This window comes from Brevundimonas sp. 01N35 (assembly GCF_056399785.1).
The window spans coordinates 109,937-166,210 of the sequence record NZ_JBFTRZ010000008.1 but is presented as its reverse complement, the minus strand read 5'-3'; the positions used below and the strand labels follow the sequence as shown (position 1 = coordinate 166,210).

At 67.0% G+C, this 56,274-nt stretch carries 50 protein-coding genes and 1 tRNA gene (2 of these 51 only partly in view); 34 read left to right on the top strand and 17 right to left on the bottom strand.

Annotation, left to right across the window (positions count from 1 at the left end):
- The 4 genes from gltB to AC1DJ5_RS10445 all read left to right on the top strand — a co-directional run.
- Positions 1-4,263 carry the 3' portion of a glutamate synthase large subunit gene (gene gltB, locus AC1DJ5_RS10460; RefSeq protein ID WP_477020539.1) on the top strand. 264 nt of this gene lie to the left of the window's left edge, so the window shows 4,263 of its 4,527 coding nt (coding positions 265-4,527); its start codon lies off the left edge, out of view; its stop codon occupies positions 4,261-4,263.
- 108 nt (positions 4,264-4,371) lie between these two features.
- Positions 4,372-6,930, top strand: a complete 2,559-nt coding sequence (gene ligD / locus AC1DJ5_RS10455) for a DNA ligase D (protein ID WP_477020538.1) — start codon at positions 4,372-4,374, stop codon at positions 6,928-6,930.
- A gap of 50 nt (positions 6,931-6,980) precedes the next feature.
- Complete coding sequence (locus AC1DJ5_RS10450; protein WP_441455033.1) at positions 6,981-7,163, top strand: DUF3606 domain-containing protein; 183 nt, start codon at positions 6,981-6,983, stop codon at positions 7,161-7,163.
- Positions 7,164-7,171: 8 nt separating this feature from the next.
- Positions 7,172-7,633 carry a cysteine hydrolase family protein gene (locus tag AC1DJ5_RS10445; RefSeq protein WP_477020537.1) on the top strand — a complete coding sequence of 154 codons (462 nt, stop codon included), beginning with the start codon at positions 7,172-7,174 and terminating at the stop codon, positions 7,631-7,633.
- On the opposite strand, the gene ku is transcribed toward AC1DJ5_RS10445, so the two are convergent.
- The gene (ku, locus tag AC1DJ5_RS10440) at positions 7,630-8,469 is read right to left on the bottom strand and encodes a non-homologous end joining protein Ku (RefSeq protein ID WP_441455035.1); all 840 of its coding nucleotides are present in this window, start codon (positions 8,467-8,469) and stop codon (positions 7,630-7,632) included. The genes AC1DJ5_RS10445 and ku overlap by 4 nt on opposite strands.
- Before the next feature lie 87 nt (positions 8,470-8,556).
- Here ku and AC1DJ5_RS10435 point away from each other — a divergent pair, with 87 nt between their 5' ends.
- Both AC1DJ5_RS10435 and AC1DJ5_RS10430 read left to right on the top strand, forming a co-directional pair.
- A complete protein-coding gene (locus tag AC1DJ5_RS10435) occupies positions 8,557-9,210 on the top strand; it encodes a DUF1345 domain-containing protein (protein WP_441455036.1) in 654 nt (217 codons plus the stop codon).
- A gap of 431 nt (positions 9,211-9,641) precedes the next feature.
- Positions 9,642-11,129, top strand: coding sequence for a DEAD/DEAH box helicase (locus tag AC1DJ5_RS10430; RefSeq protein ID WP_477020555.1), 1,488 nt, complete (start codon positions 9,642-9,644; stop codon positions 11,127-11,129).
- Positions 11,130-11,609: 480 nt separating this feature from the next.
- Here AC1DJ5_RS10430 and AC1DJ5_RS10425 read toward each other — a convergent pair whose 3' ends face one another.
- Positions 11,610-12,911 carry an OmpP1/FadL family transporter gene (locus AC1DJ5_RS10425; RefSeq protein WP_441455038.1) on the bottom strand — a complete coding sequence of 434 codons (1,302 nt, stop codon included), beginning with the start codon at positions 12,909-12,911 and terminating at the stop codon, positions 11,610-11,612.
- Positions 12,912-13,079: 168 nt separating this feature from the next.
- On the bottom strand, positions 13,080-13,838 hold the full coding sequence (locus AC1DJ5_RS10420; RefSeq protein ID WP_477020536.1) for a competence/damage-inducible protein A: 759 nt from the start codon (positions 13,836-13,838) through the stop codon (positions 13,080-13,082).
- 136 nt (positions 13,839-13,974) lie between these two features.
- Between AC1DJ5_RS10420 and map the strand changes: the two genes are divergently transcribed.
- The 5 genes from map to AC1DJ5_RS10395 all read left to right on the top strand — a co-directional run bounded on the left by map (position 13,975) and on the right by AC1DJ5_RS10395 (position 17,313).
- A complete protein-coding gene (gene map, locus AC1DJ5_RS10415; protein WP_441455041.1) occupies positions 13,975-14,796 on the top strand; it encodes a type I methionyl aminopeptidase in 822 nt (273 codons plus the stop codon).
- A 26-nt stretch (positions 14,797-14,822) separates the two neighbouring features.
- Entirely contained in the window at positions 14,823-15,554 is a 732-nt protein-coding gene (gene radC, locus AC1DJ5_RS10410; protein WP_477020535.1) for a RadC family protein, read from the top strand.
- On the top strand, positions 15,551-16,075 hold the full coding sequence (locus AC1DJ5_RS10405; protein WP_477020534.1) for a GNAT family N-acetyltransferase: 525 nt from the start codon (positions 15,551-15,553) through the stop codon (positions 16,073-16,075). The genes radC and AC1DJ5_RS10405 overlap by 4 nt, the downstream gene beginning before the upstream one ends.
- Before the next feature lie 68 nt (positions 16,076-16,143).
- Entirely contained in the window at positions 16,144-16,386 is a 243-nt protein-coding gene (locus AC1DJ5_RS10400) for a BolA/IbaG family iron-sulfur metabolism protein (protein WP_477020533.1), read from the top strand.
- A 66-nt stretch (positions 16,387-16,452) separates the two neighbouring features.
- Positions 16,453-17,313, top strand: coding sequence for an aldo/keto reductase (locus tag AC1DJ5_RS10395; RefSeq protein WP_441455045.1), 861 nt, complete (start codon positions 16,453-16,455; stop codon positions 17,311-17,313).
- A gap of 11 nt (positions 17,314-17,324) precedes the next feature.
- Here the strand turns inward: AC1DJ5_RS10395 and cysQ are convergent, their stop codons facing one another.
- Positions 17,325-18,110: a 3'(2'),5'-bisphosphate nucleotidase CysQ gene (gene cysQ, locus AC1DJ5_RS10390; RefSeq protein ID WP_477020532.1), complete on the bottom strand. Its 786-nt coding sequence runs from the start codon at positions 18,108-18,110 to the stop codon at positions 17,325-17,327.
- Between the two features lie 89 nt (positions 18,111-18,199).
- On the opposite strand from cysQ, the gene chpT reads away from it, so the two are divergent.
- The 5 genes from chpT to AC1DJ5_RS10365 all read left to right on the top strand — a co-directional run bounded on the left by chpT (position 18,200) and on the right by AC1DJ5_RS10365 (position 23,230).
- Positions 18,200-18,886, top strand: coding sequence for a histidine phosphotransferase ChpT (gene chpT, locus AC1DJ5_RS10385; protein ID WP_477020531.1), 687 nt, complete (start codon positions 18,200-18,202; stop codon positions 18,884-18,886).
- A gap of 78 nt (positions 18,887-18,964) precedes the next feature.
- Positions 18,965-19,354, top strand: a complete 390-nt coding sequence (locus tag AC1DJ5_RS10380; RefSeq protein ID WP_477020530.1) for a response regulator — start codon at positions 18,965-18,967, stop codon at positions 19,352-19,354.
- Positions 19,351-20,166 carry a CheR family methyltransferase gene (locus AC1DJ5_RS10375; RefSeq protein WP_441455050.1) on the top strand — a complete coding sequence of 272 codons (816 nt, stop codon included), beginning with the start codon at positions 19,351-19,353 and terminating at the stop codon, positions 20,164-20,166. The genes AC1DJ5_RS10380 and AC1DJ5_RS10375 overlap by 4 nt, the downstream gene beginning before the upstream one ends.
- A 108-nt stretch (positions 20,167-20,274) precedes the next feature.
- Positions 20,275-22,161: a M28 family peptidase gene (locus tag AC1DJ5_RS10370; protein ID WP_441455051.1), complete on the top strand. Its 1,887-nt coding sequence runs from the start codon at positions 20,275-20,277 to the stop codon at positions 22,159-22,161.
- Positions 22,162-22,207: 46 nt separating this feature from the next.
- Positions 22,208-23,230 carry an NAD-dependent epimerase gene (locus tag AC1DJ5_RS10365; RefSeq protein WP_441455052.1) on the top strand — a complete coding sequence of 341 codons (1,023 nt, stop codon included), beginning with the start codon at positions 22,208-22,210 and terminating at the stop codon, positions 23,228-23,230.
- Here AC1DJ5_RS10365 and AC1DJ5_RS10360 read toward each other — a convergent pair.
- Entirely contained in the window at positions 23,215-24,411 is a 1,197-nt protein-coding gene (locus AC1DJ5_RS10360) for an MFS transporter (protein WP_441455053.1), read from the bottom strand. The two genes, AC1DJ5_RS10365 and AC1DJ5_RS10360, sit on opposite strands and share 16 nt — an antisense overlap.
- Before the next feature lie 990 nt (positions 24,412-25,401).
- Here AC1DJ5_RS10360 and AC1DJ5_RS10355 point away from each other — a divergent pair.
- The 3 genes from AC1DJ5_RS10355 (at position 25,402) to AC1DJ5_RS10345 (ending at position 29,004) form a co-directional block, all read left to right on the top strand.
- Positions 25,402-27,153, top strand: coding sequence for a DUF262 domain-containing protein (locus AC1DJ5_RS10355; protein ID WP_477020529.1), 1,752 nt, complete (start codon positions 25,402-25,404; stop codon positions 27,151-27,153).
- A gap of 316 nt (positions 27,154-27,469) precedes the next feature.
- On the top strand, positions 27,470-28,249 hold the full coding sequence (locus AC1DJ5_RS10350) for a hypothetical protein (RefSeq protein ID WP_477020528.1): 780 nt from the start codon (positions 27,470-27,472) through the stop codon (positions 28,247-28,249).
- Positions 28,250-28,413: 164 nt separating this feature from the next.
- The gene (locus AC1DJ5_RS10345) at positions 28,414-29,004 is read left to right on the top strand and encodes a recombinase family protein (RefSeq protein WP_477020527.1); all 591 of its coding nucleotides are present in this window, start codon (positions 28,414-28,416) and stop codon (positions 29,002-29,004) included.
- Here AC1DJ5_RS10345 and AC1DJ5_RS10340 read toward each other — a convergent pair.
- Positions 29,001-29,405, bottom strand: coding sequence for a hypothetical protein (locus AC1DJ5_RS10340; RefSeq protein WP_477020526.1), 405 nt, complete (start codon positions 29,403-29,405; stop codon positions 29,001-29,003). The two genes, AC1DJ5_RS10345 and AC1DJ5_RS10340, sit on opposite strands and share 4 nt — an antisense overlap.
- Before the next feature lie 96 nt (positions 29,406-29,501).
- Here AC1DJ5_RS10340 and AC1DJ5_RS10335 point away from each other — a divergent pair, with 96 nt between their 5' ends.
- Positions 29,502-29,747 carry a helix-turn-helix domain-containing protein gene (locus AC1DJ5_RS10335; protein ID WP_477020525.1) on the top strand — a complete coding sequence of 82 codons (246 nt, stop codon included), beginning with the start codon at positions 29,502-29,504 and terminating at the stop codon, positions 29,745-29,747.
- Positions 29,748-30,186: 439 nt separating this feature from the next.
- On the opposite strand, the gene AC1DJ5_RS10330 is transcribed toward AC1DJ5_RS10335, so the two are convergent.
- Positions 30,187-31,758, bottom strand: a complete 1,572-nt coding sequence (locus AC1DJ5_RS10330) for a DUF6538 domain-containing protein (RefSeq protein ID WP_477020524.1) — start codon at positions 31,756-31,758, stop codon at positions 30,187-30,189.
- A 92-nt stretch (positions 31,759-31,850) separates the two neighbouring features.
- Positions 31,851-31,926: transfer RNA gene (locus AC1DJ5_RS10325), tRNA-Ala, on the bottom strand.
- A 122-nt stretch (positions 31,927-32,048) separates the two neighbouring features.
- On the opposite strand from AC1DJ5_RS10325, the gene AC1DJ5_RS10320 reads away from it, so the two are divergent.
- From AC1DJ5_RS10320 to hisS, 5 genes are all read left to right on the top strand, one after another.
- Positions 32,049-32,378, top strand: coding sequence for a YggT family protein (locus tag AC1DJ5_RS10320; protein ID WP_477020523.1), 330 nt, complete (start codon positions 32,049-32,051; stop codon positions 32,376-32,378).
- 130 nt (positions 32,379-32,508) lie between these two features.
- Positions 32,509-33,387: a 3-hydroxybutyryl-CoA dehydrogenase gene (locus AC1DJ5_RS10315; protein WP_477020522.1), complete on the top strand. Its 879-nt coding sequence runs from the start codon at positions 32,509-32,511 to the stop codon at positions 33,385-33,387.
- Positions 33,387-33,950 carry a hypothetical protein gene (locus AC1DJ5_RS10310; protein WP_477020521.1) on the top strand — a complete coding sequence of 188 codons (564 nt, stop codon included), beginning with the start codon at positions 33,387-33,389 and terminating at the stop codon, positions 33,948-33,950. The genes AC1DJ5_RS10315 and AC1DJ5_RS10310 overlap by 1 nt, the downstream gene beginning before the upstream one ends.
- A gap of 68 nt (positions 33,951-34,018) precedes the next feature.
- On the top strand, positions 34,019-35,296 hold the full coding sequence (locus AC1DJ5_RS10305) for a DUF418 domain-containing protein (protein ID WP_477020520.1): 1,278 nt from the start codon (positions 34,019-34,021) through the stop codon (positions 35,294-35,296).
- A gap of 9 nt (positions 35,297-35,305) precedes the next feature.
- Positions 35,306-36,799 (top strand): histidine--tRNA ligase, encoded by a 1,494-nt coding sequence (gene hisS, locus AC1DJ5_RS10300; RefSeq protein ID WP_441455058.1) that lies wholly within the window; start codon positions 35,306-35,308, stop codon positions 36,797-36,799.
- Positions 36,800-37,170: 371 nt separating this feature from the next.
- On the opposite strand, the gene AC1DJ5_RS10295 is transcribed toward hisS, so the two are convergent.
- Positions 37,171-39,306 carry a M13 family metallopeptidase gene (locus AC1DJ5_RS10295; RefSeq protein ID WP_477020519.1) on the bottom strand — a complete coding sequence of 712 codons (2,136 nt, stop codon included), beginning with the start codon at positions 39,304-39,306 and terminating at the stop codon, positions 37,171-37,173.
- A 154-nt stretch (positions 39,307-39,460) separates the two neighbouring features.
- Here AC1DJ5_RS10295 and AC1DJ5_RS10290 point away from each other — a divergent pair, with 154 nt between their 5' ends.
- The gene (locus AC1DJ5_RS10290) at positions 39,461-41,326 is read left to right on the top strand and encodes a cation:proton antiporter domain-containing protein (protein WP_477020518.1); all 1,866 of its coding nucleotides are present in this window, start codon (positions 39,461-39,463) and stop codon (positions 41,324-41,326) included.
- A 226-nt stretch (positions 41,327-41,552) separates the two neighbouring features.
- Positions 41,553-42,212, top strand: coding sequence for a TetR/AcrR family transcriptional regulator (locus AC1DJ5_RS10285; RefSeq protein ID WP_441455061.1), 660 nt, complete (start codon positions 41,553-41,555; stop codon positions 42,210-42,212).
- Between the two features lie 118 nt (positions 42,213-42,330).
- On the opposite strand, the gene AC1DJ5_RS10280 is transcribed toward AC1DJ5_RS10285, so the two are convergent.
- On the bottom strand, positions 42,331-43,458 hold the full coding sequence (locus tag AC1DJ5_RS10280; protein ID WP_477020517.1) for a Rieske 2Fe-2S domain-containing protein: 1,128 nt from the start codon (positions 43,456-43,458) through the stop codon (positions 42,331-42,333).
- A 119-nt stretch (positions 43,459-43,577) separates the two neighbouring features.
- On the opposite strand from AC1DJ5_RS10280, the gene AC1DJ5_RS10275 reads away from it, so the two are divergent.
- Positions 43,578-44,495: an alpha/beta fold hydrolase gene (locus AC1DJ5_RS10275; RefSeq protein WP_477020516.1), complete on the top strand. Its 918-nt coding sequence runs from the start codon at positions 43,578-43,580 to the stop codon at positions 44,493-44,495.
- Between the two features lie 88 nt (positions 44,496-44,583).
- On the top strand, positions 44,584-46,698 hold the full coding sequence (locus tag AC1DJ5_RS10270; protein WP_477020515.1) for a transglycosylase domain-containing protein: 2,115 nt from the start codon (positions 44,584-44,586) through the stop codon (positions 46,696-46,698).
- Between the two features lie 162 nt (positions 46,699-46,860).
- Here the strand turns inward: AC1DJ5_RS10270 and AC1DJ5_RS10265 are convergent, their stop codons facing one another.
- From AC1DJ5_RS10265 to AC1DJ5_RS10255, 3 genes are all read right to left on the bottom strand, one after another.
- Positions 46,861-47,586 (bottom strand): M48 family metallopeptidase, encoded by a 726-nt coding sequence (locus tag AC1DJ5_RS10265; RefSeq protein WP_477020514.1) that lies wholly within the window; start codon positions 47,584-47,586, stop codon positions 46,861-46,863.
- On the bottom strand, positions 47,552-48,832 hold the full coding sequence (locus AC1DJ5_RS10260) for a polyhydroxyalkanoate depolymerase (RefSeq protein WP_477020513.1): 1,281 nt from the start codon (positions 48,830-48,832) through the stop codon (positions 47,552-47,554). Before AC1DJ5_RS10260 ends, AC1DJ5_RS10265 begins: the two co-directional genes overlap by 35 nt.
- A gap of 91 nt (positions 48,833-48,923) precedes the next feature.
- The gene (locus AC1DJ5_RS10255) at positions 48,924-49,544 is read right to left on the bottom strand and encodes an SCO family protein (protein WP_441455067.1); all 621 of its coding nucleotides are present in this window, start codon (positions 49,542-49,544) and stop codon (positions 48,924-48,926) included.
- Positions 49,545-49,608: 64 nt separating this feature from the next.
- Between AC1DJ5_RS10255 and AC1DJ5_RS10250 the strand changes: the two genes are divergently transcribed.
- Positions 49,609-51,135, top strand: a complete 1,527-nt coding sequence (locus AC1DJ5_RS10250; RefSeq protein ID WP_441455068.1) for an ActS/PrrB/RegB family redox-sensitive histidine kinase — start codon at positions 49,609-49,611, stop codon at positions 51,133-51,135.
- 69 nt (positions 51,136-51,204) lie between these two features.
- Positions 51,205-51,759, top strand: coding sequence for an ActR/PrrA/RegA family redox response regulator transcription factor (locus AC1DJ5_RS10245; protein WP_441455069.1), 555 nt, complete (start codon positions 51,205-51,207; stop codon positions 51,757-51,759).
- 167 nt (positions 51,760-51,926) lie between these two features.
- Here AC1DJ5_RS10245 and mmcB read toward each other — a convergent pair whose 3' ends face one another.
- From mmcB to thpR, 3 genes are read right to left on the bottom strand one after another with little or no spacing between them, the layout of a single operon-like run.
- Entirely contained in the window at positions 51,927-52,373 is a 447-nt protein-coding gene (gene mmcB, locus AC1DJ5_RS10240) for a DNA repair putative endonuclease MmcB (protein ID WP_477020512.1), read from the bottom strand.
- Positions 52,374-52,400: 27 nt separating this feature from the next.
- The gene (locus AC1DJ5_RS10235) at positions 52,401-52,964 is read right to left on the bottom strand and encodes a GNAT family N-acetyltransferase (protein ID WP_441455072.1); all 564 of its coding nucleotides are present in this window, start codon (positions 52,962-52,964) and stop codon (positions 52,401-52,403) included.
- Positions 52,961-53,500: an RNA 2',3'-cyclic phosphodiesterase gene (gene thpR / locus AC1DJ5_RS10230; RefSeq protein ID WP_441455074.1), complete on the bottom strand. Its 540-nt coding sequence runs from the start codon at positions 53,498-53,500 to the stop codon at positions 52,961-52,963. The genes AC1DJ5_RS10235 and thpR overlap by 4 nt, the downstream gene beginning before the upstream one ends.
- Positions 53,501-53,625: 125 nt before the next feature.
- On the opposite strand from thpR, the gene AC1DJ5_RS10225 reads away from it, so the two are divergent.
- Positions 53,626-54,372 (top strand): Bax inhibitor-1/YccA family protein, encoded by a 747-nt coding sequence (locus AC1DJ5_RS10225; RefSeq protein ID WP_441455075.1) that lies wholly within the window; start codon positions 53,626-53,628, stop codon positions 54,370-54,372.
- A 192-nt stretch (positions 54,373-54,564) separates the two neighbouring features.
- Here the strand turns inward: AC1DJ5_RS10225 and AC1DJ5_RS10220 are convergent, their stop codons facing one another.
- Entirely contained in the window at positions 54,565-54,903 is a 339-nt protein-coding gene (locus AC1DJ5_RS10220) for a DUF2794 domain-containing protein (RefSeq protein ID WP_313102981.1), read from the bottom strand.
- 133 nt (positions 54,904-55,036) lie between these two features.
- On the opposite strand from AC1DJ5_RS10220, the gene AC1DJ5_RS10215 reads away from it, so the two are divergent.
- Both AC1DJ5_RS10215 and AC1DJ5_RS10210 read left to right on the top strand, forming a co-directional pair.
- Positions 55,037-55,834: an enoyl-ACP reductase FabI gene (locus tag AC1DJ5_RS10215; RefSeq protein ID WP_441455290.1), complete on the top strand. Its 798-nt coding sequence runs from the start codon at positions 55,037-55,039 to the stop codon at positions 55,832-55,834.
- Between the two features lie 92 nt (positions 55,835-55,926).
- On the top strand, positions 55,927-56,274 hold the start of the coding sequence (locus tag AC1DJ5_RS10210; RefSeq protein WP_477020511.1) for a benzoate/H(+) symporter BenE family transporter. Its footprint extends 828 nt past the window's final position; only the first 348 of its 1,176 coding nucleotides appear in the window; the start codon lies at positions 55,927-55,929; the stop codon falls past the right edge of the window.

The window sequence follows — 56,274 nt, the reverse complement described above, 5'->3', positions numbered from 1 at the left end:
CGCGCGGTCGGCCAGACCATGCGGTCCGGCCCCATCGCCGTCGGCCAGGTCTTCCTGCCGCGCACCGACCTGGGCGCCCAGGACCACGCCCGCGCCATCGTCGAGACCGAGGCCATCCGTTCGGGCTTCTACATCTACGGCTGGCGCCAGACGCCCATGGACCTGTCCGTGGTCGGCGTCCGCGCCGACGCCACCCGGCCCGAGATCGAGCAGATCATGCTGGCCGCGCCAGAGTCCCTCCAGAATGGAGGCATGGAGATCGAGGAACTGGAGCGCGAGCTCTTCCTGTGTCGCCGCCGCATCGAAAAGGCGGTGCAGGCGTCGGGCCTGAACGGCTTCTACCTCTGCTCCCTGTCGGCCCGCTCCATCGTCTACAAGGGCATGGTCCGCGCCGAGCTGCTGGGCCAGCTGTATCACGACCTGAACGACCCCACGGTCGTCGCCGGCTACGCCGTCTTCCACCAGCGCTACTCGACCAACACCTTCCCCGAATGGAAGCTCGCCCAGCCCTTCCGCATGCTGGCCCACAACGGCGAGATCAACACGCTTCAGGGCAACCTGAACTGGATGCGCAGCCACGAAATCCGCATGGCGGCCTCGGCCTTCGGCGACCGCGACCACGAGGTCAAGCCGGTGATCCAGCCGGGCGGTTCGGACTCGGCGGCGCTGGACAATGTCTTCGAGGTTCTGGTCCGCGCCGGGCGCCCCGCCCCCCTGGCCAAGGCCCTGCTGACGCCCGAGGCCTGGTCCTCGGACGACGTGGTGATGAAGCCCGAGCACCGCGCCCTCTACGCCTATTGCAACGCCGTGATGGAGCCGTGGGACGGCCCCGCCGCCCTGTGCGCCGTCGATGGCCGCTGGGTCGTGGCCGGCAAGGACCGCAACGGCCTGCGTCCCCTGCGCGCCGTCGAGACCGTGGACGGCCTGCTGCTGGCCGGTTCGGAGGCCGGTCTGGTCCCCCTGCCCGAGGGCCGGGTCAAGCGCCGCCTGCACATCGGCCCCGGCAAGCTGATCGCCGTCGATCTGAAGCACGGCCGCCTCTACGACGAGCATGAGGCCGTCGACGCGTTGGCCGCCGCCCAGCCCTATTCGGACTGGCTGGACAACATGGTCGACCTGGAGCCGATCATCGGCCCCGGACCGGAACCGCGCGCCGCTGTCGGCGAGGCCCTGATCCGCCGCCAGATCGCCGCCGGTTTCAGCCGCGAGGACCTGGACCTGCTGCTGGACGCCCTGGTCCGCGACGGCAAGGAGGCGGTCGGCTCCATGGGCGACGACGCCCCGCCCGCCGTCCTGTCCAGCCTGCCCCGCCCCCTGGCCCACTACTTCCGCCAGAACTTCAGCCAGGTCACCAACCCGCCCATCGACCCCCTGCGCGAAGCCGGGGCCATGAGCCTGAAGACCCGCTTCAAGAACCTGGGCAACATCCTGGCCCAGGACGAGGCCCAGACCGAGGTCTTCGTGCTGGATAGTCCGGTCCTGACCACCGGCATGTATCAGCGTCTGCTGGGCGTGGTCGCCGACGGCTCGACCACGGTGATCGACTGCACCTATCCGGTCCCGGCTGAAGGCGACCGCTCCGGCGCTGGCCTGCGTCAGGCCCTGGACCGCATCCGCGACGAGGCCGAGGCCGCCGCCCGCGAAGGCGCCACCCTGATCGTCCTGACCGACGAGCACGCCTCGGCCGAGCGTCTGGCCGCGCCGATGATCCTGGCCACCGCCGGGACCCACGGCCGCCTGATCGCGGCGGGCCTGCGCACCTATTGCTCGCTGGTCGTGCGGTCCGCCGAGACCCTGGACCCGCACGCCTTCGCCGTTCTGGTCGGGGTCGGGGCCACTGCCGTCAATCCGTGGCTGGCGCAGGAGCTGTTCCAGGAGCGGCTGGATCGCGGCGCCTATCCGGGCCTGACGCTTCACGACGCCTGCCTCAACTACAAGCACGGCATCGAGGCCGGCCTGCTGAAGGTGCTGGCGCGCAAGGGCATCAGCGTCATCTCCGCCTATCGCGGCGGCTGCGAGTTCGAGGTCCTGGGCCTGTCGCGGGCCCTGGCCGCCGAGTTCTTCCCCGGCGCCCCGTCGCGCATCTCCGGCATCGGTCTGGCCGGTCTGGAGCAGGCGGCGCTCAAGCGTCACACCGTGGCCTTCGGCGCGGCGGTCCCCTCCCCGTCGATGGGCGGCTTCTTCCGCATCCGTGCGGGCGGCGAGGCCCACGCCCACGACGCCAAAACCATCCACCTGCTGCAGGACGCGGTGAACCGCGGCAACTTCAAGCGCTTCAAGCAATATTCCGCCGCCGTGCGCGAGCAGGCCGATCTGGCCCTGCGCGACCTGCTGGACTTCAAGGAAGGCCTGACCCCGGTCCAGCTGCACGAGGTCGAAAGCGTCTCGGACATCCGCCGTCGCTTCCTGTCCCAGGCCATGTCCCTGGGCGCCCTGTCGCCTGAGGCCCATGAGACCCTGAACATCGCCATGAACCGGATGGGCGCGCGCGCCGTCTCCGGCGAGGGCGGCGAGGACCCGGCGCGCTATGTCCCGCGTCCGAACGGCGACAACGCCAACTCGGCGGTCAAGCAGGTGGCCTCGGGCCGCTTCGGCGTCACCGCCGAATACCTGAACCAGTGCCGCGAGATCGAGATCAAGGTGGCGCAAGGCGCCAAGCCCGGCGAGGGCGGCCAGCTGCCCGGCTTCAAGGTCACCGAGTTCATCGGCCGGATGCGTCACGCCGTTCCCGGTACGACCCTGATCAGCCCGCCACCACACCACGACATCTATTCGATCGAGGATCTGGCCCAGCTGATCTACGACCTGAAGGCGATCAATCCTGACGCCAAGGTCACGGTCAAACTGGTCTCCGCCACCGGCATCGGCGCCATTGCGTCAGGGGTGGCCAAGGCCAAGGCCGACGCCATCCTGATCGCCGGCCACAACGGCGGCACGGGCGCCTCGCCCCAGACCTCGGTCAAGCACGCGGGCATGCCGTGGGAGATCGGCCTGGCCGAGGCGCATCAGGTCCTCAGCCTGAACCACCTGCGCTCCTCGGTCAGCCTGCGCGCCGACGGCGGCATCCGCACCGGTCGCGACGTGGTCATGGCCGCCCTGCTGGGGGCCGAGGAATACGGCATCGGCACCTCGGGCCTGATCGCCATGGGCTGTCTGATGGTGCGCCAGTGCCACTCCAACACCTGCCCCGTCGGCGTCTGCTCGCAGGATGAACGCCTGCGCGCCAAGTTCACCGGCACGCCGGAGAAAGTGGTCAACCTCTTCACCTTCATCGCCGAGGAGGTCCGCGAAATCCTGGCCTCCATCGGCGCCCGCACCATCGATGAAATTGTCGGCCGCACCGACCTGCTGCGCCAGACGCGGCGCGGCGGCTCGCATCTGGACGACCTCGATCTGAATCCCCTGCTGATGAAGGTCGACGTCGACCGTCCCGGCCGCTGGGCCGACAAGGCGCGCCGTCCGGTGCCGGACAGCATCGACGCCCAGGTGCTGAAGGACGCCGCCCCCTTCCTGGAATGCGGCCAGACGCTGGAACTGTCCTATCCGTTGAACAACACCCAGCGCACCGCCGGCGCCGGGGTCTCCTCGGCCATTGTCCGCCGCTTCGGCCCGGAGGGTCCGCAGGGCCGTCTGACGCTGAAGCTGGAAGGCATCGCCGGTCAGAGCTTCGGCGCCTTCGGGGCCAAGGGGCTGATCCTCGACGTCACCGGCGAGGTCAACGACTATGTCGGCAAGGGCCTGTCGGGGGCCGACATCCATGTCCGTCCCTATGAGTGGCGCGCCGACCAGCAGGTCTGCGGCAACACCACCCTCTATGGCGCCACCTCGGGCCGACTGTTCGTGGCGGGCGCGGCGGGCGAGCGCTTCGCGGTCCGCAACTCCGGCGCCGAGGCCGTGGTCGAGGGCCTGGGCGCGCACGGCTGCGAATACATGACCGGCGGTCGCGTCGTCGTCCTGGGCGCGGTCGGCTGGAACCTGGCGGCGGGCATGAGCGGCGGCGAGTTGTTCGTGCTGGACGTCGAGGGCCGCGCCGCCCAGGCGCTGAACGGCGACCTGGCCGGCATCGGTCGCATCGACGCCGAAGCCGAAGCCCGCCTGAAGGCCCTGATCGGAGCCCACGCCGCCGCCACCGCCTCGCCTCTGGCCCGCCGCATCCTCAGCGACTGGCCGACGTTCGCGCCCCGGTTCGTCCGCATCGCGCCGAAAACCGTTCTGGCCGCCGAGACCGCCGACACCGACGTCAGGCTGGCCCAACCGGCCTGACGTCGCCTTCCCTCCCGCCGCGCCTTCTCTCCCGGACCGCCACGGCCCCTAGAGCGGGAACGGCGGCGCGGGGGTGAAGCCTTCGTCGCCCAGCCGCGTTCAGGCTGGATGGCGGCACGCGGCGAACTCGACACCTATCAGGCCAAGCGGAATTTCGGCGCCACGCCGGAGCCCAAAGGCCGCAAGGCCAAGGCGCGCGCGACGGGCCTGCGCTATCTGATCCAGCGCCACGCCGCGTCGCGCCTGCACTATGACTTTCGCATCGAGCACGACGGGGTGCTCAAGTCCTGGGCCGTGACCAAGGCCCCGTCGCGCGACCCCCACGTCAAACGGCTGGCGGTCGAGGTCGAGGACCATCCCCTCGACTACGGCGGCTTCGAAGGGACCATCCCTGCCGGCAACTACGGCGCCGGCACGGTGCAGATGTGGGACGTCGGCGAGTGGACGCCCCAGGATGAAGACCTGGACGCCGCCTTCGCCAAGGGCGTCGTCAAACTGACCCTCGACGGCGAACGGCTGAAGGGCGGCTGGGCCCTGATCCGGCTCAAATCGGATCGCGGCAAACCCTCCAAACGACCCAACTGGCTGCTGGTCAAGGAGAAGGACGCCTATGCCGTCGAAGGCGAAGGCGACGCCCTGGCCGAGATCGACGCCTCGATCACCACCGGCCGCAGCCTGGCCGAGATCGCCGAAGGGAAGACGCAATGGACCTCGTCCAAGGCCACCGGCCGCAAGGCCCCGCCCCAGCCGAAGGCGAGCACGGCCCTGGCGTCGAAGGCCGGAAAGCCCCACTCCTTCGTACCGATCCAGTTCGCCAAGGTGGTCGATCACCCGCCGCCGGGTCCGGGCTGGGTGCATGAGATCAAGTTCGACGGCTATCGCATCCAGATCTCGGTCGGCGGCGGTCAGGCGGTGCTGCGCACCCGCAACGGCCTGGACTGGACCGACCGCTTTCCCGTGCTGGCGAAACAGGCGGCGACCTGGCCAGACGGCGTCCTCGACGGAGAGCTGTGCGCGCTGGACGCCGACCACATGCCCCATTTCTCGGCGCTGCAGGCCGCGATCTCGGAGGGAAAGACCGACGACCTGGTCTATTTCGCCTTCGATCTTCTGTTCGAGGGCGACGAGGACTTGAGGGGCAAGGCCCTGTCGCACCGCAAGGCGCGGCTGCAGGCCTATGTCGACCGGGTCGGCAAGGCCGGGCCGAGCCTGAGATACGTCGAGCATTTCGCCTCGTCCGGCGAGGCGGTGCTGCTGAGCGCCTGCAAGATGGATCTGGAAGGGGTCATCTCCAAGAAGCTCGACGCGCCCTACCGCGCGGGCCGCAGCGCGACCTGGCTGAAGTCGAAATGCCGGGGTCGGGACGAGGTGGTGATCGGCGGCTGGTCGTCCGAAGGCGGCGCCCGGCTGCGCTCTCTGCTGGTCGGGGTTCAGGCCGAGGGCGGGCTGCGCTACATGGGCCGGGTCGGCACGGGCTTCTCCGCCGTGCTGACCAAGACCCTGCTGCCGGCGCTGAAGGCGGCGGCGGCGACCACGAGCCCCTTCGCGGGCAAGGACGCGCCCGCGGGCGGCAAGGACATCCACTGGCTGACCCCGACCCTGGTGGCCGAGATCGAACACGCCGGGATGACCGAAAGCGGCTCGGTGCGGCAGGCGGCCTACAAGGGCCTGCGCGAGGACAAGCCGGCCGACGAGGTCACGGCCGAGCCCCAGCCGCCCGCCTCGGCGCCGGCGGCCCGGGGCGCGCCCGTGGCGCCGGGCGCCAAGGCCAGGCTGATCGTGGCGGGGGTGACCATTTCGAACCCCGACAAGGTGCTGTGGCCCGCCCATGACGGCGCGCCGCCGATCACCAAGAGCGAACTGGCGCACTACTATGAGATGGCCGCCGACCGCATCCTGCCCCACGTCGCGGACCGGCCGGTGTCGATCATCCGCGCGCCGAACGGGATCGAAGGCGAGCGCTTCTTCCAGCGTCACGCCATGCCGGGCCACAATCCGCGCCTGAAGCTGATCGACGTGAAGGAGCGCCAGCCCTACGTCGGCGTGACCGACGTCGGCGGCCTGGTGGCCATCGGCCAGTCCGGCGGACTGGAGCTGCACCCCTGGGGCTGCAAGCCGGGCGATCCGGAGACGCCCGACCAGATCACCTTCGACCTCGATCCGGACGAGGGGCTCGACTTCGACGACGTGGTCGCCGCCGCCACCCTGCTGAAGCCCCGGCTGGAGGCCCTGGGCCTGACGCCCTTCGTCAAGACCACCGGCGGCAAGGGCCTGCACGTCGTCGTCCCGATCAAGGCCGACGCCCGCAGCCGGGTCGACTGGGGTCAGGCCAAGGCCTTCGCCAAGGGCGTGTCCGAAGCGATGAAGGCCGACCATCCCGACCGCTTCACCACCACCCTGGCCAAGAAGGCGCGCGGCGGAAAGATCTTCCTCGACTATCTGCGCAACGATCGCATGGCCACCGCCGTCGCGCCCTGGTCGCCCCGAGCGCGACCGGGGGCGGGGATCGCCTTCCCCCTGTCGTGGGATCAGGTGGAGCCGGGGCTCGACCCTAGGGCCTTCACCCTGGCGACCGCCGCGGACCTGTTGAAACAGCCCGACCCGTGGGCGGATTTCCACAAGGCCGCCGCGGCGCTGAAGCCGGCCATGAAGCAACTGGGCCTCTAACGTCGAACGGCGGATCGGCCTATGGCTGGCTGGAAACGGAGACAAAGATCATGGCGGGCCTCAAGGACAAGCGCGGCTTCATCGACAAGGATCGGATCGACCTGTCCGAGCGTCAGGCCGTCGAATACTGGATGAAGCGCTGGGGCGTGACCCGCGACCAGATCACGGCCGCCCACCGCAAGGTCGGCCGCATGACCAAGGATATCGCCGCCGAACTGGGCAAGAAGCGCTGATCTCATCAATGCGCCAGGCCCTTCTGATCATCGACGTCCAGCCCAGCTTCAGCCCGCCGAAATGGCTGATCGAGGGGATCAACCGGCTGATCGGGACCATGCCCTCGGTCGCCACGGTCGAGCGCCACGACGAGGCTGTCACCCCCTTCCAGCGCCAGCTCGGCTGGGCCCCCGGCCCCGACGACGACAGCCTCATCAACGCCGACGTGATCCATGTGAAGCACGGCTATGCGCCGACGCCCGAGACGGTGGCGCATCTGAAGGCGCTGAACCCGGAGCGGGTGCTGGTCTGCGGCATCCAGACCGACACCTGCGTCCTGGCCGCCGGTTTCGCCCTGTTCGACGCGGGGCTGACCCCCACCCTGATCAGCGACCTGACCGTCGGCTCGTCGCTGGACCGGTCGGGCGAACTGGGCGCCCGGCTGTGGCGCCACCACTTCAGGCATGTGGTCAGCAGCCAGGATCTCTAGCCCGCCTTCTTCTTCGGCGGCGCCTTCTTCGCGGCCGGCTTGGCCGAGGTCGAGTTCGAGGGCGTCCCCTTCAGACTGGCCTTCAGCGCCGCCATCAGGTCGATGACGTTGGTGTCGTCCGGCTCGGGCGCGGCGACCACGCCCTTGCCGCCCTTGGCCTTGGCGGCGATCATCTCGCGCAGGGCCTCGTCGTAGCGGTCGTGGAAGCGGGTCGGATCGAAGCCCGCCTCCTTCTGGCCGATGATGCGGGCGGCGATCTCGACCATGTCGGGATCGGCCTTCACCTCAGGGATGTCGTCGAAGAAGTCGTCGGCGGCGCGCACCTCGTCGTGGGCGCGAAGGGTGTAGGCGACCAGCCCCCTGCCGTGGACCTCCAGCGCCAGTTGCCGCTCCTTGCCGCGCAGGACCAACTGGCCCAGGGCGACCTTGCCCGCCGCCTTCATCGCCTCGCGGATCACGGCGAAGGCTTCGACCCCGACGCCTTTTTCCGGCACGACATAGAAGGGATCGTCCCAGTACAGACGGTCGATATCCGCCTCGTCGACGAACTGGTCGATGGCGATGGTGCGCGTGCTTTCCAGCCTCACCTTGTCGAAGTCGGCCTCGTCGAACAGGACGTATTCGTCCTTCGACACCTCATAACCCTTGACCAGATCGGACCGCTCGACCGGCCCCGTGTCCGGGTCCGTCGTCACCATGCGGATGCGGTTGTTGGTGGCCGGATTGATCAGGTGAAAGCGCACGTCGCTGGCGCTGGTCGTGGCGGTGTAGAGGGCGACCGGACAGGTCACCAAAGACAGTTTCAGATGTCCCTGCCAGGTCGGTCGCGCGGCCATGACTTCGTCCTCCAGCCTGCAGAACGTCCGCCCCGCGGCTTCGTTCAGCCTCTATCGCTCGCCAAGGAACCGCGTAATCATCATCGCATGAGCTTCCTGCGCCGCCTGTTCCGCCTGCACTCCGCCCTCATGCTGGCGTTGATCGTGGTCGTGGCGGGCGTGCTGCTGTCGCCCGCGCGCTGGGACTGGCCGTTGCAGGTCGCCGCCGGCTGGGACGCCGGGGCTCTGGCCTTTCTGAGCCTGACCCTGCTCCGCATCAGACGCACTCGTTCGATCGAGGCCATCCGCGCCCGCGCCGCGCGGATGGATCAGGCGGGCGCCGCCGTCCTGCCGCTCAGCCTGCTGGCCGCCGCCGCCAGCGTGGCCGTGGTGGTGGTCGAGGCGACGGGCCGCTCGACGCATCCGTCGCTCAGCGCCGCCCTCTTCTCGATGTCGACCATCGTCGTGTCCTGGCTGTTCGTTCAGGTCATCTTCGCCCTGCATTACGCCCACGAATTCTACGGTCCGGCCGAGGCCGACCGCAGCGACCGGGGCGGGTTGATGTTCCCTGGCGACGAACTGCCCGACTACTGGGACTTCCTGCATTTCGCCCTCGTCATCGGCGTCGCCGCCCAGACCGCCGACATCCAAATCTCCGGCAAGCGCCAGCGTCGGATCGCCACCCTGCACAGCCTGATGGCCTTCCTGTTCAACACGGTGATCGTGGCCCTGGCGGTCAATCTGGCGGTCAACCTGCTCTAGAGCGAAATCGGTTTGGACGCGATCGCGTCCAAACTCAGATATTTGCTCCAGCATCATGCCTGGAGCTTGATTCACCCGACCCGGCTCTAGGGTTTCCGGCTCATCGCCTTGACTTGGCCGTTATTGAGGCCCATCTGCGCTGCATCGCACCATGCGATGGCCGGCTTCCTGCAACGCGTGTGGGTCTTCCTCTGCGAAGACCTGATTGCAGACGCAGCTGGCAAGACCTCAGAGTCATTACGTCGTCCGGACACGCGGGGCGGCGCCCCGATCCACCCCGACGGCTTCATTCCGAAGCTCTATCGGGATTGGCGAGGCGTCTCTCCTAGCGTGCGTCGAGTCGAGAAGGCGGAGCCTTCCGACCGCACGCATCAGGAATGCGCTTCGCCGCAAGCGAAAGACGCTCCGTGAGCAATATCACTTTTGAATCCATGGGCCTGAACAAGGCCCTCCTCCAGGCGCTGGCTTCGACCGGCTATGAAAAGCCGACGCCGATCCAGGCCAAGGCCATCCCTGACGTCATGCTGGGCAAGGACCTGCTGGGCATCGCCCAGACCGGCACCGGCAAGACCGCGGCCTTCGCCCTGCCGATCCTGCATCGCCTGGCCGAGAACCGCATCGCGCCCAAGCCGCGCACCACGCGCTGCCTGATCCTGTCGCCCACCCGTGAACTGGCCAGCCAGATCGCCGACAGCTTCAAGCAGTACGGCGCCCACCTGGGCTTCCGCGTCGCCGTCATCTTCGGCGGCGTGAAGTACGGCCCGCAGGAACGCGCGCTGCAACAGGGCCTCGACATCCTGGTCGCCGCCCCCGGCCGCCTGCTGGACCACCTGCAGCAGAAGACGCTGGACCTGTCGTCGACGGAAATCTTCGTCCTCGACGAAGCCGACCAGATGCTGGACCTCGGCTTCATCAAGCCCATCCGTCAGATCGTCAGCCGCATCCCGGCCAAGCGCCAGAACCTGTTCTTCTCGGCCACCATGCCGTCGGAGATCGGCAAGCTGGCCGGCGAGCTGCTGAAGGATCCGGTCAAGGTCCAGGTCACGCCTCAGGCCACCACGGTCGAGCGCATCAAGCAGTCGGTCGTCCACATCGAGCAAGGCCGCAAGCGCGCCCTGCTGACCGAACTCTTCTCTGACCCCGCCTATACGCGCTGCCTGGTCTTCACCAAGACCAAGCACGGCGCCGACAAGGTCGCGGCCTATCTGGAAGCCGGCGGCGTCGAAGCCGGCGCCATCCACGGCAACAAGAGCCAGTCGCAACGCGAACGCGCTCTGGAAGCCTTCAAACAGGGCAAGCTGCGCGTCCTGGTCGCCACCGACATCGCCGCCCGCGGCATCGACGTGGACAAGGTCACCCACGTGGTGAACTTCGAGCTGCCCTTCGTGCCGGAAGCCTACGTCCACCGCATCGGCCGTACGGCCCGCGCGGGCGCCGACGGCACGGCCATCAGCTTCGTCGCCGGCGACGAGATGAAGCTGCTCAAGGACATCGAAAAGGTCACGCGTCAGAAGATCCCGGCCATCGACCGCCGCAACGACAAGGCCCTGGGCATGCTCGACGCCTCGATCATGGCCGCCGGCGTCAAGCAGAAGGCCACCCTGCCCGACCGTGAAGAGCGCGGCGGACGTGGCGGCGGCGAAGGCCGTGGCCAGAACCGCAGCCGCAACCCGCGTCGCGACGGCGTCAAGCCGGAGGGCGGCGGTCAGCCGCATCGTCAGCGCAAGCCGGGACCGGGCCGCGACCGCACCCACCACGCCGAGCGTCCGGCCGCGACCTATGATCCGATGGCCGGCGAACGTCCGAAATCGTCGCCCCGCGCGGCGCCTTCGGCCGAGCCCAAGCCCGTCGGTGAAATGCCGCGTCGTCCGCGCAGCCGCCGCCCGTCGAACGGCGGCAAGGGCTACTCACAAAGCTGATCCCGCGGATCAGCGACAAGACTGAAGCGCCGGGCTCTCCTCGAGAGCCCGGCGTTTTTCATTTCGGCCGCCTTCGCTCTCTTTCCTCCCCACTCTGTGGGAAGGGGGACCGCGTAGCGGTGGAGGGGCCGCCCTCAACCGACGAGACGCCCCTCCGCCACGGCGCTATCGCGCCACCTCTCCACGGAATCGGACGAAAGCCCCGCCATCCCCTGCGAACCTCGCATCGCCCCTTCCACAAAAACAACGCCCTAGGCTCGTTCAGACCGCTTTGCTCGCCGAGGTCCATCTCGCGCCTAGACTTCGCGCATGACCGCCCAGACCTCCCGCCCCAGAGACTTCTCCGCCCAGGCCGGCCCTCCCGCCGCCCCGGATTGCACCAATTGCACTGTTTTTTTTGCGGCGCCGTGCAATCCCGCCCACGAAAAACGGCGGCTCCCGCGAGGAAGCCGCCGTTTCCATGTCAGCCGCGTCGCGGGATCAGAAGGCCCAGCGCGCGCCCACCGAGGCGACCACGGCCGAACCCTTGGCGCCGCCGCGCAGGTGCGAGGTCGTCGCCGCCGGCGTGCCTGCATAGAAGGTGCGGTCGTCGAAGATCTGGCTGTCGCTGAAGGCGATATAGGTCAGGCCGGCGTCGACTTTCAGGCCGTCACGCACCTCGGCGGTGCCGCCCGCCGAGAACAGCCAACGGTTGGCGTCCGGGATACGGGCCGTGCGCAGACTGTCGCGGGTCGGGGTCGGATCATAGCCGACGCCCGCGCGCAGGGTGACCTTGTCGTTCAGGGCGTAGTCGGCCCCGATCGCGCCCGTGGTCACATCCTTGTAGTTCTGCGGGATCGAGTCGCCGCCGCCCGGAAAGGCGACGTCGATGGACTGGAACTCGCTCCAGCCGATGCGGTTGACCTGGGCGTTCAGGGTCAACTTGTCGCTGACGGCATAGCGCACCGAGGCCGAGGCGAACCACGGCGTGGTGAAGCTGGCCGTCCCCCGGGTGGCGACGTTGGCGCCCGCCAGCGGACCCAGCAGGCCCGAAATGACGACGTCGCCGTCCAGTTCGTGCTTGATCTTCGACCGATAGCTCAGACCGAAATCCCACGGCCCCTTGTGGGCTTGGGCGCCGACGTTCCAGCCATAGTCCCAGCCGTCGCCTTCCAGAGAATTGGCGCCGTCCGGCAGCAGGGGCGACAGGTTGGGCAGGGCCGAGGTCAGCTTGGCCTTGACGTGCTGGGCGTTGAAACCGGCGCCGACGTCCAGCCAGTCCGTGACCTGCATCGCCGCCGTCAGCCCCGCGTCCACCGTGCGCAACTTCGACGTCAGGGCGTCGTAGCGAGCGAAGGAGGCGGCATTGTACTTGGTGGTGAAATTGTAGGGCGCGGCCAGGGCGAAGGCGACGGCGAACCGGTCGCCGATCGGGGTCGCGATGGCGAAATTCGGCGCCAGGCCGCTCTCGATCGGGTCGATGTTGTGGCCCAGCCCCTGCACCGGCAAGGTGGTTCCGCCCGGATAGGTGATGGTCGAACCGGCGTTGTCGACGGTCGAGTCGATCTTGAGCCCATGGGCGCCGACATAGAGTTCTCGGCCGCTGCGGGCGATGGCGGCGGGGTTCCACCACAGGGAGGCGACGCCGCGATCAGCGGCTTCGCCGGAATAGGCCCGACCGGCGCCCCGCACCGACTGTTCCTGCAGATAGAAGGAGCCGGCCAAGGCCGGGGCGGCGACGCCGGCCATCAGGACCGAGGTCAGGGTCAGGCCGCCAAGGCGGCCGATCGTCCTGGGAGTCATTTCTGTTCACCTATTGCGCCAGCCCGTCGTCCATGCGGCGAGCCGTTGTCGGGGAGGGACGCAAGCTTAGCGTTCACGTCGAGAAAGCGTTGCATGCGTGGCCCCTGTCGGACCGCAAATCGGCAAAAGCGTGGCGGCGAAATCGCACAACTTCAAACCTTTGAGAGATTAGGCTACGGCAATTTCAATACCTAAAGAACGAAGTTCTTGAGAAAAATCGTGTGCCGCAGCGTCAACTTCCGCCACATCGCGACCACGGATCACCAGTTGGGTCCCGACCTCCCCGTCGGTCCCGAGGCCGAACGGATAGCTGCCGAACGAGAGGTCCGGCCGGGCGTCGGCGGCGGCCCTCAGAACATCGGCGATCGCGCCTTCGCCCACGCCGACGACGCGGATCGTGCGGGCGTGAACCACCGCCCCGGTGCGCAGGCGGGGCGCCACGTCCTGCAGCATGGCCGTCATGATCTTGGGCACGCCGGCCATGACGAAGACGTTGCCGATCTGGAAGCCCGGCGCGTCGGTGACCGGATTGGCGATCAGCGTCCCGCCTTCGGGAATGCGGGCCATGCGCCGCCGCGCGGCGTTAAACTCGCCCGGGCCGTAGCGCCGTTCCAGGATCGCCAGCGCCTCGGGATGCTCCCGCACCGCCACGCCGAAGGCCGCCCCCACGGCGTCCGCCGTGATGTCGTCGTGCGTCGGCCCGATGCCGCCCGTGGTGAAGACATAGTCATGGGTCGCGCGCAGGGCGTTCAGCGCCCCGACGATCCGGTCCTGCCGGTCGCCAACCGTACGCGCCTCCTCCAGGTCGATCCCCAGCGCCGCCAGGAAGCGGGCGAGGGTGTTGAGGTTCACGTCCTGGGTCCGGCCGGACAGGATTTCGTCGCCGATGATCAGGACCGCAGCGGTGGGGGCGGATTGAGCGGTCATCGGCTTCAGATAGGCGCCGCCTGCCCCCGCGTCATCGCCGCCGCCTGACGGGGTTGAGCTTTTGTGCTAGGCTCGCCATCTGACTCTCAAAGCCACAGCGCCACTCCCCCAGCGTCGGCGCGCCCGAAAGTAGATCATGTACGAGACTCCCGACCTGGATAACGACGCCTTCGTCCGCAGCCACGAGATTCGCATCCACGACGCGGAGGCCTTCGAGGGCATGCGCAAGGCCGGCCGCCTGGTGGCCGAGGCGCTGGACATGATCGGCGAGCACGTGAAGCCGGGCGTCACCACCGGCGAACTGGACGATCTGGTGCGCGAGTTCACGCTGGAACGCGGCGGCGTGCCCGCCTGCCTCGGCTACAAGGGCTACACCCGGACGGTCTGCACCTCGATCAACCACGTCGTCTGCCACGGCATTCCCGGCGACAAGGTTCTGAAGGACGGCGACATCGTCAACATCGACCACACCGTCATCGTCGACGGCTGGCACGGCGACAGCAGCCGCATGTATCCGGTGGGCGAGATCAACGCCCGCTCCAAGAAGCTGATCGACGTCACCTATGACGCCCTGGAACTGGGCCTGGCCCAGGTCAAGCCGGGCGCCACCTTCGGCGATATCGGCTACGCCATCCAGAAATTCGTCGAGGCCCAGCGCATGAGCGTGGTCCGCGACTTCTGCGGCCACGGCATCGGCCGCATCTTCCACGACAGCCCCAATGTCCTGCACTACGGCCGTCGCGGCGAGGGGGCCGTGCTCAAGCCGGGCATGTTCTTCACCGTCGAGCCGATGGTGAACCTGGGCAAGCCGGCGGTGAAGGTCCTGTCCGACGGCTGGACCGCCGTGACCCGCGACAAGTCGCTATCGGCCCAGTGCGAACACACCATCGGGGTGACGGAAGACGGACTGGAAATCTTCTCCGCCTCGCCGAAGGGCCTGTTCCGCCCGAAATTCTGAGTTAGTCTCCCCTTCGGGGGAGGCTGATGCTCGATCAACCGCCGGAAGAACCAAAGTCGAAACCGCACCACGCCGGTCATCGCGAACGGCTGCGCGAACGCGCGCGCGGCGCGGGCCTCCACCACCTGCCCGACTATGAACTGCTGGAGCTCTTCCTGTTCCGCAGCCAGCCGCAGGGCGACGTCAAACCGATCGCCAAGGCCCTGCTGACCCGCTTCGGATCGTTGGCCGCCGTCCTGGCCGCCTCGGTCGAGGACCTGATGACCGTCCGCACCGAGGACACGCGCGGTCGTTCCAAGGGGGTCGGCGCCGAGACCGCCCTGGACCTGGCTGCCCTGCACGAGGTCTCGCGCCGCGTGACCAAGGAAGAGGCCAACAAGCGCACCGTCATCTCGTCGTGGACGGCGCTGCTGGCCTATGTCCGGCTGTCGCTGCAGCACGAACCGCGCGAACAGTTCCGCGTCCTCTACCTCGACAAGAAGAACCAGTTGATCCTCGACGAGATCCAGAACCGGGGCACGGTGGACCACGCCCCCGTCTATCCACGCGAAGTGGTCCGCCGGGCGCTGGAGTTGTCGGCCAGCGCCATGATCATCGTCCACAACCACCCCTCGGGCGACCCGACCCCCAGCCGCGCCGACATCGACATGACCCAACAGGTGGTCGAGGCCGCCCGCTCCCTGTCCGTCCAGGTGCACGACCACCTCATCGTCGGCCGCGAAGGCGTGGCCAGTTTCAAGCAATTGGGTTTGATGTGACCATCCTGACCACCGACCGCCTGACCCTGAGCCCCGTCGCCGCCAGCGACATGGACGACCTGGTCGCCCTGTGGGCCGACGAGGCCTTCACCCGCCACATCATGGGGCGCGGCCTGTCCGAGGAAGAGGTCTGGTTCCGCTGCCTGCGGGACCTCGGCCACTGGCAGGCCAAGGGTTACGGCAACTGGTCGATCCGCGAGACGGCGACGCAGGCCTATGTCGGCAGCGTCGGCGTTCTGGACTACCGCCGCGAGATGGATCCGCCGTTCGACGCGCCGGAACTGGGCTGGGGCGTCGCCCCTGCCTTCCAGGGCCAGGGCCTGGCGCAGGAAGCCTTGCAGGCCGCCCTGGTCTGGACCGACGCCTATCGGCTGGAGCCGCGCACCGTCTGCATGATTTCGCCCGACAATACGCCGTCGGTGAAGCTGGCCCAGCGGGCCGGCTATCGCCCCTACGCCGAGGCCGACTACAAGGGCTCGACCGTCACCCTGTTCGAACGCCCGCGCACGGTCGCGGGCTGACAGACCCGGCGCCCCTCATTAAGGTTTACCGTTCAGACTTGTCCCGCGTGTTTCGAGAGTAGCCCCCCATGCCCATGTCCGCCGACGTCCTGCGCGCCCATCTGGTCGAGGCCTTTCCCGATGCGGACATCGCCATCGAGGATCTGGCCGGCGACGGCGATCACTATCGCGCCCGGATCGTCTCGACAGCCTTCAAGGGCCTGCCGCGCGTGCGCCAGCACCAGTTGGTCTACGGCGCCCTGAAAGGGCAGATGGGCGGTGAACTGCACGCCCTGGCCCTGGAGACCTCGGCCCCGGCCGAGGTGGACTGACCGATGCGCTATCGCCCGTTCGGCTCCTCCGGCGCAGCGGTCTCAGGCCTGACCCTAAGCTTAGGCGTGGACGCGCTCGCGCGTGGTCCGGCCGCCCTCAAGGAACTGATCTTCACCGCGCTGGAAGCCGGAGTGAACAGCTACCACCTCGAGAACGCCGACCCGGCGCTGGCCGAGATCGTCGGCGAGGCCCTGGGCCATGTCGAGCGGCGGCTGGTCTGCGTGAGCATGACCCTGGGCGTCGGCGACGGCCGCCGGCAGGGCTTCCGCGACTTCTCCGCCGAGGCGCTGAGCCGTTCCTTCGACCAGGCGCTGCACGCCTCGGGCCTGGACTGGTTCGATCTGGCCGTGCTGGACCAACCCGCCGACGACGAACTGCCCCAGGCCTCGCTGATCGCCCTCAAGGCCCTGCGCAAGGCGGGTCAGGTGCGGCTGCTGGGGGTGTCGGGCGACGACCCGGTGATGGACATCTATGTCTCGACCGGGGCGTTCGACGTCCTGTTCACGCCGTTCCACGCCAATGTCGAATGGCGCATCCGCTCGCGGATGCGGGCCGCGCGCGAACGCGACATGGCCATCTTCACCTACGACTACTTCCCCGAAAGCCTGTCGACAGAGCGCAAGGCCGCCGGCGCGGGCGCGGCCCCCAAGAAGAAGGGGCTGTTCGGCTTCGGCGGCAAGGCGGCGGAGACAGGCCTGGCCAACGCCGGCTCCTTCGCCTTCCTGCACCAGACGCCGAACTGGAACGCCGAAGACATCTGCCTGGCCTTCACCCTGACCGATCCGGCCATCGCCAGCGTGCTGGTCCGCGCCATCAATCCCGAGCGGATGGAGGCCCTGGCCGCCGTGCCCGAGCGCGACCTGCCGCCCGGCCTGTCGGCCCAGATCGAAATGGCGCGCGTGGGGTCGGCGTCGGCGGCAGCCTAACGCCCCGTCTTCTAGCCGCCCATCGCCACGAACGGGCCGTTGAGGAAGCCCGGCTTGCCGTAGGCCAGCCGCGCCCCGTCCGACCCCAGCACCCGGCCGCCTGCGGCCTCCAGCACCGCCTGTCCCGCCGCCGTGTCCCATTCGGACGTCGGTCCGGTGCGCGGATAGGCGTCGAAACGCCCCTCGGCAATGAGGCAGAATTTCAGCGAGGAATCCGTCCCCTGCCACTGGCTGCAGCCGTGGCGGGCCGCCAAACGCGCGGCCTCCTCGTCGGTCACGCTGTGGCTCAGCAGGGCGATGCCCTCGGCCGGGCGATCGCGCACCTTGATCGGCCGCCAGGCCTCGCCGAAAGCGCGCCGCACGGCCCCCTTGCCGGGAGCCGTCGAGGCCCAGGTGACGCTCGACGCCGGAGCCGTCACCACGCCCGCGACCGGAGCGTCGCCATGGATCAGGGCGATGTTGACGGTGAAGCTCTCGCGGCCCTGGATAAAGCCCTTGGTGCCGTCCAGCGGATCGATCAGCCAGAACCAGTCGCCGACCGAAGCCGGGGCGCCGTCGGCGGCCACCGCCTCCTCGGCCACGGCCTGCACCTCGGGCCAATGTTCGGCCAGACGCTTCAGAATCAGAACCTCGGCGGCGCGGTCGGCCTCGGTCACCGGGCTGGCGTCGGACTTGGTCTCGACCGCCGTGCCGACACGCCAGAAGGGCAGGATGACGCGCGCGGCCTCCTCGGCGATGTCGGCGATGATCTCGGCGAGGGTGCCGGAAGCGAGGTCGGTCTCGATGGAGTGCGTCATGTTCCGTCCCCGATAGCCCATGCGCCCGGTTTCACGAACCGGCAAATCAGGTCAGCCTTAACCATTCCCGATTGCAGACCGTCCGAGCGATGACCTTTACCGACCTCTCCGCCGACCTCTCCGTCACCGACCTGCCAGTCGACGGCGCCGACCTGGCCGCCTTTATCGCGGGCAAGCTGTGCCATGACTTCATCAGTCCGGCGGGCGCCATCATGTCGGGTCTCGACCTGCTGGAGGACCCGACCGCCCAAGACATGCGCGACGACGCCATGGGCCTGATCCGCCAGAGCGCCGGGAAGATGGTGGCCCTGGTCCACTTCGCCCGCGTGGCCTTCGGCGCCGCCACGACCAGCGAACAATTCACCGCCGCCGAACTGCATGGTCTGGTCGCCAGCCTGACCGAGGGTGGGCGCGCGACCCTGGACTGGCGCATGAACGGCGAGGTCTTTTCCAAGCCCGAGGCCCGCGCCCTGATCAATCTGGCCTGGATGACCCTGGCGGCCCTGCCGACAGGCGGAACCGCGACCATCACCGCGCGGCGCGAAGACGGCGCTGTCCTGCTGATCGGCTCGGCCGAGGGCGCGCGTGCCCGGCTCAAGGCCGAGGCCGTGGTCGGCCTGAAGGGCGAGCGGCTGACCGAGGGCCTGGCGGGGCAATGGATCCAGCCCTACTGGCTCTGGCTGACGGTGCGCGAGGCAGGCGGGAGGCTGGACCTAGCGAGCGAAGACGGTCGCGTCAGCCTGGTCGCCCGCATGCCGGCCCACGCGCCGGCTTGAGTTTACACGGCTCCAACCGTGCGTTACCGCCAGCCATCATGACGCGAACAAGGTTCGCCGTTCACGCCTAACGGGACGATGCCCTTGGACCCCAGAACCTGCCTGGTCGTCGATGACAGCCGGATCATCCGCAAGGTCGCGCGCCGCATCCTCGAGAGCCTGGGCTTCGAGGTGGACGAAGCCGCCGACGGCTCCGAGGCCCTGACCTACTGCATGAGCGCCCTGCCCCATGTGGTGCTGCTGGACTGGCAGATGCCGGTGATGGACGGCCTGACCTTCCTGCGTCGCCTGCGCGACCTGCCCGGCGGCCGCGCGCCCAAGGTGCTGTTCTGCACCATCGAGACCCGCGCCGACCGGATCGCCGAAGCCCTGTCCGCGGGGGCCGACGATTATGTTATGAAGCCTTTCGACGGCGAGATCCTGCAATCCAAACTCGCCGAAGTGGGAGCTGTGCAGTCGCCGTCATGACGCCGGAAGATTTTGATCGCCTTCAGACCTTGCTGGCGACACGCGCCGGCTTCCGGCTGACGCGTGACCGGATGCATCTGGCCGAACACCGGCTGGGTCCGGTCGCCCGGCGCGAGGGCTATCACAACGTGGAGGCCATGCTGTCGTCGCTGTGGAGCAAGCCTGTCGCCTCGCTCGGCTGGGCGGTGATCGAGGTCCTGCTGAACGGCGAGACCTGGTTCCGCCGCGACCGCGCCGTCTTCGACATCTTCGCCCGCGAACTGATGCCCGCCCTGACGGCCGCCCGTCCCGGCAGCAAGGTGCGGCTGTGGTCCGCCGGGGCCTCGACCGGCCAGGAAGCCTATTCGCTGGCCATCGCTGCGCTTGAAAACAGCGCCGACGTCGAGATCCTCGCCACCGACCTGTCGCGCCTGTCCGTCGAAAAGGCGGCCTCGGGCCTCTACACCTCGTTCGAGATTCAGCGCGGCCTGTCGGCCCGGACCATGCTGCGCTGGTTCGAACAGGCCGACGATCAATGGCGCGCCCGCCCCGAACTGCGCGCCGCCGTGAGGTTCGAACGCGCCAATCTGCTGGACGAGCCCGCCGACGACGGCCGCTTCGACGTCATCTTCTGCCGCCATGTGCTCGGCGATCTGGAGCCCGCGCGGCGCGCGCGCGTGCTGGACGGGCTGGAGCGGCGGTTGGTCGACGACGGCTGCCTCTTCCTCGGCGTGGACGAACGCCCTGAAGGCGACAGCATCGCCTTCCGTCCCGTGGCCGGACGCCCCGGCCTCTATGTCAAGGCGCCCGCCGCCCTGCGCCGCGCGGCCTAGGCGTTCAGGCTGAATACAAAGGCGGCGTGAAGAGACCCGTCGTCGCCCGCTTGCCATCCGGCCGCGGCTCGGCCCTACTGCCCCCTGGGATCGGGGAGGATCACACCTATGCGGCTGGCTCTGCTGTTCGGATCGCTGGCGCTGGCGCTGGGCCTCGCCGTCCTGACCACTCAGGTCCCCAAGCCCGCGGCGATAGACGCGCCCGCCGCCGCCTTCTCGGCCGCGCGGGCCATGACCGACGTCGAACAGATCGCCCGCGCCCCGCATCCGGTCGGGTCGCCCGAACACGACCGCGTCCGCGCCTATCTGACCGCGCGCATGACCCAGCTGGGCCTGTCGCCGCAGGAACAGTCCGGGCCGCTGTCGCCGGGTTCGATCCAGCGCCTGAAGAAGGCGGGCGGCGATCCCGACGCGGCGAACAATCAGGCGATCAACCTGATCGGCGTCCTGCCCGGCAAGGATCGCAGCCAACCCGCCGTCATGCTGATGGCCCACTATGACACCGTGGTCGGCTCGCCCGGCGCGGCCGACGATTCCACCGGCGTCGGCGCCGTGCTGGAGGCTGTCCGCGCCATCGAGGCGCGCGGTCCGGCCGAGCGCGACCTGATCGTCCTGCTGACCGACGCCGAGGAGCTGAATCTCGACGGCGCGCGCATCTTCTTCGGCGGCCATCCGCTGCGCGACCACATCGGCGCCGTAGTCAATCTGGAGGCTCGCGGCGGCGGCGGTCGCGCCGCCATGTTCGAGACCGGGCGCGAGGCCGGCCCGACCATAGATCTGTTCCGCCGCGCCGCCGACCGTGCCGACGGCGGGACCACCGCCACCTCCCTGGCCGTCTTCATGTACGAGCGGATGCCCAACGGCACCGATTTCACCATCCCCAAGGATCGCGGAATCGGCGGGCTGAACTTCGCCTTCATCGGCCGCCCGGCCCAGTACCATTCGGCCGACGCTGTCCCCGCCAACCTCGACCGGGGCGGACTGCAGCACATCGGATCGCAAGCCCTGGAAGCCGCCGACGCCCTGCTGCGCGCGCCGGCCCTGCCCGCCAAGGGACCCAACAAAGTCTATGCCGACGTCTTCGGCCGCCTGATGCTCAGCCATTCGGCGGCGACCGGCTGGGCCCTGCTGGGGCTGACCGCCCTGTTCGGCGGTTTCGCCGCCTGGCGCGCCCGCCGCGCTGTCGGCCTGACCGCCGGACAGGTCGCTCGCGGCCTGCTGGACGGGTTATGGTTCCTGTCCGCCGGACTGGTGCTGGCCCAGGCTGTGCGCCTGCTGGCCGGGCCCGTCGTCACCCGCCACATCTCGTCCGAAACCTATTACGTCCTGCTGCGCCGCCTGCCGTGGATGGAGGCGGGCGCGGTTCTGGCCATCCTCGCCCTGGTCTTGCTGTTCCTCACCGGCGCACGCCGTCCGCGTCCACGAACGGTCGCCGGGGTCGTCGCCGTCCTGACCCTTCTGGTCCTGCTGATCGGCGGCTTCAGCCCGGTCATGCTCGGCGCAGGCCTGGTCGCCGCCGCCCTGTCGCTGTGGCCGCTCAAGGCGCCGACCTCGACCTGGGGCGGCTGGCTCGGCCTGATCGCCCTCGCCTTCCTGCTCGGCTGCATCGTCCAGAGCGCAGCGCCCGAGGCCGCCCTCCTGTTCGTCTGGCCCGCCTTGCTGGCGGCGACAGCGGCGGCCCTGTCCGCCCTGATCTGCCCTGACCTGACCCGGCCCGCCAGCCTGACCCCGCCCGCCGTAGCCGGCGTCGTGGGCGGCGCCTGGCTGATGGGACTGGGCCATTTCGTCTTCCTCGGCATCGGCATGGACCTGCCCGGCGCCCTGGCCCTGATCGGCCTGCTGGTCCTGCTGTTCCTGCGCCCGCTCGACCCGCCCGTCGGCGCGACCCGTCCGGTGTTGATCGGGGCGGCCGCCTGCCTGATCCTCGCCTGCGGCCTCAGCCTCGCCGCCCGCTTCGCCGAGCCGACGCCCGCCGTGGCCGAGGCCCTGCCCTGATCGCCCACCGCTGGCGAAACCTCGTCCGAACGTCTATCGCACCCTCATGTCCAACGATCCCGTCCTCGTCACCGGCTCCGCCGGCTTCATCGGCTTCCACACCGCCCGGCGGCTGCTGGAGCGCGGCGAGACGGTCATCGGCCTCGACAACCTCAACGCCTACTACGACCCGGCGCTGAAGCAGGCCCGTCTGGCTCAGCTTCAGGCCTGGCCCGCCTACCGCCACCACACGCTGGATCTGGCCGACCGCGCCGGCGTCGCCGCCCTCTTCGCCGAGCACAAACCGCGCCGCGTCGTCCACCTCGCCGCCCAGGCCGGGGTCCGCTACAGCCTCGAAGCGCCCGAGACCTATGTGGATTCCAACGTCGTCGGCTTCCTCAGCATCCTCGAGGGCTGCCGCGCGGTGAAGGCTGCCAACCTCGTCTTCGCCTCGACCAGCTCGGTGTTCGGCGCCAACGCCGCCCTGCCCTTTTCGGTGCGCGACCCGGCCGACCATCCGCTGACCGTCTATGCGGCGACCAAGCTGGCCAATGAGGCCATGGCCCATTCCTACGCCCACCTGTTCGGCTTCCCGGCCACGGGCCTGCGCTTCTTCACCGTCTATGGACCGTGGGGCCGCCCGGACATGGCCCTGTTCAAATTCACCCGCGCCATCCTCAAGGACGAGCCGATCGACGTGTATGGCGAAGGCAAGATGTCGCGCGACTTCACCTACGTCGACGACATCGTCACCGGCGTGGTCGCGGCCCTGGATCGCCCCGCCGCCATCGACCCGACCTGGGACGCCAAGGCCCCCAACCCGGCCACCAGCGGCGTCGCCCCCTGGCGCATCCTCAACCTGGGCGCGGGCCGCCCCGTCGCCCTGATGCGCTACATCGAGGTGCTGGAGCAGAAACTGGGCCGCAAGGCCAAGCTGAACCTCATGCCCATGCAGGACGGCGACGTCGCCAATACCGAGGCCGACGTCACCGACACCCTGGCCGCCCTCGACTACGCCCCCTCCACCCCCGTGGAAGACGGCGTCGGCCATTTCGTCGACTGGTACTGCAACTTCTACCGCGAGAACTGAGCCCGCGCGGGCTGGAGGAACGCCAGCGTCGCGAACAGGGCGATGAACGCAAGGAGGCCGCCCGCGGCGAAGGTCGCCGGCGCCCCGATGCGGGACCACAGGGCGCCGGCGAGCACGCTGGCCGCCAGCAGAGCGACGCCGCTCGTAAGATTGAAAACGCCAAAGGCGGTGCCCCGCATACGGATCGGCGCCGCATCGGCGACGAGCGCCGCCAGCACCCCTTGCGTCAGGCCCATGTGAAGCCCCCAGAGCGCCACGCCCGCGAACACGCCGGGAACCTCGGCGTTCATGGCCAACACCGCGTCGGCGACGACCAGCACGACCAGGCCCACGATCAGCAGCCGCTTCCTGCCTATGCGGTCGGACAGCCCTCCCGCCGGCGCGGCCGCAGCAGCGTAGACGATGTTCATGATCACCAGCACGAGAGGGACCAGCGCGACCGCCAGCCCGGCATCCCGAGCGCGCAGGATCAGGAAGGCCTCGCTGAAGCGCGCCAGGGTGAACACGCTTCCGATGCCGACGACCGTCCAATAAGCGGCGCCCATCCCGCGCACCTCACGCCAGCGGATCGGCGTCTGCGCGCGCTCCGATTCCGGCGCGCTTCGCGGCTCCTTCACCGTGAAGACCAGCAACATCACCGCGATCACCGCCGGAACGACCGCCCATGCGAACACCGCCCGAATGTCGTTTGCAAACATCACCATCAGGCCGATTGCGGTCATGGGGCCAAGGAAGGCGCCGACGGTATCCAGAGATTGCCGCAGCCCGTAAGCCGCCCCCCGCGCCTCTGGATCTGCGAGGTCAGCGATCAGCGCGTCTCTAGGTGCGTCGCGAACGCCCTTGCCGACGCGATCCACGAACCTCGCGCCGAGCACTTCGAAGGGCGTGACGGCGAGCGGGAACACGGGTTTTGACAGGGCAGCGAGGCCATAGCCGATGACCACAAGCATCTTGCGGCGCCCCAGCCTGTCGCTCAGCCAGCCAGAGAAGAGCTTGGCGATCGACGTCGTCGCTTCAGCGACCCCCTCGATCACCCCGACCAGCATCGCGCTGGCCCCGAGGGCGCCGACAAGAAACACCGGCAGAAGGGCATGGATCATCTCCGAGGAGATATCCATGAACATCGAGACGAACCCGAGCGCCCATACCCCGCGAGGAACCGATTTCAAGCGCTTCAGCACGGCCGCCCTCGATCAAATCGGGACCGCACCAATATCAGATCGCCCGGCGAGCGTCGCTCTGTCCGACCTGGCGCCCGGTTCACGACCTTGCGAACACGTCATCGCGCGAGTCGTAGGAAAGGCTGCGAAACTGGCCTGAGATCACTGCCTGCTATGGAATGCCTTGGTGGAGCCGAGGGGAGGCTCGGCTATCTGTTTAAAATCAACACTTTAGGTGCGCTTCAGTGCGTCTTGTGTGATGCGCATGTGTAGCAGGTCGGAGCAGCCCGATCCATCATCCAGTGACCACCGGAGCGGAAATTTGACCTACTCGTACCCAAGGACCAACACGTCATGGTCTGGTTGAGCCCGATCTACCGATTTTAAGGCATTGAGCATCCTGAACCTCCGATGGCCCTCTATCAGGCCAAATCGCCTTTCGGGCCATTCGCCCCTCTGAAGAAGTCCGAGCGGAGTGTGGAGGACCAAAAGGGGGCAATGCCAAGTTCCGCTCAGCGCCATCTCCTGACCCCAGTGTGCACCTAGCTGGCGAAGATCATGAGCCGCGTCTAGCAAATCCCCATAATGGACATCTGCGAGAATTCGCTCGGTTGGCCAACGCTGAGACCAACTTTTCAAACCTGCCAGCGGCAACCGATATGGTGTGTGCCAGAAATGACGGTGAACCCATTGCTCAAGCACAGAAGGCGATAAGTTCGGAAACCGCCAGGAATGACGCGCCCACCATTCATCGAACGGCTCCACGTTGAATTGGTCTTCGTGTCCTCTCGGCCTGAGATACTCCGGCCATTTTGGGTATGCGTCTTCGTTGAGGTCGAACATTCGAGGCTCAGGCTGGGCTCATAGCGCGAAAATCTCTGCCGATTTTCGTACGCACTGACATCTATCTACGACCGAACATCACAGGTCACATATTTATCAGCTAGGGTCACACTTCAAGTTTGGCCATAACAGCGGCGATCAAGCGCTAGCGGCACGAAGGTGGGGACGATGGATAGCTCGCTCAAGGTAACTGACCAGCCCCAAGAGGCATCGTTTTCTGACGTCGTTTCAGGCGATAACGTCCTTAACATCCCGCTTTTCCAACGATCCTATCGTTGGACCGGAAAGAACTTCGACGAGTTTTGGGAAGATCTTCAAGAGATAATTGACGAGAAAACTAAGTCGCAGTTTCTTGGTGTTCTGGTTTTAGTTTCACAAATTCGTCAGATCGGCCGCCCCGCCGTGTATGATGTCGTTGACGGTCAACAGCGCCTTACTACGTGCTATTTGGCAGTTCTTGCGATGGCGCATGTCGCAGCGGAAAATGGGCACGGACCATGGGCCGTCGAGGTTGCCCGCACTTACCTCCTACTCCGACCTTTCAGCGAGAACCCCTACAACACCAAGTTGGTGCCTGCCTTTGCAGATAGGCAGCAGTTCGCCACGTTGTGGAATAGGTTTCGAACACTGCCCGCCTTAGCAGAAGATAATGTTTGGGGAGCCCAGTACACTCCCTCGCCGCCCGCACCGTCTGGCAAGGATACTGGGCGCATGACAGCGCAGTTCGACCGCATTCTGAAACGCATGCGGACGACCTTCGATCAAGGCGGGATCGACACCTTCAGTCAAGTTCTCGAAGTTCTCGTGTCGAGCCTAAGCTTCGTGCAAATTTCGCTCAGAGACCCCACAGCCGCCCCCAAGATATTCGAGCGTCTTAACGCTCGCGGTGAGAGAATTACCACTGGCGATCTAGTCAGAAATGAAGTGTTCGCTCGAGTTGCACAAGACCCAAGCATGGCTAACGTCGTTTTCATTCATGACTGGGAACCGTTTATCAGCAAATTCTCTCAATCGGATGTCGATTTGGAGAAGCTCCTGTTCCCGTACGGCCTGAATTTAAACCCCAACGTCACGAAGGCCGACCTGTTCCAAGTCCTCAGAAAGCACTGGTCAGCGCTGACGACGCCGAAGTCTATCATTGCGGATATGGAGCAGTTCGCCGACACGCTCATCGCCCTGGAACGTGGCGCATTACCCGCTCGATGGTCCAAGGCTCTGCGGCGCTCGATAGCGCGCTTGCACGAGATAGGTGCGCCATCGTCCATCTATGCGTACGTGCTACGCTTGGTCCGTGAGACCGAGCTTGGGAATGTTGCCGAAGCCAACGCGATTGAAATTCTCGCCCTACTAGAGGCCTTCTTGTTCCGCCGCGCAATCTCGGGTTACGAGCCAACAGGCCTACACGCCGTCTTTAAAGGCATGTGGAAAGAAGTCGCGGACACGGGCGAAGGTATGACTGCTTCTGTTGTCGCCGCTCGGATCAGATCGAGAGCCACGGTGCCTTGGCCAAACGATCATGAATTTTCAGAGGCCGTGAGAAAGTCTGACCTCTATAGTCGGAAGGTCGCAAAATACGCGCTCCGTCAGTATGAAGAAGCGTCGATTGGTGAAACGCCAACTGACGATTTCGAAATCGAACACATACTGCCGCGCACGCCCAAGCCAGAATGGGCTGAGTTGTTCGGCGATGACTACGCCCGCCTCCTTCATACCTGGGCGAACTTAGTGCCGATCACCCGATCCATGAACCCAACTGTAGGACAGCTGGGTTTTGAGGCTAAACGCGCAGAATTTTCTGGGTCCATGTTCACAAGCACGCGGAAGGTGGCGGACGAGTTCTCGACTTGGTCGGCAGCCGACGTTCAAAAACGCGCAGATGACATCGCGGCCTGGGCGGTCAGCCGATGGCCGTCGAGTTAACTGGGCTTACATCCTCAAGGCGGGGCACCCCCGAAAGCGTGGCCCCCGCCCTGACTACAAAACGCTATATTTTTGCGAGGGGGCACCCCGTTGAAACGGTATGCCTCTAGGCCCCCGCTCCCCCTCCCAATCGCATGGTCTTGACCTACTCTAGGACGCGCCCCGCCCGATAGCTTGATATGGCCGGGTAAACCGCCGCTAGAACTTTCCCCCCAGACTGTCGAACTTGGGCGGACCTACTTGAAGTGTCGCGTTCAACCCTTAAGTGCAACCCTACGGCCGAGCTTAGCCTCCGTGCCTTGAGGAAGGGGAATTTATGTCGTTCGAGGCCAAGGTTTTTAAAATTCTGATTGCCAGCCCAGGCGACGTCGATGAAGAGCGCCAAGCAATACCGGAGGTTATTGCTCGATGGAACAATGCAAATGCTGAAGCTAATGGCGTTGTTCTACTTCCTGTTAAATGGGAAACTCATTCTGCTCCGTTGATGGGAGATAGGGCCCAGGGCGTTATCAACGATCAGGTGGTTAATAGTTGCGACATGGCAATCGGGGTTTTCTGGACACGACTTGGCTCCCCGACGGGCGTCAGTGAAAGCGGTACCGCAGAAGAGATCGAGTGGTTCATCAAGAACCAGAAGCCCGTAATGGTGTACTTCTCCTCGAGAAGCATTGATCCCACCAAACTCGATTTGGATCAGTACAAGTCCCTAAAGGACTTCGAAAAGCGAATGCAGAAGATCGGTCTAACGGGAGCGTACAATAACCTCACCGATTTCCGTGAGCAATTATTCAATCAGCTATCCATCAATGTGCGGAAGCTTATCGACGGAAAGCCCACATCTATTCCAACCCCAAAAGAGGCGAAGGCGAAAGTCAACTCAATCGTAAAAATTGCCAAGGCCGGTAAGGTGTACATGGAAGATTACGAGAAAGATGGCGTCGTAAAATCATTTGTCGTGAAGGGCGACACGAAGCCGATCAAAGAAGGGCTGAAGCAGTTGGGCGGTCGGTGGAATGGAACATTAGAGGGTTGGATTTTCCCGAAGGCTAAAGAGCTGGAGATCGCGGAGTTCCTCAAAGCCCAAGCAAGCCTTTGAATGTAGGCGCTACCTTCCGGCGCGATGGTAGCCCCGGGGTGGACGCTCCTGTTGGTTGGCGCGAAAGTTGTAAGTTATGCGCCATAGCTCATAAGATATGTTGACAGGGGTTTTGATCCAGCTTTATGAGCTAGGCAATCATTCTACCTAACTTATGAGCCACCATGCACTGCATCGCGTACTACCGGGTCAGCACTGGCGACCAGAGCATTGAAGCGCAGCGCAGCGCATTAGGCGGACCGTTCGATCAGGAGTTCGCAGACGAGGGCGTGAGCGGGTCTGTTCCCGCCGCACAGCGTAAGGGGTTTGGCGACCTGCTAGCCAAGGTTAGGTCTGGCGACACGCTGTATGTGTATGCTGTGGATCGCCTAGGCAGAGACGCCCTTGATGTTCAGGCGACGGTTCGCCTCCTGCTTGAGCGAGGGATCACCGTCCACGTTCATGGCCTCGGCGCGATAGGTCGCGGCGTCGGCGAATTGATCCTGGCCGTACTCGCGCAGATCGCGGACATGGAAAGGCAGCGGATCGCTGAGCGGACACGGGCAGGACGCGAGGTCGCCAAGGCCTCGCTGGCGGCCACTGGGCGCACGCACAGGGGCAAGTCGAGCCTCGGCAGACCCGTAGCCCAGGACGCCGCCCAAGTGGCCTTATGGCGGCAGAAAAACGAGGCCAGTATCGCGACCACAGCCCGGCATTTCGGATTGTCTGCGGCCACCGTCAAACGGTACTGCGCGGCGTCGCCCGGCACAGGCTAGGCGTAAGAGGCCAGAAACTCATCCCGCCCCAAGGCGACATCATTCTCGACCAAGAAATCCAACAGCCGCATCATGCCTCGGACCCGCATCGTTCTTCCGAAGCTCTCCGCAACCTTCATATTCTTCACAGCCTCCCGCGTTACCACATGACGGGGAAACTGGCGGAGGTGCTCAAGCCCCTGCTTGAGGGTGATCACCGACGTCATCTGATCGCGGGGCGGTAGGCTGTCGATCCCACCGCCAGCACCGACGGGGTGTGTATAGCGGGTCTGCTCGATAGCCTCGAACACGTTGGCCATTCGGGTCAGTTGCGCACCCATCCGTATGTTGCGCCAAGCGCGTTGCCCGCCGCCGAACCAGACCGCCAGACCAACCACCGCGACAGCAACAAACGTCCACATAACCTACCCTCACAAAGCGATAATCCGAAATAGCTGAGCCGCAACTTGCCGTAAATGCCGTGGCCGTATCTGCCTTGAAGCGAGCACGGTCCCGGCGTGGGCCGCATATCGGTAAAGCAAGACGTGGACGGGAGGCTGGAACGCCTCGGCGCTGGCATACGTGCTGTCCGCGAGAAGGCCGGTCTGTCTCAGGAAGCCCTGGCTGACGCCGCCGGGGTCGATAGATCACACATGAGCCGGATCGAGCGCGGCAAGCGCAATGTCAGTTTTCTGAACATCTGCCGCATAGCTGCCGCTCTGGACTGCAAACCGTCAGACATTCTGATCGCAGGGTCGCTTTAGCCTCGCCCCGGTGTGTCGCCGGGACTGTACGAAACAGTGAGATTTTTGACGGTAGCGCTAGCGACGATTTTACGAGGCCGCTATTTCGATACCCTTGCGAACAGAACAAACCTTCTGCTCCGTCCGACACTTTATCGGGGGCCTTACGTAACAGGCATGGTCACACGGGAGAGGTCAGCGAAAGCAGACCGTGACCGGCGGGTATCCTTACGCAGCTCACAATGCAGCCAATGGTCAGGATTACGCCTCGCTAGACCCTCAATGCCTCCGAAGAGATAGATGCGCCATTTCGCGTATCTATTTCCCGGGATTACAATTGGGGAGAGGCGAGCAGCCTACGCGCAACACATACATACCATGGTCAGAATGGGGTTAGAGGAACCAAGGCTGAAGAGGCGTGAGGTAACCCGAATGCCCCCTGAGATTGGATAACTAAGGGCTAAGCTGGCGGTGGCGGCAGAGCTAAGCCAGGTATGCGGTAGGTGCGTATGGCAGCTACCAACTGATGAGTGCTGAACCCCGAGCCATACTGGTCCGCAACATCGGAAGCGGCATGACCCATAAGTTGTCGCTGAATGCCTTCGGCAATCCTCGCTTCACGGCAGAAATCCTTGAACGAGTGGCGGAACGAGTGAAACTTTAGGCGCGGGTCGGTAATCCCAAGCTGCCGACGGTACTCACGGAACCAGTCGCCCCATTTCTCTGTCAGCTTGCCATCGCCGCTAGGGCGTAGCTGCGGAAAGAGCAGATCGCCCGCCGCAGTACCCTTAGCAAGTCGGACAAAGCCTAGGTCCACAAGGCTAGGATGTATCGGCACGTTCCGTTGGCTGGATGCTGTCTTAAGTTGGTTCGCGCCATCCTCGCCGTAGTCGATCCGCATAATCCACGCGGCCGCATCGCTCCCGTCTGGGCCGGTATAGGTGTGAAGAGCAATGTCTCTCCCCCTCAGTTGGCCCAGTTCCTCTCTCCTCGCTCCCGTGAAGAGGGCCAGGAGCGGCAACCAATACGCCGCCTCGCCTCGTCCACGTACGGGACGCTCTCCCCGTTGGTGCACAGGCCCCGCGAGCAACTGGTTCAACTCAGCCACTCCCCACGGAGCAACCGGCTTTGGCCCTTTGATCGCGGGAGCAGTCACTCCAATCGCCGGGTTCGATGGCAACAATCCCTCCGCCACAGCAAAGCCTAGGATCGTTCGCAGGCGTGAGAGCTTGGTCTTGATGTTAGCGGCTGAAGTGCCGTTGCTGAGCAGCGCCACCTTGAACGCCTGAACGTGCTGCCGCTCTACCGCCGAGGCGGATTGGATGCCGGTGGCCTCTGTGAACCAACGGACCGCCGCAGCGTGAGCCGCAGCGGTTTTGGAAGTTGGCATTCGCTCAAGCTTCCATCGATCTATCACGGCGGCGAAGTCGGCGTCCGACGACTGCAAAGCCACCAGAGGCGGTGTAGCGCGCGCAATAGGTGCGGGAATGACGGTAGCCGCAGTCCGTTGAGCTGCCTGCGCCGCCCACTCTGCCTTTTGCACCGCGAAATTGCGTTCAATCAGAAGGTCGCGGATGGCTAGGTCATCATCGCCAAGTAGGTCGGTATTCTCAACGTTCAGCACCGCGAGGAGCTTCTGACGCGACAGTTCCCGCCGCTCATACAACACCTCATCTCGCAGTTCCTCGGCGCTATCCACGGCCATCTTCGCAAGGATGGCATCAATTTCCTCTTGAGTAGGTGCCTGCGCTGGGGTGGCGGCAGCGGCGCGCGCCTCCGCAATCTGTCTTAGCTTTCTTCGTATCCGCGACGCTTCATCGTCTGGCTGGCGCTGCCTTGCCGCAGCGAACTCTTGATCAAGCTCGACCCAAGCCAACGCATGTAGTCGCTTGGCCTCGTTACGGTCATTCGTACCGAGGGCCTTTACGATCTCTTTCCTGCCTGGATACGCGGGCAGAAGGTCTTTCGGAATGCGGCGTCGGAGGCTGTATGCAGCACCTCGTCGGATCAGTCCTGTAGGCATGTCGTTCATTGCTCCGTGTGTAGCAGACACAGGGCGCTTCGGCATATCTAAGTGGCTGATTTCGCTACAAACATAAGCGGATCAACCACTTATGTGCCGCCTGGTGGAGCCGAGGGGAGTCGAACCCCTGACCTCGTCATTGCGAACGACGCGCTCTACCAACTGAGCTACGGCCCCGACCGACAGGCAGGGGCGGAGATAAGCGGGGCGTCGGGGGAGTGTCAACGGGTCGCGGAGGAATCCTTGGCGTTCGGCCGTGGCGCCGCTAGAAGCGAACGGGTTTCAAGGGAATTTCCGCAATGGGCATCGGCGCCGGCGTCATCGGCTTCATCTTCTTCGTGCTGGGCGCGCTGCTACAGTTGCTGCTGTTCGCCATCATCGCCAATGCGATCCTGAGCTGGCTGTTCGCCTTCGACGTCATCAACTACCGCAACCGGTTCGTGGCCCAGGTGGCCGAGTTCCTGGACCGGTTCACCAGCCCGGTGCTGGCGCCGCTGCGCCGGGTGATCCCGCCGCTCGGCGGCATCGACCTGACGCCGATCGTGGCCCTGCTGATCATCCAGGGCGTGCAGGGCTATCTGCTGCCGCCGCTGCATCTGGCGGCGCTGAACCTGGTCGGCGCCTACTGAGGCGGCGTTGAGGCGCGGACACGGGCGGCGAGGAATCTCGACCCCGCCCGATTCCGCCCCTTGCGCGCGGCGGGCGGGCTCCTAAGGTGCCCGCGATTGGTCCCGACGGGGCCGCAGATTGCGCGTATTCATGACCACGATCAGGACAGTCGCCGTCATCGGCGCCGGACAAATGGGTTCGGGCATCGCCCAGGCGGTGGCCATCGGCGGCTACGAGGTGCGGCTCTACGACCTGTCGGCCGAGCGCGTGCCGCTGGCCCAGGGCGAGATCGCGGCCAGCCTTGCGCGCCGCGCCGGGCGCGGCCTGACGACCCAGGCTATCGCCGACGCCGCCCTGGCCCGGATTCAGCCCGTCGCCACCCTGGCGGAGGCGGCCCAGGCCGACCTGATCATCGAGGCGGCGTCCGAGGACGAAGCGGTCAAGAAGTCGGTCTTCGTCGATCTGCTGCCCCACCTCGGCCCGGACACCCTGCTGGCGTCCAACACCTCGTCGATTTCGATCACCCGCCTGGCCTCGGTGACGGATCGGCCCGACCGCTTCATCGGCCTGCACTTCATGAAGCCGGCGCCGACGATGAAGCTGGTCGAGATCGTGCGCGGCATCGCCACCTCGGCCACCACCTATGAGACCGCGGTCGCCTTCGCCGAGAGCCTGGGCAAGACCACCACCGAGTCCGAGGACTTCCCCGCCTTCATCGTCAACCGCATCCTGGTGCCGATGATGAACGAAGCCATCTATGTCCTGTACGAAGGCGTCGGCAACGTCACCTCGATCGACAAGGCGCTGAAACTGGGCGCCAACCACCCGATGGGGCCGCTCGAGCTGGCCGACTTCATGGGCCTGGACGTGGTCCTGGCCATCATGAACGTGCTGTACGACGGTCTGGCCGACAGCAAGTACCGCCCCTGCCCGCTGCTGGTGAAGTATGTCGAGGCCGGCTGGCTGGGCAAGAAGAGCGGCCGCGGCTTCTACGACTATTCCGGCGTCACCCCGGTGCCGACCCGCTGATGTCGCGTCTCGACCGGATCGAGGACCTGCCAGGGCTGAAGCGCGTCGCGCCGCGCCGCACCACGCAGGCCTTTGTGCTGGCCGCGCTGGCCGCCGCGGCCTGGCCGCCCCTTCTCGTCACCCTGGCCGTCTGGCCGCCCGAGAACTGGGCCTCGGGCGTCGACACCGACTGGCGGCTGGTGCTGGTGGTGATCGGCCTGATCGCCGCGCCGATCGGCCTGTGGCTGATGCGGCGCAGCCACGCCGCCACTGGCCGACCCTCGACCCGCCTGGGCGTAATCTGCCGCTTCATGGTGTTCGGCGGACTGTTGGCCGCCGCCGTGCAGACGCTGATCGCCCTGGTCATGTCGCTGCTGTCGGTGATCGCCTCGCAAAGCCTGATCCAGGGCCTGGGCGCGCTGGAGACCACCCTGCTGATCTTCGGCGTCGCAGGTCTGCCGCTCGCGGTGCTGGTCGGCGTCAGCTACGCCCTGTGGGCCGGTCTGTGCGCAGCCTTCATCGCCTTCGTGCCCGCGCCCGCGGTCAAGGACCGCATGGGCCTGATGCAGAACGGCCTGCGCTGATCTCAGCGATTTGAGACTGTTCCGTCTCGGCCAGACCGCCTAGCCTCCCGCTCAAGGGGAACGCGGCCATGACCGATCAGACGACAGGCGCGACGACGCTTCAGCCGGTCGCGGCGCGCGATCGGATCGCCACTCTGGACGTCCTGCGCGGCGTGGCGGTGCTGGGCATCCTGGCCGTCAACGCCGCCGCCTTCGCCCTGCCCATGGCGGTCGCGATGTCGCCGGAGCAGTCGCCCTTTCCCCTGACCGGGTCGTCAGCCGTCGCCCTTTGGACGGTCGAGGTCTTCTTCCATCAGAAGTTCGTCACCCTGTTCTCCATGCTGTTCGGGGTGTCGATCTGGCTGGTCGGCGGCGAACGGCGGGATCCGGCGCGCGGTCGGGTGCTGCGTCGGCGGCTGCTGTGGCTGGGGCTGTTCGGCCTGATCCACGGCGCGGCCTTGTGGTACGGCGACATCCTGCTGCTCTACGCCTGGTCCGGCCTGTTCGTGATGCTGATGCGCTCCATGCAGGCCCGCCCCCTGATCCTGATCGGCGCGGGCGCGACCCTCGCGCTGGCGACAATGCAGGCGGCGACGATGTGGCTGACGGTCAACGGCCCCAGCGGGCTCGTCGATGCCATGAACAACGACGCCATGGCGCTGGCCGACGACGCGGTCGCCGCCAGCATCGCCGCCTATCGCAGCGGCTGGCCGGGCGGCCTGATCGAGAATCTCAAGGCCTGGGGCATCCTGCAAGGCGCCAGTCTGCTCGGCTACGTCTTCGCCACCGTGCCGCTGATGATGCTGGGCATGGGGCTGTTCAAGGCCGGCTTCTTCCATGGTCGCCTGCCGACCCGCGTCTATGTTGCGCTGATCGCTGTCGGCGGCGCCGTCCTGGCCCTGCTGGGCGCGCTGGAATGGCGCGAGGCCATGGCCGGGCCGAGCATCAAGGCCGCCACGGACGGCTGGGCGGCCGTCGTCGCCTCCTATCCCCTGCTCGTCACCCTGGCCTACGCCAGCGGGCTGATCCTGCTGACCACCCGCAGCCTCGGCCTGGTGCGGCGGCTCTTCGCGCCGGTGGGCCAGATGGCCTTCACCAACTATCTGACCCAGACCCTGATCATATCGACCTTGTTCTACATGCCCTGGGGGCCGCGCCTGATGGGACGGGTCGATTACCCCGAGCAATGGGCCATCGTCATCGCCGTCTGGACCGTGCAACTGATCTGGTCCCCGTTGTGGCTGTCCAGATTCCGCATGGGCCCGCTGGAATGGCTGTGGCGCTGCCTCACTTACGGGCGTCGTTTGCCGCTTCGCCGTACGCCCAGAACCGTCGCCCAAGTTGCAGCGGGTTCGCCGATGGCTTAATCGCGCGGCATGACCGACGAAGCCCCCCTCCGCCCCGAAGCTCGCGCCCCCCGGGGCTTCGCCGACCGTCGCGGCCGCGACCTGACCGCCGAGCGCCGCATCGTCGCGCGCGTGTCCGAGGTCTATGAGCGCTGGGGCTTCGAGCCGCTGGAGACTCCGGCGTTTGAGTACGCCGACGCCCTGGGCAAGTTCCTGCCCGACGCCGACCGCCCCAACGAGGGCGTCTTCGCGATGCAGGACGATGCCGGGTCGGACGAGCCGGGCGAGTGGATGGCCCTGCGCTACGACCACACGGCGCCCCTGGCCCGCTTCGCGGCCCAGAACTGGGAGACCCTGCCCAAGCCGTTCCGCCGCTACGCCTACGGTCCCGTCTGGCGCAATGAGAAGCCCGGTCCCGGCCGCTTCCGCGAGTTCTGGCAGTGCGATGCCGACACCGTCGGCTCGGATCGGCCCGAGGCCGACGCCGAGATCATCGCCATGGGCTGCGAAGGCCTGCGCGCCGCCGGCCTGGGCGACGGCCAGTCGGTGATCCGCGTCTCCAACCGCAAGCTGTTCGACGGCCTGTTCGACGCCGGCGGCGTGACCGACGCGGTCCAGCGCCTGACCGCCCTGCGCGCCGTCGACAAATACGACCGCCTGGGTCTGGAGGGCGTGCGCGCCCTGCTGGGCGAGGGCCGACTGGACGAGTCGGGCGACTACACCAAGGGCGCCCGCCTGCCCGCCGCCGTGATCGGCGCGGTCGAGGCCTTCCTCGTCTCCGCCGAGACCCCGGGCCTCAGCCGCGCAGGCGTGCTGGACGCCGTGGCCAAGGCCGGTGCTTCGCTGGGCGCCGCAGGCGAGGCCGCCCTAGCCGAACTGTCCGCCATCGATCGCGCCCTGACCGCCATGCGCGTCGGCGAGGCCGAGGTGAAGTTCGACCCGACCATCGTGCGCGGCCTGGAATATTACACCGGCGCCGTGTTCGAGGCGGAGCTGCTGCTGGACACCAAGGACGACAAGGGCCGGGCCGTGCGCTTCGGCTCCATCGGCGGCGGCGGTCGCTATGACGATCTGGTGGCGCGCTTCACCGGCCAGTCGGTGCCGGCCACCGGCTTCTCGTTCGGCGTGTCGCGTCTGGCCTCGGCCCTGCGCGCGGCGGGACGCGGCGCCGACGACGCAGTGCGCGGCCCGGTCGTGGTCATCGTCTTCTCCGAGGACGACATGCAGCACTATCTCGACGCCGTGTCGGAACTGCGGGCCGCCGGCATTGCCGCCGAGCTTTATCTGGGTCGCGCTGGGATGAAGGCGCAGATGAAATACGCCGACCGGCGCCGCTCGCCCGCCGTGGTCATCCTGGGCGGCGACGAACTGGCCGCCGGCGAAGTGACGATCAAGGATCTGGACGCCGGACGCGCCCGCGCCGCCGCCATCGCCGACAACGAGGCCTGGAAGGCCGAGCGTCCTGGACAACAGAAGGTGGCGCGCGGGGACCTGGTCGCCACGGTTCGCGGCATTATCGAATAGGCTTCGATTAATCTTTACGCCGCGACGTGTATTATCGACGTTCAGTCGCAAAAAATGCGTCTTCGGGCGTCCTCTTGATTGACTTGAACCCGGCGTTCGCGTCATTTGGTCTCACTCGAGAGGCGCAGCGGTCAAACGCAGCGACATCTTGAAGGCGTTTCGGGGAGGAAACGTCCGCTCCTTAGAGAGCGAGAAGGCCCGCTGCGATGTATCCCCCGCAGCGGGCTTTTTCATGCCTGACATCCTGAAAGCAGGGGCCGCGCGGCCAGCGCCCGAGCGTCTTTATCGAAAACTATTCGATTATTTTCCACCCATGAAAAAGGGCCGGAGCGTCGCCGCTCCGGCCCTCTTCATTCGTCAGGCGCCGCGCCTTACCAGATGCGAACGCGGTCTTCCGGCGCGAGGTAGTATTTCGACCCCGGCTTGACGCCGAAGGCTTCGTACCAGGCGTCGACGTTGCGCACCGGGCCGATCACGCGGAACTCGGCCGGGCTGTGCGGGTCGGTGGCGATCTGGTTCTTCAGCGCGTCCTCGCGGTACTTCGACTGCCAGACCTGGGCCCAGCCGTAGAAGAAGCGCTGATCGCCGGTCGTGCCGTCGATCACCGGGGCCGGCTTGCCGTTCAGCGACAGGTGGTAGGCCTCCAGGCCCACCGCCGTGCCGGCGGCGTCGCCGATGTTCTCGCCCATGGTCAGACCGCCCTGGACGTGGAAGCCCGGCAGCGGCTCATAGGAGTCGTACTGGGCGCCCAGACGCTTGGTCAGGCCTTCGAAATTGGCCTTGTCCTGATCGGTCCACCAGTTGCGCAGCACGCCGTCGCCGTCGGACTTGGAGCCCTGGTCGTCGAAGCCGTGACCGATTTCGTGGCCGATCACGCCGCCGATGCCGCCGTAGTTGACGGCCGGGTCCGCGTTCGGATCGAAGAAGGGCGGCTGCAGGATGGCCGCCGGGAAGACGATCTCGTTATTGGCCGAGTTGTAGTAGGCGTTCACGGTCTGGGGCGTCATGCCCCACTCAGCCTTGTCGACCGGCTTATTCAGGCGGTTCAGCTGATAGTTCCACTGGAACTGGCCCAGACGCTGGCCGTTGCCGAACAGGTCGTCGGCGCGGATTTCCAGCGCGGAGTAGTCGCGCCACTTGTCCGGATAGCCGATCTTGACGGTGAATTTGCGCAGCTTCTCCTGAGCCGCCGCCTTCGTCTCCGTCCCCATCCAGGTCAGGTTGTCGATGCGGTGCGACAGGGCGGTGCGCAGGTTGGCGACCAACTCTTCCATCTTGGCCTTGGATTCGGCCGGGAAGTATTCGGCGACATAGAGACGACCCGCCGCCTCGCCCAGCGCGCCTTCGGCAAAGCTGATGGCGCGCTTCTCGCGGCTGCGCTGCTCGGGCTGACCCGACAGATCGCGCGAACGGAACTCCCACTGAGCGTCCGAGAAGCGCTTGGACAGGCTGCCGGCGGCGTCGTCGGTGGTGTGGAAGGCCTGCCAGGCCTGCAGGGTGTCGACCGGCGTCGCGGCGAAAATGGCGGCGATCTTGGGCATGGCCGTGTTCTGGCGCACGATCACACGATCGACCGTACCCAGGCCGGCGGCGTTGAAGTAGCCGGTCCAGTCAAAGCCCGGGGCCTCGGCGGCCAGGGTCTGAATGGTGTATTCGTTGTAGGTCTTGTCGCGGTTGCGGTTCTCGATCGGGGTCCAGTGGGCCTCGGCGATCTTGGTTTCCAGCGCGACGATGGCGGCGGCGTGACCGGCCGGATCGGCCCAACCGATATTGGTCAGCATCCGCGCGACATAGGCCTGATACTTGTCCTTCTTGTCCGCGAAGCGGGCGTCCAGATAGTAGTCGCGGTTCGGCAGACCGATGCCCGACTGGCCGGCCGTCACGGCGTAACGGGTGGGGTTCTTCTGGTCGATGGTGATGCCGGTGCCGAAGAAGGACGACCCGACGCGGCCCTGGGTCTGACCCATGTAGGCGGCGATCTTGGCGTGCGTGTTCGCGGCGCGGATCGCGGCCAGGAAGGGTTGCAGCGGCTGGGCGTCCAACTGCTCGATGCGCGCCTCATTACTGTAGCTGCGGTAGGCGTCGGCGATCTTGGCCTCGTCCGAGCCCGGCTTCAGGTCGGTGCGCGCGACCAGACCCTGGATCAGGGCCTTCATGCGATTGTCCGACAGTTCGCGCAGCAGCGGGAAGGAGCCGTAGGAGGTGCGGTCCGACGGGATCTCCAGCTTGTCGAAAGCCGTGCCGTTGGCGTAGCGGAAGAAGCTGTCGCCCGGCGCCACCGAAGGGTCGCGACCCGACAGGTCGAAACCCCAGTCGCCGTACTTGGGCGCATCCGTCCCCGTCCAGCCCGCCGTCGCCGCGCCGCCTTCGGGCGCCGAGACGCCGTGGAACAGCTCCACGACGGTGCAGGATTCGTCCACACAGGCGTGGCCGTGGCCGTCATCGGCGAAGGCCGCGGCAGGCATCAACAAGGCGCCGACAGCGGCTCCGACAAGCAGTTTCTTCATCAGTGACAATCCTAAAAGCAGCCCCGAAGCTCAGGTGGCCGGACCCTAATCCCGCCTTGAGCATACGCGCGTCTTAAAAAAAGTTCATGAAACATGCGAGCCCCGCTCGCCAGACTGTGATCGAGTGCGTCACACTGCCCGGTCAGGAGGACGAATGACCCAGGCGCACGGCGGCGAATACAGGGATCTGGTAGTCTTCCTCGCCGCGGCCGGGGTGGTCGTGCCCCTGTTCAACCGGCTGAAGATCAGCCCGGTTCTGGGCTTTCTCGCGGCCGGGGTGCTGCTGGGGCCCGACGGTCTCGGGCGGTTCGCCCAGCAGGGCGGCTGGCTCAGTTGGCTGACCATCGGCGATCAGGCCCAGATTCGTCAGCTATCTGAACTCGGCGTCGCCTTCCTGCTGTTCATGATCGGGCTGGAGCTGTCGTGGGAGCGGCTGAAGGCCATGCGGCGGCTCGTGTTCGGCCTGGGCATGCTGCAGATCGCCATCTGCGCCGGGGCCATCGCCGTCGTCTTCATGATCCTGGGCCAGCCGCTGGCCGGCGCGGCGGTCCTGGGCATGGGCCTGGCGCTGTCGTCGACCGCCGTGGTCATGCCGGTCCTGGCCGCCCAGGGCCGGCTCAAGGGCGAAACCGGGCGGGCGACCTTCGCCGTCCTGCTGGCGCAGGACGTGGCCGTGGCGCCGATCCTGATCACCGTCACCGTCCTGGCGACCCTGGCCCAGGGAAACGGAAGGGGCGGCGCTGCGATCGAACCCGCCGAACTGGGGCGCGCCCTGTTCACCCTGGCGCCGGCGGCGGGCGGCCTGTTCCTGATGGTCCTGCTGGGGCGGCTGGTGCTGCGGCCGATGTTCCGTTCGGTGGCCCGCGCCCAGCACCGGGGCGAAGGCCGCGAACTGTTCGTCGCCGCCTGCCTTCTGGTCGTCGTCGTCGCCGGCCTGACGGCCCAGGCTGTGGGCCTATCCATGAGTCTGGGGGCCCTCGTCGCCGGCGTGCTTCTGGCCGAGACCGAGTTCCGGCGCGAGGTGGAGGTGGCCATCGATCCCTTCAAGGGCCTGTTGCTCGGCGTGTTCTTCATCGGCGTCGGCATCAGCCTGGATCTGGATGCGGTCGCCGCCGATCCCGCGACAGTGATGGGGATGGCCGGCGGTCTGATCCTGCTCAAGGCCCTGGTCATCTTCGTCCTGGCCCGGGCATGGGGACTGACGGGGCGCTCGGCTCTCGAGACCGCTCTGGTGCTGGGCCCGGCGGGCGAGTTCGCCTTCGTCATCCTGACCACCGGAATGGTCGAGGGCCTGGCGGACCCCGGCCTGACCCGCAAGGCCATGCTGGCGGCGACGATCAGCATGTTCGCGGTGCCGATCCTGGCGGTCCTGGCGCGCACGCTGACCCGGCGGATCGCCCCGCCCCGCGACCTAGAGACGCAGGCCCTGTCGCCCGCGTCTTCGCCCGTGCTCGCGCCGGACGGCGCCGTGCTGATCGTCGGCTTCGGCCGCGTCGGCCGTCTGGTCGGCGACCTTCTGGCCGAGCACGACCAGAAGTTCGTCGCCCTGGACGCCGATCCGGCCTCGGTCCGCGCCGGCCGCGCGGAGGGGCGCGAGGTCTATTACGGCGACGCGGCCCGGCCCGAGATGCTGAACGCCTGCGGCCTGGCCACGGCCCGCGCCCTGATCGTCACCATGGACGCGCCGTCCAAGGTCGACGAGGTCGTCCGCACGGCGCGCGCCCTGCGGCCCGACCTGATCCTGATCGCACGGGCGCGCGACGATCGGCACGCGGCGCGCCTCTACGCCCTGGGCGTCACCGATGCGGTGCCTGAAACCACCGAAGCCAGCCTGCAACTGGCCGAGAACACCCTGGTCGACCTGGGCGTGCCGATGGGACTGGTCCTGGCCTCGATCCACGAACGCCGCGACGGCTTCCGCCGGACCTTCCAGGCGGCTGCGCCCGACAACCGGGGGACCCGTCCTTCGCGCGCCTTCCGCTCGCCCCGCTCCGCCGCCGCTCCGCCTCAAACCAAGTAGAATTCCTTACTCCCGTTGATCTCAAGGCCAAGCTTGGGCTAGGTCTTACTGCGGATCGCGACCCATTTTGGTCAATGTTCGGTGATGAAAGTTCCCCCCTCCTCCGGGACGTGGGTGTCGTCGTGTTTGGAGTTCACGCCGAGGCGGCTGTGAACTTCGCCTGGCGGCCCTTCGCCCCTTAACGATCGGCGGCGTTTCGCCCCTCCGAGCCAGAGTATTTTTCCTGATGCGTGAGACCACCCTGTCCGCCCCAGAAGCCGTTGAGGCCGAAGGCCAGCCCCGCCTGAACCGCCGCCAGGCGGCCAAGGTCCGCACCCGTCAGAAGGTGCTCGACGCCGCGCGTGCCCTGTTCGCCGAGCGCGGCTACGACGCCGCCACCATTCGCGACATCGCCAAGGGCGCGGGCATGTCCACCGGCGCCGTCTTCGCCAACTTCCAGGACAAGGCGGAACTGTTCGAGTGCGTCTTCGCCGAGGAGATGGCGGGCCTGCTGCAGGACATCCAGACCGCCGCCGGCCACGAAGGCCGCGTCGCCGACCGCCTGGGCGAGGGGCTGACCGCTGGTTACCACCGCTCGCTGGAGCACCTGCCGTTGATGCAGGCCATGATCGCCCGCTCGTGGTTCCAGCCCGAAGCCGCGGACCAGCGTTCACGCGCCTTCGTCCAGCCGATCATTGTCGCCCTCATCGAAGTGCTGCAGGCCGGCATCCGCGAAGGCGAGCTGCGCCAGGACCTGGATCTGGTGCTGCTGGGCCGGATGATCTGGGACGTCTTCATCTCCAACTTCCGCTACGCCGCCTACGACAACTGGGGCATCGAAGAACTGACGCCGCAGATCCGCAAGCAGCTGGACCTGATCCTGTCCAGCCAACTCGCTCGCCAGTAGTCGGCGGGGGCCGACGCCCCCTGACCGCGAAACAAAAAAGGTCTCTCCTCCATCGCGGGGAGAGGCCTTTTTTCTTGGTTTCAGACTTGGATTCGACTGACCGTCGCCAGATATCTGGTCAGCTCTTCCACCTCAGAACGACTTCCTTGATCGGATTGATGAAGCCGCGCCCCTCAGCGCGGCTTTTCGTCCATTCGCGCTTCAGCTGCTGATACCACTTCGCCTGCTTGTCGGCGTCGTCGATCCAGATCAGGGCGGGATCGTACTTCAGCCCCTCGTTCTGCAGGTTCACCATGCCGCCGTCCTGCTTCAGGAAGGCCACCACCCCCATCCGCAGGAAGGGTTTGGCGATGTTGAACACCCAGTGGTCGGACCAGAAGATCTGGGTGATGCGGGTCTTCGTCTCGGTCACCGGCGTCAGACAGGTCAGGGCCAGCACCTGTTTCGTCCCTACCTGGATATGCTCCCAGCGATAGCCGGGCAGGCGGAAGGTGATCTCGGTCGCCGGCGCGCCGCCCAGGATCTTGTAGAGGCGGCTGTTCGACGACGGGGCGTGGCGCACCATGGCCCAGCCGAAGTCCCTAGGCGCAAAGGTCTTGGCCTTCTCGTGCATCGAGTGCTCGGACCGCCACCACCACTGCTGGTGCACGAACGGTCCATGCGCCGGGTCCATCAGGCCGATGACGGCATGATCGATATGGCTGTCGAAATCCATCGCCTCGACCAGCTTCACGTCGCCCTCGGCGCCAGGGAAAAGCGGCGGCTCGTGGTCGGGCTCGGACGGATGGCGGGCGTCCGCCGCCATCCAGACGAAGACCATCCCCTGGCTCTCACGCACCGGATAGGACCGCACGCGGATGCGCTCAGCCTCGAAGGCCTGATCCTCGACCAGGGACGGAATGGCGGCGCAGACCCCGTCGGGCCGGAAGCGCCAGCCGTGATAGGGACATTCGATCGTTTCGCCCTCGCCCGGCTTGTCCACCAGACGCCCGGCCGACAGCGGCGCCGCGCGGTGCGGACAGATGTCCCGCATGGCGTAGACCTCGCCCGCGCGGGTCCGGCCGACCAAGAGCGGCTCGTCCATCAACTCATAGCGCTTCAGACTGGCGACCGGCACGTCGCGCGACAGGGCGACGAAATACCAGGCGTCGCGCACGAAGCCCTTGCCGAAAGCGGCGGGCGGACCCTTGGCCTCGGGAGCGGCGGAAACGGGGGACTGGACGGGATCGGCGGCGGCTGGCTTCATCCCGCTTCTCTATCAAGAGACGCCTTCCGTGTCGTCGGGGTCGGCGCTTATGTTGAAAAAGAACTTTACAACATAAAGTCTATGACGTAGTCAGCGATCATCACTCGGGGAGTAACGATATGAACCGCCGCACCGCCCTCGCCGCCGCCCTGCTGATCCTGGCCTCGCCCGCCGCCGTCCAGGCTCAAGACGGCCACGCCGCCCATGGTCATCAGCACGCCGCCTTCGCCTCCGACCGCATTCATGTCGCCGTCGAGGGCCAGGGACCGGACGTCATCCTGATCCCCGGCCTCAGTTCCTCGCCCGCCGTCTGGCAGGGCACGGTCGACCATCTGAACGGCGCCTACCGCGTCCACCGCATTCACGTGCAGGGCTTCGCCGGAGCCCCCGCCGAGGGCAACGCCGCCGGCCCCGTGGCCGCCCCCGTGGCCGAAGAGATCGCCCGCTACATCCGCGAGCAGGGCCTGCAGAAGCCCGCCGTCGTCGGCCATTCGATGGGCGGCACCATCGGCATGATGCTGGCCGCCCGCCATCCCGAGGCGGTCGGCAAGCTGATGGTCGTGGACATGATCCCCTTCATGGGCGCCATGTTCGGCCCGCCCGGAACCACCGCCGAGAGCGTCAAGCCGATCGCCGATCAGGTCTTCGCCGCCCAGTCGGCCAGCCCGCGCGACCAGTATCTGACCCAGGCCAAGGCCTCGGTCACCGGCATGATCAATACCGAGGCGGCGCGCGCCGGCCCCCTGCATGATGTCGAGACCACCGACCAGCAGGTCGCCGCCGCGTCGTTCCGTGAACTGATCGCTACCGACCTGCGCCCCGAACTGGGCCGGATCACCGCCCCGGTCGAGGTTCTTTATGTAAAGTTCAACGACGCCCGCATGACCGACGCCCTGACGGACACCATCTACCGGATGTCGTTTTCGAGCCTGCCGGGAGCGAAGCTGAAGCGCATCGACGACAGCGCCCATTTCGTCATGCTGGACCAGCCTCAGGCCTTCTATGGCCAGCTCGACGCCTTTCTTTCGGCGAAATAGGCCCTCACGCTCCCGTGATTAAGGATGGGGGCGTTTTCGTCGGCGGCGTGACCGGCTAGGGTTCACGCCGCTGGCAAGAGGGATATTCATGGCGCGTAGAGACGGCGGACCGGACCGCAACGAGCAAGGCGGCGGCCATGACGCGGGCCAGGGCGGCGGCAAGCCGCGCCGATCCTTCATGGGCCGGCTGTTCTACTGGGGGGCCGTGCTCGGCGTCTGGGGCCTGATCTTCGCCGTGGTCTTCTTCGCGGTGTTCGCGCGCGACCTGCCCGACACCTCCAGCCTGTATAAGGTCGAGCGCCAGCCCTCGATCACCTACCTCGACCGCTCGGGCGCCCTGATCGCGGTGCGCGGCACCCAGATGGCCCCGCCGGTCGATCTGGACGCCCTGCCCGACTATGTGCCCGCCGCCTTCGTCGCCATCGAGGACCGGCGCTTCTATCATCACCCGGGCTTCGACCCCATCGGCATGACCCGCGCCATGGCCCTGAACCTCAAAGCCGGACACGTGGTCCAGGGCGGTTCGACCATCACCCAGCAGTTGGCCAAGAACCTGTTCCTGACGCCGGACCAGAACCTGAAGCGCAAGGTTCAGGAGCTGATGCTGGCCGTCTGGCTGGAGATGAAATTCACCAAGAAAGAGATCCTCGCCCTCTATCTGAACCGGGTCTATTTCGGCGCCGGCGCCTATGGCATCGAGGCCGCCTCGCAACGCTATTTCGACAAGAGCGCGGACAAGCTGACGGTCGGCGAGACCGCCCTGCTCGCCGGTCTGCTGAAGGCGCCGTCGCGCTATTCCCCCGTATCGGAAAGCAAGCGCGCCGCCACCCGGGCCAACGTCGTGCTGAACGAAATGGTCGACACCGGCGCCATCACCCCGGCCCAGCGCGAAGCCGCCGTGGCCGAGCCCGTGCGGGTGTCCAAGACCCTGGCCAGTCAGCACGCTCAATACTTCATCGACTGGCTGGACAAGCAAATCCGCAGCCTGGTCGGCGAACCGACCGAGGACATGGTGGTCGAAACCACGCTCGACCTGAACCTCCAGACCGACGCCGAGCGCGCCGTGCGCCGCATCCTGGACCGCGACAAGGGGCGGGGCGTGGAACAGGCCGCCCTGGTGGCGCTGGACGGCGAAGGCCGGGTGCGCGCCATGATCGGCGGCGGCTCCTACGCCGACAGTCAGTTCAACCGCGCCGTCGACGCCCGCCGTCAGGCCGGCTCGGCGTGGAAGCCCTTCGTCTATCTGGCGGCGGTCGAGGCCGGTTTCACCCCGTCGACGCCCGTGGTCGATCAGCCCGTGACCATCGGCGGCTGGTCGCCGCGCAACTATTCCGGAACCTTCGCCGGCCCGATGTCCCTGGCCCAGGCCGTGGCCCAGTCGACCAATACCATCGCCGCCTCTGTCGCCGATCAGGTCGGCCGCGACAGCGTGGCCCGCGCCGCGCGCCGTCTGGGCATCACCAGCCCCATCGGTCTGCAGCCGTCCATGGCCCTGGGCGCCGTCGAGGTCAGCCCGCTGGAGATGGCCCAGGCCTATGACGCCTTCGCCAACGGCGGCAAACGGGTCGAGGCCTATGGCATCAGCCGCATCCGCACCCCCTCGGGCCGCGTCATCTATCAGCATGGCACGGGCGAGAACGGCCAGGCGATCAACAATCCGCCGCTCTACTACATGAACCAGATGCTGCGGGGCGTGATCACCTCGGGCAGCGGCCGTTCGGCCGCCATCGGCGGGCGCGACATCGCCGGCAAGACCGGCACGACCTCGGACTACAAGGACGCCTGGTTCGTCGGCTACACCGGCGGCTTCGTCGCCGCCGTCTGGGTCGGCAAGGACGACAACAAGCCCATGCGCGGCGTGACCGGCGGCGCCTCGCCCGCCGCCATCTGGCGCGGCTTCATGGAGGCGGCCCTGCCGAAACTGGCGGTCCAACCCATCCCCAACGGCCCGCCCCTGCCCGAAGGCTGGGCCGCGCCCGATCCGGTCGGCGACATGATGGGTCAGGTTCAGGACCCCTACGCCCCGCCGCTGGACGGCGATGCGAACGGCCCGGCCATCGTCGACGGCCAGCCTGTCCCAGCGCCCAGGCCCCTGCCCAACGACCAGCCCCTCGTGCGGTCCACCTCGCCGCAGCCTGACCGGGCCAAGGATGCGAGCTCCGCGCCGCGCACCGACAAGAAGCCCGAGACCCTGTTCTTCTAAGAGAAAAACCACCTTCCTTGCCGTCATCCCCGGCCTTGTGCTGGGGATCCAGAGACTCAAGGTCGGCCGTTCGCGCGGCGATGCTCGGATCGCCGGCGTCGCGTTTATGGATCCTTGGCGCCAGGCCGAGGATGACGGGTGAAATTCTGAGCGAGAAGCGCCTCAGCGCCCCACGGCGTGCAGCGCCGCGCCGTAATCGCGCAGCCATCGGCGATAGGGCCGGTGGTCGCCTACCAGCCGGTGCACCACCGCCCAATAGGCCGGACTGTGGTCGGCGTGGACCAGATGGGCCACCTCGTGCGCGGCCAGATAGTCCGCCACGGCGGGCGGGGCCATGATCACCCGCCAGGAATAGCGGATCGAGCGGTTGTGCGGACTGCACGAGCCCCAGCGCGAGCGGGTGTCGACGATCGACACCTTGACCGGCTTGCGGCCCCCATCCTGCCCCAGCGCCGTCAGATGCGCCTCGGTCCGCGTGGTCAGAAAGTCACGCGCCGCGCGCTTGAACCAGTTCTCGATCCGGCGGGAAAAGGCCTCGCCCTCGCCGCCCGAGCGGATCACCGGCCCCTCCGGGGTCTCGACCAGACGCGCCGCGCCCGCCCCGCCGACGGCCTCCAGCCGCACGCTCCGGCCCAGCCAAGACACGGTTGCACCCGGCTCCAGCGGCGTGCCCGCGATCCGCGCGGCCAGACGGTCGGCGATCCACTCCGATTTGCTGCGCGCAAAGGCCACCGCCTCGCCCAGCCGCCGCTCGGACGGGGCCACGGCCACGGCTTCGCCGGCGCGGGCGTCGATACGGATCGACAGCCGTCGCGCGCGGGGATTCACCGACAGGCGAAGGGCGCCCCCGCCCTCAAGCGGCAGCCGCTGGCCGTTCCGGTACTGCACTCAGGCTCTCGTTCTGGGCGATGAAGTCGCGCACGCGCGGATAGATCTCGTCACGGAAACGACGACCGTTGAAGACGCCGTAATGGCCCACGCCCGGCTGGACGTAGAGGAGACGGCGGCCGTCGGGGATGTTGGGCGTCAGGCCGTGCGCGGCCTGGGTCTGGCCAACGCCGGAAATGTCGTCCTTCTCGCCCTCGACCGTGGCCAGACCGATGTCGGTGACAGCCGACAGGGCGACAAGCTTGCCGTCATGTTCCAGCAGGCCGCGTGCCAGCAGATGCTGCTGGAAGACGATGTCAATGGTCTGGAGATAGAATTCCTCGGTCAGGTCCAGCACCGACAGATACTCGTCGTAGAACTGCTCGTGCTTTTCGACCCCGTCGCCGTCCCCGGCCACCAGATCCTCGAAATAGCGGCGATGGGCGTCGACGTGCTTTTCCTCGTTCATCGACATGAAGCTGTAGAGCTGGACGAAGCCCGGATAGACGCGGCGCCCAAAGCCCGGATAGGGCCAGGGCACGGTGTGGATCATGTTCGACTTGAACCAGGCGAAGGGCTTGGCCTCGGCCAGTTGGTTCGTCACCGTCGGCGACAGGCGGGCGTCGATGGGCGAGCCCATGAAGGTCATGGAGGCGGGCCGGTTGGGGTCGTTCTCGGCCGCCATGACGGCGCAGGCCGCCAGCACCGGCGGGCCCGGCTGGCAGACGCCGACGACATGGGCGCGCGGGCCGATGGCCGTCAGCATGGCCCGGACGTGGTCGATGTAGTCGTGAAAGTCGAACCGGCCCTCCAGCACCGGCACCTGACGGGCGTTCTCCCAGTCGGCGACATAGACGTCATGGTCCTGCAGGAAGCCTTCGACCGTGCCGCGCAACAGGGTGGCGTAGTGACCCGACAGGGGGGCGACGATCAGGACGGCAGGCGAAACGCCCGGCTTGCCCGCCCGCTTCAGGTCGCCCGCGTGGCGCGCAAACCGGACCAGTCGGCACCAGGGCGAGGACCAGACGACCTGTTCGGTCGTGCGCACGGCATGGCCGTCGATGTCGATGGTTTCCAGCCCCCAGGCCGGCTTGCCGTAGCGGCGCGTCAGGCTCTCGAACACCTCGGCCGAGGCGTAGGCCGTGCGGCCGATGGCCGTGTCAGAGGCCGGATTGAAGGGCGACGTCCAGAACGACCGCGCCATCTGGGCCCCGATCCGGAACGGCGTCGCCGAATGATAGGCGAGCTCGTGAAATGCGTAGAGCATGAAACCCCGACTGCGGCCCCCGCCGATGCGGCAGGGCAGCATAGAACGTTTCGCACTGCAAAAGGAGTTGGGCGCGATCAGCGAAAGGTGATCAGCCCTGCTCCATCTTCCGTTCAATCAGCTTGGCGGTCTTGTCCGGCCCCAGGTCGTGGGCCACGGCGCTGCGGAACTGACCGTCCGGCCCCATCAGATAGACGGTCAGGGAGTGGTTCATCGTATAGCCCTCGCCCTCGCCGACCTTCTGATAGAAGGCGCGATATGCCTTGGCGACCTGGGCCGTCTGCTCGGGCGTGCCGGTCAGGCCGATGACGCCCTTGGGGAAGCCGTCCGACGACAGATAGTCCTTCAGCAGCTTGGGCGTGTCGCGCTCGGGATCGATGCTGACGAAGACGATCTGCAGATCCTTGGCCTTGTCGCCCATCCGTTCCTGCACCGCGTTCAGCACGCCGAGCGTGGTCGGGCAGTAGTCGGGGCAGTAGGTGAAGCCGAAGAAGACCAGGGTCCACTTGCCGTTCAGGATCGACTGATCGACCACCTGTCCGTCCTGATTGGTCAGGGTGAACGGACCGCCGACGGTCGGCTGGCCCGTGCCGGTCTCGGCAGTCTGAGTCGCCTGCTGGCGTCCATTGACGACCACCATGGTGATCAGGCCCAGGGCCAGGGCGATGACCGCGCAGGCGGCGGCGAACAGAATGACGGGACGACGCGGCATCGACTTCTCCTCGGGATCTGGCGACGGGTGTGCAGCTGCCAGCGTCGCGGTCTATAGAAGAGGCGTGAGCAGCACAGAAGCCCCCTCCCTGTCGCAGCCCCCCCATCGCAGCGGGGCCGCCGCCTCCCCGCCGGGCGCCATGGAGGCCCTGCGCGAGCGGCCCCGGCGTGGGCGCGGCCTGTCGCTGCGCACCCTGATCGTGCTGCGCTGGCTGGCCATCGTGGGGCAGAGCTCGGCCATCCTGACCGCCTATTTCGCGCTGCACTTCCCCTTGCCCCTGTGGCAATGCCTGACCGCCATCGGGGCCAGCGCCGTCATGAACCTGGCCACCATGGCGCGGGCCCGGCGTATCGACGGCAGTCTGCCGAACGGGCGTCAGACGGCCGCGCAGTTGGGCTTCGACATCCTGCAGCTGGCGACCCTGCTGGCCCTGACCGGCGGCCTCGACAACCCGTTCTGCCTGTTGCTGGTGGCGCCGGTGACCATCGCCGCCGCCGCCCTGCCCTCGCGTCAGGCCCTGGCTCTGGGGTTGATGGCTCTGCTGGCGGTCGGCGTCCTCTTCTCCTGGTCCCTGCCCCTGCCGTGGCGGATGCACGAACATCTGGAGCTGCCGGGCCTCTATCGCTTCGGCATGGGACTAGCCCTGGTCACCGGGGTCCTGTTCACCTCGGGCTACGCCTGGAAGGTCGCCGCCGACGCCGAAAAGCTGGAGCTGGCCCTGGCCACCACCCAGGACGTGCTGCAACGCGAACAGAGACTGGCGGCCCTGGGCGGTCTGGCCGCCGCCGCCGCCCACGAACTCGGCACGCCCCTGGCGACCATTCAGGTGGTGGCCAAGGAACTGCTGCGCGCCTCGCCGCCCGACAGCCCCGTGGCCGAGGACGCCGCCCTGATGCTGCAACAGGCCGAGCGCTGCCGCGACATCCTGAAACAGCTGTCGGCCCAGCCGGAAGAAGGCGACGCCCTCTACGCAGACGTCGATCTGAAGGCCCTGCTGGAAGAGGTGGTCGAGCCGCACCGGGGCTTTGATCTGGACTTCCAGACCGCGATCAAGGCCCCGCCCGGACAGCCGGTCCCACGCGTGCATCGCCTGCCCGAAGTCATCCACGGCCTGTCCACCCTGATCGAGAACGCCGCCGACTTCGCCAACAGCCGGGTGCGGGTGACCGCCATCGTCGATGCGGGCTGGATCGAGATCGACATCGTCGACGACGGTCCCGGCTTCTCGTCCGAAATCCTGCCCCGCCTCGGCGAGCCCTATGTGACCAGCCGCCCCCAGGCCAAGGCCCGCCGCGCCCTGGCGGCCCAGATCGCCGCCGCTTCGACCCCGACCGCCCCGCGCCGGCACGGCCGCAGGGTCGCGCCCCCGCCCCCGATCACCGCCCCCATCGCCCCCAGCCAGGGCGGCATGGGCCTGGGCTTCTTCATCGCCCGCACCCTGCTGGAGCGCAGCGGCGGCAAGGTTTCGGTCGGCGCCGGCGACGGCGAGAGGGGCCAGCCCAAGGGCGCACGCGTCACCGTCCGCTGGCCGCGACAGGCGCTGGAGGCGGCCGATCCGGCCCTGACGCCGCGCTCGGCGCGTGGAACCTGATGTCGCAGTCGGGAGCTAGAACCTTGACCATGCCTCGCAGACGCCCGACCTGAGCGTCAGGAGAATCCCATGTCCGAACTCGAAGCCCGTATCGCCACCCTGGCCGACAAGACCCTGCTGCTGCTGGACGACGACCAGGCGCTGCGCACCCGCCTGGGCCGGGCGCTGGAGGCGCGCGGCTTCGAGGTGACCCTGGCCGGTTCGGTGGCCGAGGCCGGCGACGCCCTGCGCGTTTCCGCCCCCGCCTTCGCCGTGCTGGACATGCGGCTGGAGGACGGCAACGGCCTGAAGGTGGTCGAAGCCATCCGCGAACGGCGCGAGGACGCCCGCATCGTCATGCTGACCGGCTACGGCGCCATCGCCACCGCCGTCGCGGCGGTCAAGGCCGGCGCTGTCGACTATCTGCAGAAGCCCGCCGACGCCGACGACGTGGTCAAGGCCCTGCTCTCCAGCGGCGAAGCCCCCGAGCCCCCGGAAAACCCCATGAGCGCCGACCGGGTGCGCTGGGAGCACATCCAGCGCGTCTATGAGCTGTGCGACCACAATGTCTCGGAAACGGCGCGCCGCCTCGGCATGCACCGCCGCACGCTGCAGCGCATCCTGGCCAAGCGCGCGCCGCGCTAGTTCCCTTCTCCCCTTGAGGGAGAAGGTGGCAGGCGAAGCCTGACGGATGAGGGGTGTGAGCGCCTCGATCTGAATGTTGAGACGTCGGCGGATCGATTCTTGATGTCGCGCCGACACCCCTCATTCGGCCCTGACGGGCCACCTTCTCCCTCAAGGGGAGAAGGAAACTAGTCCCGCATCATCCTCAGCGCCCCCAACCGCGCAAACGCCAGCGTTAGCGCCTTTCTCCGCGCCGGCGCCAGCGGCGTGGCGGGCGCGTCGCGGACGACGGCTCCGCCGAAGCCGTCGGCGACGATCAGCCCCGGCGCGTCGGGCAGGACAGCTTGCGGAAACTCCGGCGCGACGGCGAAGTAGAAGGCGTCGCAGAAGGGCCCGTATTCATGCCATTTGCGGTCGACGCGATAATCGTCGACGCCCGACTTCACCTCGCAGATGACGATGTCGCCCTTGGGTCCCAGGGCCATGACGTCGGCGCGGCGGCCATTGGGCAGGCCGACTTCCAGCAACGGCGCATAGCCCAGGTCCAACATCAGCCGCGCCGCCCCGCGCGTGACCGACAGGGTGGTGTCGGGACGGCTGAAGACCAGTTCGAGATGAAGGGCGGAGGCGGCCATGTCGCCCTTTATGTTCCGCCTATGTTCCTATCGCAAGCGCTGCCGGTTGGTGCGCCACTGGTCGCGCGTCTGGCCCCACAGGTTGAGCGGCGTCTCGTGGAACGGTGGCGGCGCCCGCCCCGGCCCCCGGTTCGTCGAGCCCAGGCGCTCAGCCACCTTTTCCGACGCCCGGTTGGCCGGGTCGATGCAGTGGATCACGTCGGCCCAGTCCAGCACCTCGAAGGCGTAGTCCATAGTCGCGGCGGCGGCCTCGACCGCATAGCCCTTGCCGGTCGCGTCGCGATGCAGGCTCCAGCCCACCTCCCGGCCCGGCCAGTCATAGGGATGCAACGGACCGATGCGGCCCATCCATTTTCCCGTGGCCTTTTCGATCACCGAGAACATGCCTTCGCCCTGCAGGGCCCACATGCCCGCGACCGAGGCCATGGTCCGCCAGACCTCGTGCTTCGACTTCACCCCGCCGATGAAGCGGGTCGTGTCCGGATCGCTCTGGAACTCGGCCCAGCGCGGGAAATCCTCCAGCGTCGGCGGGCGCAGGTAAAGCCGTTCGGTCTCCAGCGTCGGACCCAGCGGAGAGGAAAAGTCGGTCACAGCAGATACTCCCGCTCAAGGCTGTAGACGCTGCCATCGCCGGTCAGGACGCTGGAATAGAGGCCGAAACGGTCGATGCGGATCGGCGGTGAGTTCAACAGGTTGTGCCCGGCGATCCAGGCCCCGATCCGGTCCGGATTGGCCTGCGGCTTCAGATAGGCCAGGGTCACATGCGGCCGGTATTCGCGCCGTTCGGGCGGCACGCCCGCGCGCTCGCCCGCCGACCGACAGCGCCCCGCCAGCACATTCAGCGGCTCGCTGGGCTCCAACCCCGCCCACAGCGTATGGGTGCGGTGGGCGTCGCCAAAGGCCCCGACGCCCTTCAGCGTGATCTCGAACGCCCCGCCACCCTCGGCCCGGCTCAGTTCGGAGGCCAGATCGTCGGCCTTCCGCTCGTCCGCGTCGCCATAGAAGGCCAGCGTCACATGCAGAGCGTCCAGCGGCCGCCAGCGGGCGCCCGGCAGGCCGGATTGCCGGCGCTGAAGCGCCTCGGCGACGTCCTCGGGAATGGAGATGGCGGTGAACAGGCGGGGCATGCGACCCTTGGTAGCGGGCGGAACGCCCCTTCGGAAGACGGGTTTTCCTTGCATGGCGGCCCATCCGTCCCGATATTTCCAGTCAAGGTCGGCGCTTGCCGTCCAAACGGGAGAAAATCTTCGCGATGAGCGACTTCAACAACGGTTATGCGCGCCCGCTTCCGCAGTCGGCGGACATGTCCGTGGACGCCGGTCTGCGCGCCTTCATGCTGGGCGTTTACAACAAGCTCGCCCTCGGCCTCGTGGTCGCCGGCGCGCTGGCCTATCTCACCGGCAACTACGCCCCGGTGCAGCAACTTCTCTACACCCAGGCCGCTGACGGCCGCATCGGCCTGACGATGCTGGGCATGATCGTCCAGTTCTCGCCCCTGGTCATGCTGTTCGGCTCCATGTTCTTCATGAAGAACCCGACGGCCAAGGGCGTGAACATGCTCTACTGGGCCGTGGTCGCCACCATCGGCGCCGGTCTGGGCGTGCTGTTCCTGCGCTATACCCACGGTTCGCTGGCCTCGACCTTCTTCGTCACCGCGGCGGCCTTCGCTGGTCTCAGCCTGGTCGGCTACACCACCAAGAAGAACCTGACCGGCATGGGCAGCTTCCTGATCATGGGCGTGATCGGCCTGGTCATCGCCTCGGTCGTCAACATCTTCATGCAGTCGGGCGTGATGTATTTGATCATCTCGGGTATGGGCGTGCTGATCTTCTCGGGTCTGATCGCCTATGACACCCAGCGCCTGAAAATGACCTACTACGCCCTCGGCGGCGACAAGAACGCGATGGGCGTAGCCACCGGCTTCGGCGCCCTGAGCCTGTTCATCAACTTCGTGAACCTGTTCCAATTCCTGCTGGCCTTCATGGGCAACCGGAACTAGGCCTCAAGTAGCCCGAAGGGCGATAGGCCACTAAAAATGAAGGCCCCGGCAGCGATGTCGGGGCCTTTTCTTTTGTCGTCATCCCGGCCGAGCCGCAGGCGAAGAGCCGGGACCGCCCAAGGCGCCGACCTCTGCGTGTGTAGCGGTCCCGGATAGCGGCGACGCCGCTTCCGGGATGACGATGAGAGATGCCTATTCCACCACCGTGAACTTGCGGCTGTCGAAGACCCGCAGCACCTGGGCCAGGTCGCGGCCGCGTTTCAGCACATGGCCGCCTTCGCCGATCACGGCCCACTGTCCCTGTTTCAGGCGCAAGGCCGGGCGTTTCTCGATGCGGTAAAGCGGCGCGTCGCCCGAGCGGCGGAAGACGGCGAATTCGGCTACTTCCTTGTGGCCGATCATGGCGTAGTCGCGCCATTCCCCCGCGGCGACCATCCGGCCATAGACCCGCAGCACCAGCCCCAGCTCCTGCCGGTCGAAGAAGACCGGGCCCGGCTGCGACGCGTCTGAACTGTGCGGATCAAGGCTCATCGCCTCTCAACTTAGGCGGCTGCGCGCCGAACGCCAGCGGGACCGCGACTTGTCACCCGCTCCCCACGCGTCCAAAAGACGGATCAAGTTCTAGATACGGAGACGACCCATGGCGACGAACGAAGGCTGGGATATGCCGACCGGCGAACTCATGAAGGGCAAGAAGGGCCTGATCATGGGGGTCGCGAACTCCAGTTCCATCGCCTGGGGCATCGCCTCGCAGCTGGCCGCCCAGGGCGCCGAGTTGGCCTTCACCTACCTCGGCGAAAGCCTGGAGCGTCGCGTGCGCCCGCTGGCCGAAAGCGTCGGCGCCAAGCTGCTGATCCAGGCCGACGTCACCGACGACGCCTCGATGGACAAGGCGTTCGAGGAGCTGGAAAAAGAGTTCGGCACGATCGACTTCGTCGTCCACGCCATCGCCTTCGCCAACAAGGACGAGCTGAAAGGCTCCTTCGTCGACAACACCACGCGCGACAGCTTCCTGCTGGCCATGAACATCTCGGCCTTCAGCTTCGTCGACGTGGCCAAGCGCTCGGCTAGGCTGATGCCCAACGGCGGTTCGATGATCACCCTGACCTATCTGGGGTCGGAGCGAGTCATCCCCAACTACAACACCATGGGCGTGGCCAAGGCCGCGCTCGAAGCCGCGACCCGTTACATCGCGCGCGATCTGGGTCCCAAGGGCATCCGCGTCAACGCCATCTCGGCGGGCGCCATGCGCACCCTGTCGCTGGCCGGCATCTCGGGCGGGCGTGGCCTGCACTCCAAGAGCGCCCAGTTCTCGCTGATCAAGGAAGAGACCTCGATGGAAGGCGTCGCCGGCGCCGCCCTGTGGCTGTGCTCGGACCTGGGCCGCTCGACCACGGGCGAAGTCGTCCACGTCGACGCCGGCTTCCACGCCGTCGGCCTGCCGGACGACATGGAAGGCTGAACCCCTCAGGGTTCGGAACGAGATCAGGGCCGCCGGGAAACCGGCGGCCCTTTTTGCTTTCAGGGCGCCGTCGCCCGGCCTAGCTTCGCCGCATGAGTTCGTCGCGCCTCCCCCCGCCCGCCAGCTTCTCCGCCGCCGCCGTGGCGACCGTCATCGGTTTCGGCGGCACCGTGGCCCTGGTGGTGCAGGCGGGGCAGACGCTGGGCGCCTCGCCGCCGCAGATCATCTCCATGGTCACGGCGCTCTGCCTCGGCATCGGCCTGCCGGGCGCGGCGCTCAGTTGGCGGCTGAAGATGCCGGTGGTCCTGGCCTGGTCGACGCCGGGCGCGGCTTTGCTGGCCGCCTCCACGCTCGGACTGGGCTGGAACACCGCCGTCGGCGCCTTCGTTCTCGCCGGGCTGCTGATGGTGCTGACGGGGTTGATCCCGGCCCTGGGACGG

Coding starts and splice junctions, on each gene's coding strand:
- AC1DJ5_RS10445 (WP_477020537.1), top strand. CDS start 7,172: ATGCGCCAGGCCCTTCTGATCATCGACGTCCAGCCCAGCTTCAGCCCG.
- AC1DJ5_RS10280 (WP_477020517.1), bottom strand. CDS start 43,458: ATGAAGCCAGCCGCCGCCGATCCCGTCCAGTCCCCCGTTTCCGCCGCT.
- AC1DJ5_RS10275 (WP_477020516.1), top strand. CDS start 43,578: ATGAACCGCCGCACCGCCCTCGCCGCCGCCCTGCTGATCCTGGCCTCG.
- AC1DJ5_RS10435 (WP_441455036.1), top strand. CDS start 8,557: ATGAGCTTCCTGCGCCGCCTGTTCCGCCTGCACTCCGCCCTCATGCTG.
- AC1DJ5_RS10430 (WP_477020555.1), top strand. CDS start 9,642: ATGGGCCTGAACAAGGCCCTCCTCCAGGCGCTGGCTTCGACCGGCTAT.
- AC1DJ5_RS10285 (WP_441455061.1), top strand. CDS start 41,553: ATGCGTGAGACCACCCTGTCCGCCCCAGAAGCCGTTGAGGCCGAAGGC.
- AC1DJ5_RS10345 (WP_477020527.1), top strand. CDS start 28,414: ATGCACTGCATCGCGTACTACCGGGTCAGCACTGGCGACCAGAGCATT.
- AC1DJ5_RS10270 (WP_477020515.1), top strand. CDS start 44,584: ATGGCGCGTAGAGACGGCGGACCGGACCGCAACGAGCAAGGCGGCGGC.
- AC1DJ5_RS10295 (WP_477020519.1), bottom strand. CDS start 39,306: ATGAAGAAACTGCTTGTCGGAGCCGCTGTCGGCGCCTTGTTGATGCCT.
- AC1DJ5_RS10400 (WP_477020533.1), top strand. CDS start 16,144: ATGCCCATGTCCGCCGACGTCCTGCGCGCCCATCTGGTCGAGGCCTTT.
- AC1DJ5_RS10260 (WP_477020513.1), bottom strand. CDS start 48,832: ATGCTCTACGCATTTCACGAGCTCGCCTATCATTCGGCGACGCCGTTC.
- mmcB (WP_477020512.1), bottom strand. CDS start 52,373: ATGGCCGCCTCCGCCCTTCATCTCGAACTGGTCTTCAGCCGTCCCGAC.
- AC1DJ5_RS10330 (WP_477020524.1), bottom strand. CDS start 31,758: ATGAACGACATGCCTACAGGACTGATCCGACGAGGTGCTGCATACAGC.
- ligD (WP_477020538.1), top strand. CDS start 4,372: ATGGCGGCACGCGGCGAACTCGACACCTATCAGGCCAAGCGGAATTTC.
- AC1DJ5_RS10215 (WP_441455290.1), top strand. CDS start 55,037: ATGCCGACCGGCGAACTCATGAAGGGCAAGAAGGGCCTGATCATGGGG.
- thpR (WP_441455074.1), bottom strand. CDS start 53,500: ATGCCCCGCCTGTTCACCGCCATCTCCATTCCCGAGGACGTCGCCGAG.
- AC1DJ5_RS10315 (WP_477020522.1), top strand. CDS start 32,509: ATGACCACGATCAGGACAGTCGCCGTCATCGGCGCCGGACAAATGGGT.
- cysQ (WP_477020532.1), bottom strand. CDS start 18,110: ATGACGCACTCCATCGAGACCGACCTCGCTTCCGGCACCCTCGCCGAG.
- map (WP_441455041.1), top strand. CDS start 13,975: ATGTACGAGACTCCCGACCTGGATAACGACGCCTTCGTCCGCAGCCAC.
- AC1DJ5_RS10375 (WP_441455050.1), top strand. CDS start 19,351: ATGACGCCGGAAGATTTTGATCGCCTTCAGACCTTGCTGGCGACACGC.
- AC1DJ5_RS10425 (WP_441455038.1), bottom strand. CDS start 12,911: ATGACTCCCAGGACGATCGGCCGCCTTGGCGGCCTGACCCTGACCTCG.
- AC1DJ5_RS10370 (WP_441455051.1), top strand. CDS start 20,275: ATGCGGCTGGCTCTGCTGTTCGGATCGCTGGCGCTGGCGCTGGGCCTC.
- AC1DJ5_RS10350 (WP_477020528.1), top strand. CDS start 27,470: ATGTCGTTCGAGGCCAAGGTTTTTAAAATTCTGATTGCCAGCCCAGGC.
- AC1DJ5_RS10450 (WP_441455033.1), top strand. CDS start 6,981: ATGGCGGGCCTCAAGGACAAGCGCGGCTTCATCGACAAGGATCGGATC.
- AC1DJ5_RS10310 (WP_477020521.1), top strand. CDS start 33,387: ATGTCGCGTCTCGACCGGATCGAGGACCTGCCAGGGCTGAAGCGCGTC.
- AC1DJ5_RS10305 (WP_477020520.1), top strand. CDS start 34,019: ATGACCGATCAGACGACAGGCGCGACGACGCTTCAGCCGGTCGCGGCG.
- AC1DJ5_RS10340 (WP_477020526.1), bottom strand. CDS start 29,405: ATGTGGACGTTTGTTGCTGTCGCGGTGGTTGGTCTGGCGGTCTGGTTC.
- AC1DJ5_RS10320 (WP_477020523.1), top strand. CDS start 32,049: ATGGGCATCGGCGCCGGCGTCATCGGCTTCATCTTCTTCGTGCTGGGC.
- AC1DJ5_RS10290 (WP_477020518.1), top strand. CDS start 39,461: ATGACCCAGGCGCACGGCGGCGAATACAGGGATCTGGTAGTCTTCCTC.
- hisS (WP_441455058.1), top strand. CDS start 35,306: ATGACCGACGAAGCCCCCCTCCGCCCCGAAGCTCGCGCCCCCCGGGGC.
- AC1DJ5_RS10225 (WP_441455075.1), top strand. CDS start 53,626: ATGAGCGACTTCAACAACGGTTATGCGCGCCCGCTTCCGCAGTCGGCG.
- chpT (WP_477020531.1), top strand. CDS start 18,200: ATGACCTTTACCGACCTCTCCGCCGACCTCTCCGTCACCGACCTGCCA.
- AC1DJ5_RS10420 (WP_477020536.1), bottom strand. CDS start 13,838: ATGACCGCTCAATCCGCCCCCACCGCTGCGGTCCTGATCATCGGCGAC.
- AC1DJ5_RS10245 (WP_441455069.1), top strand. CDS start 51,205: ATGTCCGAACTCGAAGCCCGTATCGCCACCCTGGCCGACAAGACCCTG.
- radC (WP_477020535.1), top strand. CDS start 14,823: ATGCTCGATCAACCGCCGGAAGAACCAAAGTCGAAACCGCACCACGCC.
- AC1DJ5_RS10365 (WP_441455052.1), top strand. CDS start 22,208: ATGTCCAACGATCCCGTCCTCGTCACCGGCTCCGCCGGCTTCATCGGC.
- AC1DJ5_RS10220 (WP_313102981.1), bottom strand. CDS start 54,903: ATGAGCCTTGATCCGCACAGTTCAGACGCGTCGCAGCCGGGCCCGGTC.
- AC1DJ5_RS10380 (WP_477020530.1), top strand. CDS start 18,965: ATGCCCTTGGACCCCAGAACCTGCCTGGTCGTCGATGACAGCCGGATC.
- AC1DJ5_RS10255 (WP_441455067.1), bottom strand. CDS start 49,544: ATGCCGCGTCGTCCCGTCATTCTGTTCGCCGCCGCCTGCGCGGTCATC.
- ku (WP_441455035.1), bottom strand. CDS start 8,469: ATGGCCGCGCGACCGACCTGGCAGGGACATCTGAAACTGTCTTTGGTG.
- AC1DJ5_RS10355 (WP_477020529.1), top strand. CDS start 25,402: ATGGATAGCTCGCTCAAGGTAACTGACCAGCCCCAAGAGGCATCGTTT.